The sequence below is a fragment of the Duganella sp. CF402 genome, from assembly GCF_900109645.1.
Classification (GTDB): Bacteria; Pseudomonadota; Gammaproteobacteria; order Burkholderiales; family Burkholderiaceae_D; genus Rugamonas.
Genome location: NZ_FOBG01000004.1, coordinates 113370 through 168916 on the forward strand (window position 1 = coordinate 113370; position 55547 = coordinate 168916).

Annotated in this window: 52 protein-coding genes (1 of these 52 only partly in view); 27 read left to right on the forward strand and 25 right to left on the reverse strand. The window is 63.0% G+C overall.

What is annotated here, in order from left to right; all coding sequences use genetic code 11:
- The 5 genes from BMZ70_RS24820 to prmC all read left to right on the forward strand — a co-directional run.
- Nucleotides 1-224, forward strand: the final stretch of a protein-coding gene (locus BMZ70_RS24820) for a response regulator transcription factor (RefSeq protein ID WP_092280575.1). The gene continues 466 nt to the left of window position 1, outside the view; the window shows 224 of its 690 coding nt (coding positions 467-690); its start codon lies beyond the left edge, outside the window; it ends in the stop codon at nucleotides 222-224.
- An 88-nt stretch (nucleotides 225-312) separates the two neighbouring features.
- Complete coding sequence (gene hemA / locus BMZ70_RS24825) at nucleotides 313-1587, forward strand: glutamyl-tRNA reductase (protein ID WP_092280577.1); 1275 nt, start codon at nucleotides 313-315, stop codon at nucleotides 1585-1587.
- Between the two features lie 73 nt (nucleotides 1588-1660).
- Nucleotides 1661-2737, forward strand: a complete 1077-nt coding sequence (gene prfA / locus BMZ70_RS24830; protein ID WP_092280579.1) for a peptide chain release factor 1 — start codon at nucleotides 1661-1663, stop codon at nucleotides 2735-2737.
- A gap of 74 nt (nucleotides 2738-2811) precedes the next feature.
- A complete protein-coding gene (locus BMZ70_RS24835; RefSeq protein WP_092280581.1) occupies nucleotides 2812-3282 on the forward strand; it encodes a disulfide bond formation protein B in 471 nt (156 codons plus the stop codon).
- A complete protein-coding gene (prmC, locus tag BMZ70_RS24840; RefSeq protein WP_092280583.1) occupies nucleotides 3279-4094 on the forward strand; it encodes a peptide chain release factor N(5)-glutamine methyltransferase in 816 nt (271 codons plus the stop codon). The genes BMZ70_RS24835 and prmC overlap by 4 nt, the downstream gene beginning before the upstream one ends.
- A 1-nt stretch (nucleotide 4095) precedes the next feature.
- On the opposite strand, the gene BMZ70_RS24845 is transcribed toward prmC, so the two are convergent.
- Entirely contained in the window at nucleotides 4096-5010 is a 915-nt protein-coding gene (locus BMZ70_RS24845; RefSeq protein ID WP_092280585.1) for a histidine kinase, read from the reverse strand.
- A 226-nt stretch (nucleotides 5011-5236) separates the two neighbouring features.
- Between BMZ70_RS24845 and gshA the strand changes: the two genes are divergently transcribed.
- Nucleotides 5237-6838 carry a glutamate--cysteine ligase gene (gene gshA / locus BMZ70_RS24850; protein ID WP_092280587.1) on the forward strand — a complete coding sequence of 534 codons (1602 nt, stop codon included), beginning with the start codon at nucleotides 5237-5239 and terminating at the stop codon, nucleotides 6836-6838.
- Nucleotides 6839-6843: 5 nt separating this feature from the next.
- Nucleotides 6844-7887, forward strand: coding sequence for a histone deacetylase family protein (locus BMZ70_RS24855; RefSeq protein ID WP_092280589.1), 1044 nt, complete (start codon nucleotides 6844-6846; stop codon nucleotides 7885-7887).
- Here the strand turns inward: BMZ70_RS24855 and BMZ70_RS24860 are convergent.
- The 4 genes from BMZ70_RS24860 to BMZ70_RS24875 form a co-directional block, all read right to left on the reverse strand.
- Nucleotides 7853-8905, reverse strand: a complete 1053-nt coding sequence (locus tag BMZ70_RS24860) for a serine hydrolase domain-containing protein (RefSeq protein WP_207231564.1) — start codon at nucleotides 8903-8905, stop codon at nucleotides 7853-7855. The genes BMZ70_RS24855 and BMZ70_RS24860 overlap by 35 nt on opposite strands.
- 25 nt (nucleotides 8906-8930) lie before the next feature.
- Complete coding sequence (locus BMZ70_RS24865) at nucleotides 8931-11306, reverse strand: PepSY domain-containing protein (RefSeq protein WP_092280593.1); 2376 nt, start codon at nucleotides 11304-11306, stop codon at nucleotides 8931-8933.
- Complete coding sequence (locus tag BMZ70_RS24870) at nucleotides 11303-13366, reverse strand: TonB-dependent siderophore receptor (RefSeq protein WP_092280595.1); 2064 nt, start codon at nucleotides 13364-13366, stop codon at nucleotides 11303-11305. Before BMZ70_RS24870 ends, BMZ70_RS24865 begins: the two co-directional genes overlap by 4 nt.
- A gap of 70 nt (nucleotides 13367-13436) precedes the next feature.
- Nucleotides 13437-14333: a LysR family transcriptional regulator gene (locus tag BMZ70_RS24875; protein ID WP_229205584.1), complete on the reverse strand. Its 897-nt coding sequence runs from the start codon at nucleotides 14331-14333 to the stop codon at nucleotides 13437-13439.
- 140 nt (nucleotides 14334-14473) lie between these two features.
- Between BMZ70_RS24875 and BMZ70_RS24880 the strand changes: the two genes are divergently transcribed.
- Nucleotides 14474-17335 (forward strand): TonB-dependent receptor domain-containing protein, encoded by a 2862-nt coding sequence (locus BMZ70_RS24880; RefSeq protein ID WP_092280599.1) that lies wholly within the window; start codon nucleotides 14474-14476, stop codon nucleotides 17333-17335.
- A gap of 75 nt (nucleotides 17336-17410) precedes the next feature.
- On the opposite strand, the gene BMZ70_RS24885 is transcribed toward BMZ70_RS24880, so the two are convergent.
- The 3 genes from BMZ70_RS24885 to BMZ70_RS24895 are packed head-to-tail and all read right to left on the reverse strand — an operon-like array spanning nucleotide 17411 to nucleotide 19891.
- Nucleotides 17411-18799, reverse strand: a complete 1389-nt coding sequence (locus BMZ70_RS24885) for a hypothetical protein (RefSeq protein WP_130301014.1) — start codon at nucleotides 18797-18799, stop codon at nucleotides 17411-17413.
- Nucleotides 18796-19224: an ExbD/TolR family protein gene (locus tag BMZ70_RS24890; protein WP_165403576.1), complete on the reverse strand. Its 429-nt coding sequence runs from the start codon at nucleotides 19222-19224 to the stop codon at nucleotides 18796-18798. Before BMZ70_RS24890 ends, BMZ70_RS24885 begins: the two co-directional genes overlap by 4 nt.
- On the reverse strand, nucleotides 19214-19891 hold the full coding sequence (locus BMZ70_RS24895) for a MotA/TolQ/ExbB proton channel family protein (RefSeq protein WP_092280605.1): 678 nt from the start codon (nucleotides 19889-19891) through the stop codon (nucleotides 19214-19216). Before BMZ70_RS24895 ends, BMZ70_RS24890 begins: the two co-directional genes overlap by 11 nt.
- A 324-nt stretch (nucleotides 19892-20215) precedes the next feature.
- On the opposite strand from BMZ70_RS24895, the gene BMZ70_RS24905 reads away from it, so the two are divergent.
- Both BMZ70_RS24905 and BMZ70_RS24910 read left to right on the forward strand, forming a co-directional pair.
- Complete coding sequence (locus tag BMZ70_RS24905) at nucleotides 20216-20641, forward strand: organic hydroperoxide resistance protein (RefSeq protein ID WP_092280609.1); 426 nt, start codon at nucleotides 20216-20218, stop codon at nucleotides 20639-20641.
- Between the two features lie 42 nt (nucleotides 20642-20683).
- Nucleotides 20684-21151, forward strand: coding sequence for a GNAT family N-acetyltransferase (locus tag BMZ70_RS24910; RefSeq protein ID WP_092280611.1), 468 nt, complete (start codon nucleotides 20684-20686; stop codon nucleotides 21149-21151).
- Here BMZ70_RS24910 and BMZ70_RS24915 read toward each other — a convergent pair.
- Together BMZ70_RS24915 and BMZ70_RS24920 are read right to left on the reverse strand one after the other, a co-directional pair.
- Nucleotides 21135-22349 (reverse strand): sensor histidine kinase, encoded by a 1215-nt coding sequence (locus BMZ70_RS24915; RefSeq protein WP_092280613.1) that lies wholly within the window; start codon nucleotides 22347-22349, stop codon nucleotides 21135-21137. The genes BMZ70_RS24910 and BMZ70_RS24915 overlap by 17 nt on opposite strands.
- Nucleotides 22339-23721, reverse strand: coding sequence for a sigma-54-dependent transcriptional regulator (locus BMZ70_RS24920; RefSeq protein WP_092280615.1), 1383 nt, complete (start codon nucleotides 23719-23721; stop codon nucleotides 22339-22341). Before BMZ70_RS24920 ends, BMZ70_RS24915 begins: the two co-directional genes overlap by 11 nt.
- A gap of 148 nt (nucleotides 23722-23869) precedes the next feature.
- Between BMZ70_RS24920 and BMZ70_RS24925 the strand changes: the two genes are divergently transcribed.
- From BMZ70_RS24925 to BMZ70_RS24935, 3 genes are read left to right on the forward strand one after another with little or no spacing between them, the layout of a single operon-like run.
- Entirely contained in the window at nucleotides 23870-25165 is a 1296-nt protein-coding gene (locus BMZ70_RS24925) for an efflux RND transporter periplasmic adaptor subunit (protein ID WP_229205585.1), read from the forward strand.
- A gap of 32 nt (nucleotides 25166-25197) precedes the next feature.
- Nucleotides 25198-25878, forward strand: coding sequence for an ABC transporter ATP-binding protein (locus tag BMZ70_RS24930; RefSeq protein WP_092280617.1), 681 nt, complete (start codon nucleotides 25198-25200; stop codon nucleotides 25876-25878).
- A complete protein-coding gene (locus BMZ70_RS24935; RefSeq protein ID WP_092280619.1) occupies nucleotides 25875-28271 on the forward strand; it encodes an ABC transporter permease in 2397 nt (798 codons plus the stop codon). The genes BMZ70_RS24930 and BMZ70_RS24935 overlap by 4 nt, the downstream gene beginning before the upstream one ends.
- A gap of 51 nt (nucleotides 28272-28322) precedes the next feature.
- On the opposite strand, the gene BMZ70_RS24940 is transcribed toward BMZ70_RS24935, so the two are convergent.
- Nucleotides 28323-29201 (reverse strand): FKBP-type peptidyl-prolyl cis-trans isomerase, encoded by an 879-nt coding sequence (locus BMZ70_RS24940; RefSeq protein WP_092280621.1) that lies wholly within the window; start codon nucleotides 29199-29201, stop codon nucleotides 28323-28325.
- A gap of 106 nt (nucleotides 29202-29307) precedes the next feature.
- On the reverse strand, nucleotides 29308-31188 hold the full coding sequence (locus BMZ70_RS24945; protein ID WP_092280623.1) for a potassium transporter Kup: 1881 nt from the start codon (nucleotides 31186-31188) through the stop codon (nucleotides 29308-29310).
- Between the two features lie 192 nt (nucleotides 31189-31380).
- Between BMZ70_RS24945 and rarD the strand changes: the two genes are divergently transcribed.
- Nucleotides 31381-32256 carry an EamA family transporter RarD gene (rarD, locus tag BMZ70_RS24950; protein ID WP_092280625.1) on the forward strand — a complete coding sequence of 292 codons (876 nt, stop codon included), beginning with the start codon at nucleotides 31381-31383 and terminating at the stop codon, nucleotides 32254-32256.
- 68 nt (nucleotides 32257-32324) lie between these two features.
- The gene (ettA, locus tag BMZ70_RS24955) at nucleotides 32325-33992 is read left to right on the forward strand and encodes an energy-dependent translational throttle protein EttA (RefSeq protein ID WP_072782810.1); all 1668 of its coding nucleotides are present in this window, start codon (nucleotides 32325-32327) and stop codon (nucleotides 33990-33992) included.
- A gap of 51 nt (nucleotides 33993-34043) precedes the next feature.
- Here ettA and BMZ70_RS24960 read toward each other — a convergent pair whose 3' ends face one another.
- The 3 genes from BMZ70_RS24960 to BMZ70_RS24970 all read right to left on the reverse strand — a co-directional run bounded on the left by BMZ70_RS24960 (nucleotide 34044) and on the right by BMZ70_RS24970 (nucleotide 37267).
- The gene (locus BMZ70_RS24960) at nucleotides 34044-34649 is read right to left on the reverse strand and encodes an outer membrane beta-barrel protein (RefSeq protein ID WP_092280627.1); all 606 of its coding nucleotides are present in this window, start codon (nucleotides 34647-34649) and stop codon (nucleotides 34044-34046) included.
- A 186-nt stretch (nucleotides 34650-34835) separates the two neighbouring features.
- Complete coding sequence (locus BMZ70_RS29250; RefSeq protein WP_092280629.1) at nucleotides 34836-36548, reverse strand: methyl-accepting chemotaxis protein; 1713 nt, start codon at nucleotides 36546-36548, stop codon at nucleotides 34836-34838.
- Between the two features lie 122 nt (nucleotides 36549-36670).
- The gene (locus BMZ70_RS24970) at nucleotides 36671-37267 is read right to left on the reverse strand and encodes an alpha-ketoglutarate-dependent dioxygenase AlkB family protein (protein WP_092280631.1); all 597 of its coding nucleotides are present in this window, start codon (nucleotides 37265-37267) and stop codon (nucleotides 36671-36673) included.
- A 43-nt stretch (nucleotides 37268-37310) separates the two neighbouring features.
- Between BMZ70_RS24970 and BMZ70_RS24975 the strand changes: the two genes are divergently transcribed.
- Entirely contained in the window at nucleotides 37311-37898 is a 588-nt protein-coding gene (locus BMZ70_RS24975; protein WP_092280633.1) for a putative pterin-binding protein, read from the forward strand.
- On the opposite strand, the gene BMZ70_RS24980 is transcribed toward BMZ70_RS24975, so the two are convergent.
- The 6 genes from BMZ70_RS24980 to BMZ70_RS25005 form a co-directional block, all read right to left on the reverse strand.
- The gene (locus BMZ70_RS24980; protein ID WP_092280635.1) at nucleotides 37895-38257 is read right to left on the reverse strand and encodes a hypothetical protein; all 363 of its coding nucleotides are present in this window, start codon (nucleotides 38255-38257) and stop codon (nucleotides 37895-37897) included. The genes BMZ70_RS24975 and BMZ70_RS24980 overlap by 4 nt on opposite strands.
- A gap of 232 nt (nucleotides 38258-38489) precedes the next feature.
- Nucleotides 38490-39314, reverse strand: coding sequence for a Rossmann-like and DUF2520 domain-containing protein (locus tag BMZ70_RS24985; RefSeq protein WP_092280637.1), 825 nt, complete (start codon nucleotides 39312-39314; stop codon nucleotides 38490-38492).
- Entirely contained in the window at nucleotides 39314-39892 is a 579-nt protein-coding gene (locus BMZ70_RS24990; RefSeq protein ID WP_165403575.1) for a DUF924 family protein, read from the reverse strand. The genes BMZ70_RS24985 and BMZ70_RS24990 overlap by 1 nt, the downstream gene beginning before the upstream one ends.
- Nucleotides 39893-39894: 2 nt before the next feature.
- Complete coding sequence (locus BMZ70_RS24995; RefSeq protein WP_092280641.1) at nucleotides 39895-40641, reverse strand: MgtC/SapB family protein; 747 nt, start codon at nucleotides 40639-40641, stop codon at nucleotides 39895-39897.
- An 11-nt stretch (nucleotides 40642-40652) separates the two neighbouring features.
- Nucleotides 40653-40904 carry a hypothetical protein gene (locus BMZ70_RS25000; protein WP_092280643.1) on the reverse strand — a complete coding sequence of 84 codons (252 nt, stop codon included), beginning with the start codon at nucleotides 40902-40904 and terminating at the stop codon, nucleotides 40653-40655.
- Nucleotides 40901-42715 (reverse strand): aminopeptidase P family protein, encoded by a 1815-nt coding sequence (locus BMZ70_RS25005; RefSeq protein ID WP_092280645.1) that lies wholly within the window; start codon nucleotides 42713-42715, stop codon nucleotides 40901-40903. The genes BMZ70_RS25000 and BMZ70_RS25005 overlap by 4 nt, the downstream gene beginning before the upstream one ends.
- A gap of 265 nt (nucleotides 42716-42980) precedes the next feature.
- Here BMZ70_RS25005 and BMZ70_RS29255 point away from each other — a divergent pair, with 265 nt between their 5' ends.
- On the forward strand, nucleotides 42981-43124 hold the full coding sequence (locus BMZ70_RS29255) for a type II toxin-antitoxin system RelE/ParE family toxin (protein WP_307184375.1): 144 nt from the start codon (nucleotides 42981-42983) through the stop codon (nucleotides 43122-43124).
- Nucleotides 43125-43136: 12 nt separating this feature from the next.
- Complete coding sequence (locus tag BMZ70_RS29370) at nucleotides 43137-43385, forward strand: HigA family addiction module antitoxin (RefSeq protein WP_092280647.1); 249 nt, start codon at nucleotides 43137-43139, stop codon at nucleotides 43383-43385.
- Nucleotides 43386-43446: 61 nt separating this feature from the next.
- Here BMZ70_RS29370 and BMZ70_RS25020 read toward each other — a convergent pair whose 3' ends face one another.
- On the reverse strand, nucleotides 43447-44136 hold the full coding sequence (locus tag BMZ70_RS25020; RefSeq protein WP_092280649.1) for a Crp/Fnr family transcriptional regulator: 690 nt from the start codon (nucleotides 44134-44136) through the stop codon (nucleotides 43447-43449).
- A 109-nt stretch (nucleotides 44137-44245) separates the two neighbouring features.
- Between BMZ70_RS25020 and BMZ70_RS25025 the strand changes: the two genes are divergently transcribed.
- Genes BMZ70_RS25025 through BMZ70_RS25065 form a run of 9 tightly spaced genes read left to right on the forward strand, consistent with a single transcriptional unit; the run spans nucleotide 44246 to nucleotide 53358 of the window.
- Nucleotides 44246-46192 (forward strand): AMP-binding protein, encoded by a 1947-nt coding sequence (locus tag BMZ70_RS25025; protein ID WP_207231571.1) that lies wholly within the window; start codon nucleotides 44246-44248, stop codon nucleotides 46190-46192.
- A gap of 11 nt (nucleotides 46193-46203) precedes the next feature.
- The gene (locus BMZ70_RS25030; RefSeq protein WP_229205586.1) at nucleotides 46204-47028 is read left to right on the forward strand and encodes an ABC transporter ATP-binding protein; all 825 of its coding nucleotides are present in this window, start codon (nucleotides 46204-46206) and stop codon (nucleotides 47026-47028) included.
- The gene (locus tag BMZ70_RS25035) at nucleotides 47024-47920 is read left to right on the forward strand and encodes a branched-chain amino acid ABC transporter permease (protein ID WP_165403595.1); all 897 of its coding nucleotides are present in this window, start codon (nucleotides 47024-47026) and stop codon (nucleotides 47918-47920) included. The genes BMZ70_RS25030 and BMZ70_RS25035 overlap by 5 nt, the downstream gene beginning before the upstream one ends.
- A gap of 3 nt (nucleotides 47921-47923) precedes the next feature.
- Nucleotides 47924-48982, forward strand: a complete 1059-nt coding sequence (locus BMZ70_RS25040) for a branched-chain amino acid ABC transporter permease (protein WP_092280657.1) — start codon at nucleotides 47924-47926, stop codon at nucleotides 48980-48982.
- Between the two features lie 20 nt (nucleotides 48983-49002).
- A complete protein-coding gene (locus BMZ70_RS25045; RefSeq protein WP_092280659.1) occupies nucleotides 49003-50307 on the forward strand; it encodes an ABC transporter substrate-binding protein in 1305 nt (434 codons plus the stop codon).
- The gene (locus BMZ70_RS25050; RefSeq protein WP_175500820.1) at nucleotides 50295-51119 is read left to right on the forward strand and encodes an ABC transporter ATP-binding protein; all 825 of its coding nucleotides are present in this window, start codon (nucleotides 50295-50297) and stop codon (nucleotides 51117-51119) included. Before BMZ70_RS25045 ends, BMZ70_RS25050 begins: the two co-directional genes overlap by 13 nt.
- 8 nt (nucleotides 51120-51127) lie before the next feature.
- A complete protein-coding gene (locus BMZ70_RS25055; protein WP_092280663.1) occupies nucleotides 51128-51478 on the forward strand; it encodes an MmcQ/YjbR family DNA-binding protein in 351 nt (116 codons plus the stop codon).
- A gap of 2 nt (nucleotides 51479-51480) precedes the next feature.
- On the forward strand, nucleotides 51481-52740 hold the full coding sequence (locus tag BMZ70_RS25060) for a phenylacetate--CoA ligase family protein (RefSeq protein WP_092280665.1): 1260 nt from the start codon (nucleotides 51481-51483) through the stop codon (nucleotides 52738-52740).
- Nucleotides 52741-52785: 45 nt separating this feature from the next.
- Nucleotides 52786-53358, forward strand: coding sequence for a hypoxanthine-guanine phosphoribosyltransferase (locus BMZ70_RS25065; protein ID WP_092280667.1), 573 nt, complete (start codon nucleotides 52786-52788; stop codon nucleotides 53356-53358).
- Here BMZ70_RS25065 and BMZ70_RS25070 read toward each other — a convergent pair whose 3' ends face one another.
- The 3 genes from BMZ70_RS25070 to BMZ70_RS25080 all read right to left on the reverse strand — a co-directional run bounded on the left by BMZ70_RS25070 (nucleotide 53359) and on the right by BMZ70_RS25080 (nucleotide 55519).
- On the reverse strand, nucleotides 53359-54312 hold the full coding sequence (locus BMZ70_RS25070) for an NAD(P)H-dependent flavin oxidoreductase (protein ID WP_092280669.1): 954 nt from the start codon (nucleotides 54310-54312) through the stop codon (nucleotides 53359-53361). It abuts the gene before it with no gap.
- A gap of 89 nt (nucleotides 54313-54401) precedes the next feature.
- A complete protein-coding gene (locus BMZ70_RS25075; RefSeq protein ID WP_092280671.1) occupies nucleotides 54402-55310 on the reverse strand; it encodes an MBL fold metallo-hydrolase in 909 nt (302 codons plus the stop codon).
- Entirely contained in the window at nucleotides 55307-55519 is a 213-nt protein-coding gene (locus tag BMZ70_RS25080) for a DUF1289 domain-containing protein (protein WP_092280672.1), read from the reverse strand. The genes BMZ70_RS25075 and BMZ70_RS25080 overlap by 4 nt, the downstream gene beginning before the upstream one ends.
- Nucleotides 55520-55547: the final 28 nt, after the last annotated feature.

Genomic DNA, 55547 nt, shown 5'->3' on the forward strand with positions numbered 1-55547 from the left:
AGGAGTTCTACCTCGCACTGTTATTTTTCCGCAACATCGGCCGTCCCTTGTCGCGCGCCTACATCCACGAGGCGGTGTGGATCCGCGAAACCGCCGTACCCTCGCGCACGATGGACACCCACGTTTCCCGCGTCCGCAACAAATTGCAATTAAAGCCAGAAAACGGCTTCCGCCTGGTGCCGGTCTACAGCTACGGCTACCGCCTGGAAAAGCTCGGCGCCTGATCGGCATTGCCCTATCTTTAGGCAGTCCCACCGGCAACACCCGGGTAGGCACGGTATAATGGCCGCATAATTATTGTCCGGACCCGAAATGCAGCTGCTTGCCGTCGGCCTCAATCACACCACCGCACCGGTCTCGCTCCGCGAGCAGCTGGCGTTCGCCCCTGAGCAGCTGGGACAGGCGGTGATGGCGGCGCGCTCGTGGTTTGAACGCATCGACCATCGCGGTTCCGACGAAGCGGCCATCCTCTCGACCTGCAACCGCACCGAGTTGTACGCCGCCAGCACTGTGCCCGATCCGCTCGACGCCGGCGCCCATTTCCTCGCCGATTTCCATAAACTGAACTACGCCGAACTGCGCCCGCACCTGTACATGCTGCCGCAGCACGACGCTGTGCGCCACACCTTCCGCGTCGCCTCCGGGCTCGATTCGATGGTGCTGGGCGAAACGCAAATCCTCGGCCAGATCAAGGACGCCATCCGCACCGCCGACGAAGTGGGCGGCCTGGGCACCTATCTGCACCAGCTGTTCCAGCGCTCGTTCTCGGTCGCCAAGGAAGTGCGCAGCACCACCGAAATCGGCGCCCACAGCGTGTCGATGGCGGCGGCCGCCGTGCGCCTGTCGCAGCGCATCTTTGACAAGATCTCCGAGCAGAACGTGCTGTTCATCGGCGCCGGCGAGATGATTGAACTGTGCGCCACGCACTTCGCGGCGCAGAATCCGAAAACCATCACCATCGCCAACCGCACGCTGGAACGCGGCGAAGTGCTGGCCCACCGCTTCGGCGGCCGCGCCATCCGCCTCGCCGATTTGCAGGACAAGCTGCACCAGTACGACATCGTGATTTCCTGCACCGCCTCGTCGCTGCCGCTGATCGGCCTTGGCATGGTGGAGCGCGCGATCAAGGCGCGCCGCCACAAGCCGATGTTCATGGTCGACCTGGCCGTGCCGCGCGATATCGAGCCGGAAGTGGCGCGCCTCAACGACGCCTTCCTGTACACGGTCGACGACCTGGGCAAGGTGGTACAGACCGGTATCGAAAACCGCCAGGCCGCCGTGGCACAGGCCGAAGCCATCATCGAAACCCGCGTGCAATCGTTCATGCACTGGATCGACGACCGCGCCGTGGTGCCGGTGATCCAGCATCTGCAGGAAAACGGCGAAGCGCTGCGTCAAATGGAGTTGGACCGCGCCCGCAAGATGCTGGCCAAGGGCGAAGATGTCGACGCCGTGCTGGAAGCCCTGTCCAAGGGCCTGACCGCGAAATTCATGCACGGCCCGCAGCAAGCACTGCACCGCGCGCAGGGCGAGGAACGCGCCCAACTGGCAGAGCTGCTGCCGCAGATGTTCCGCGGCCGCCGTTAGCTGCAACCTCCCCGCTCTACCCTCTTCCGCCGCCGCTGTTGGCGCGGCACCCGTCACTTTTTAAGAACACGCTATGAAACCATCCATGCTGGCCAAGCTCGATCAACTGGCAAACCGCCTGGTCGAACTCGATGAATTGCTGATGTCCGAAGGCGCCACCGATAACATGGACGCCTACCGCAAGATGACCAAGGAGCATGCCGAGATCGGCCCCTTGGTCGCGGTCTACAAGTCCTACCAGGAAGCGCTGGGCGACATCGCCGCCGCTGAAGACATGCTGTCCGATCCGGACATGAAGGACTTCGCTCAGGAAGAAATCGAAGCCGCCAAGACCCGCACCGCCGAACTGGATCTGGAACTGCAGAAAATGCTGCTGCCGAAGGACGCCAACGACGAGCGTAACATCTTCCTCGAAATCCGCGCCGGCACCGGCGGCGACGAATCGGCCTTATTTGCGGGCGACCTGCTGCGCATGTACACCCGCTACGCCGAGCGCAATCGCTGGCAGGTGGAGATGGTGTCGGAATCGGCGTCGGACCTGGGCGGCTACCGCGAAGTGATCGTGCGCCTGGTCGGCAACGGCGTGTACTCGAAGCTGAAGTTTGAATCGGGCGGCCACCGCGTGCAGCGCGTGCCGGCCACCGAAACGCAGGGCCGCATCCACACCTCGGCCTGCACCGTGGCGGTGATGCCGGAAGCCGATGAAGTGGAGGACGTGAACATCAACCCGTCCGAGCTGCGCATCGACACCTACCGCGCATCCGGCGCCGGCGGCCAGCACATTAACAAGACCGATTCGGCAGTGCGCATCACCCACCTGCCGACCGGCATCGTGGTCGAGTGCCAGGACGACCGCTCGCAGCACAAGAACAAGGCGCAGGCGATGAAGGTGCTGGCCACCCGCATCAAGGACGTGCAGCTGCGCGAACAGCAGGCCAAGGAAGCGGCCACCCGCAAGAGCCTGATCGGCTCGGGCGACCGCAGTGAACGGATCCGGACTTACAACTATCCGCAGGGCCGCATGACCGACCACCGCATCAACCTGACCTTGTACAAGCTCGATTTCATCATGGACGGCGACCTGACGGAACTGACCAACGCGCTCACCACCGAGCACCAGGCGGAACTGCTGGCCGCCCTCGGCGATTAATAAGGCTCTAAGGCTGAAATAACAACTTTGTGCGAGAATCTTCCGATTCATCCAAGCACATTCAGGACACACACATGGTCAATACCCGCTCCCTGCTGCTCTCCATCGCTGTCGCCGCGTTTGGCCTGATCGGCGTCGCCCTGTACCTGCAGCACGGACTCGATATGCTGCCTTGCCCGCTGTGCGTGATCCAGCGCTACCTGTTCATCGCCATCGGCGTGTGCGCGCTGATCGGCGCCTACAGCAGCAAGCCGAAGGCGCTGGCGACCGTCGGCCTGCTGGCCGCGATCGGTGGCCTCGGCACCGCCGGCAAACACCTGTGGGTGCTGGCGCATCCGGGCCTCTCCTGCGGCATCGACCCGATGGAGACCTTCCTCAACAAGATCCCGACCGCGACCTACCTGCCCTTCCTGTTCAAGGCCGACGGCCTGTGCGAAGACGCGCTGGCGCCGTGGTTCGGCCTGTCGATTCCGCAGTGGTCCTTCCTGTGGTTTGGCCTGTTCACGCTGGCGCTGGGCTGGGCGCTGATCCGCCGCGCAAAATGAGCGACACCATCGCCGCCCTGCAACGGCAGTCGAAACTCGACGCGCTGGATAACCGCGTACTGCTGTGCCACGCGCTGGGCGTCAACCGCATCGCCCTGATCACACAATCGGAACGGGTGCTGACGGCAGAGGAGTCGCAACGCTTTGCCGCGCTGGTGCAGCGTCGCCTCGACGGCGAACCAATCGCCTACATCGTCGGCCAGCGCGAATTTTTCGGCCTGCCGTTTGAAGTTAATGAAGCGGTGCTGATTCCGCGTCCCGATACCGAACTGCTGGTCGAGCTGACGCTGGACCGCCTTCCGGCGCAAGGCCGCGTGCTGGACATGGGCACCGGCAGCGGCGCCATCGCCGTCTCGCTGGCGCATACGCGCAAGGACGCCGACGTCACCGCGCTCGATGTCAGTCCCGAGGCACTGGCGGTCGCCCGGCGCAATGCGGCCGCCAACGGCGCGCGCGTCACCTTCCTGCAAAGCGACTGGTACGCCGCGCTGCAGGGTGCAGCGCCGTTCGACGTGATCGCCTCCAATCCACCCTACATTGCCAGCGGCGACCGTCATTTGTCGGAAGGCGATTTGCGCTACGAACCGGTGGGCGCACTGACCGACCATGCGGACGGCCTGTCGGCGCTGCGCATCATCATCGCCGGCGCGCCGCAGCACCTCAAGCCGCAAGGCTGGCTGCTGATGGAGCACGGCTATGATCAATCGGCAGCGGTGCGCGCGCTGCTCACCGAAGCCGGCTACGCGGACGTGCAAAGCTGGCAGGACCTGGCCGGCATCGAGCGCGTCACCGGCGGCCGCGTCACAGCCTGATTCACAGCCTGATTTCCAGCCGCCGGCGCAAGGCCGACAGCAGCATGGCCGCCGGCGCCGGCTTGTACATCACCTCGATAAAATCGCCCGGCCGCTGCGGCGGCAGCAAAGCATGCAGCAGCACCGGCGGCGCTTCTTCGCGCGGCCAGATCTCCCATACGCTTTCGTCGGCGCACAGGATCAGCGAGGGATCGCGGTCGCCCGGCTCGTACTGCACGTCGAACTCCGCGCTTTCCAGTATCTCGCTCAGATAATCCTGCATCGGCTGGTGCGGTTCCAGCAGCAAAATCGCATGGCCGCTGCCGAACGGCTCGGGCCAATCGAAATGCGGCGTCGGCGGCATCGCGTCTTCTTCTTCCGCCAGCGATGCACGCATGATGAAGCGCAAGGCGTCTCCGCTCTGCTGCAACGCGCCGCCCATCGCGCGGATCAAATGCGCCGCCACCATCACCCCCGGCAGGATGCGCTGGTCGGCCAGCGAAGCCGTGACCGGGCGCCACGCGCCATCCGGCTGCCCGGCCTGGAACGCCAGCTCGACTTCGTTGCCCACGCGCCGCGCCTGTAGCGCCAACTGGCCGCCGGCATGGTCACGCATGCGCGCCAGCGCCTGCGCCAGGCGGCGCGCATCAAGCATGGCCAGCGCCGGCAACTCGCCGCCGTCGTGTGAGATGTGGCGCATCAGCGCGTGCAGATAGGCCGGCGCCAGAGCCAGTTCGGGCGCCTGCAACTCGAAGCGCGCGCATTCCTGCAAGTCGGACAGCCATTCCAGCTGGCGCCGCGCCTCGTTCTCCAGCGCGCCCAGGTCGACAAAACCGGTACCGGCGCCGGCGGCGATGCGCGCCAGCGGCGCGCGCAGGTCGTGGTTGAGCGCCGCCAGCAGGCGGGCACGGATCTGGATATCGGATTCGGTCGACATAGCACAACCATTATGAAGACATTTTTCGCCCATAAGCATGTTCTCGCCGCTGGCAAAACCGCTTTCTCGTCCAGCAAAATGGCAGCTTGCTAGCCAGCGCGCCCTCCAGCAAAGTCCGGTGCCGCTTTTGTTAGAATGCTCTTTTTACCGCCGCCCGGCGAGTTTGGCCAATTTCGGTTACTCTCAGCACCAATAAATTTTTTGCTGCACCAGAAAGGATTTCAAATTGCCAACTCTTTTGACACGACGCCTGGCCCTGTTGGCCGATGAAAAGCACCGCGCCGTGCTGGCTGGCGGCTTGCGCGGCATCGAGCGGGAGACCTTGCGCGTGGACCGCGCCGGCCATCTGGCGCACACCCCGCATCCGGTGGCGATGGGTTCGGCCCTGACGCATCCGCAAATCACCACCGATTACGCCGAGACCCTGCTGGAATTCATTACCCCGGCCGAAAAAGATATCGCCGACACCGTGGCCAAACTGGATGGCATCCACCGCTACGCTTACAGCAAGCTGGGCGACGAGCTGCTGTGGAGCCAGTCCATGCCGTGCCAGCTGCCGGCGGAAGAAGACATCGAAATCGCTTACTACGGCACCTCCAACCTCGGCACGCTGAAACATGTGTACCGGCGCGGCCTGGCGCTGCGCTATGGCAAGGCGATGCAATGCATCGCCGGCATCCACTACAACTACTCGCTGGACGAACGCCTGTGGCGCGTGCTGGCCGAGAATGAAGTGAGCGGCAAGCGCCTGTCGCCGCGCTCGTTCCAATCCGAAGCTTACCTGGCCGCGATCCGCAACTTCCGCCGCTACAGCTGGCTGCTGATGTATTTGTTCGGCGCCTCGCCGGTGCTGTCGAGCGGCTTCCTGCGCGGCCGGCCGCACAAACTGGAAACCCTGTCCGACGACACCCTGTACCTGCCGTACGCGACCAGCCTGCGCATGAGCGACCTCGGTTACCAGAACGATGCGCAGTCGGGCCTGAGCCCGCACGAGAACTGCCTGGACAGCTACGTGGCGGCCATGACCAAGGCCGTCAACCAGCCGTACGAGCCGTACGCCAAGCTGGGCACCAAGCGCGATGGCGAATGGATCCAGCTCAGCACCAACGTGCTGCAGATCGAAAACGAGTACTACTCCACCATCCGTCCGAAGCGCGTGATCCAGACCGGCGAACGGCCGATCCAGGCGCTGTGCGCGCGCGGCGTGCAGTACATCGAAGTGCGCTGCATGGATGTGGATCCGTTCGAACCGGTCGGCATCAGCGTGGCCACCGGCCGCTTCCTCGATGCCTTCCTGCTGTTCTGCGCACTGGAAGAAAGCCCGACCATCACGCCGGAGCAAGGCGCGATCTACACCGAGAACTTTGCACGCACCGTCAAGGAAGGCCGCCGTCCGGGCCTGACGCTGCACAACGGCGAGGCCGAAGTGGCGCTGCCGGTGTGGGGCGCCGAACTGCTGGAGCGCATCCGCCCGGTGGCGGCGCTGCTCGACTCGCTGCGCGGCGACACCGTGCACGCCGACGCGCTGGCGGCGCAAGCGGCCAAACTTACCGATCCTGAACTGACGCCATCGGCCAAGGTGCTGGCGGCGCTGCGCGCCAACGGCAAATCGTTCAGCGCTTTCGCGCTGGCGCAAAGCGAAAAGCATGCGGCTTATTTCCGCAGCCATCCGCCGACCGCAGAGGAAGCGGCTTATTTCGACAATCTGGCAGCGCTGTCGCTGGCCGAGCAAGCCGAGATGGAAGCCGCGCCGCAAATCAATTTCGATGACTACGTGGCGGCCTACCGCGCGTCCAACCTGTGCCACTCGCGCCAGGACTGTGACTGATCCCGATGCTCACCTTCTACAACGAACAGCACGCGCAGCATCGCGGCCGCCACGAGTTCTTTCGTGGCGAGCAGGTGCCCTGCTTTGAAAAGCCGGAGCGTGCCGATTCGGTGTTGGCGGAGCTGGGACGGCGAGGCTTAGGCAAGATCGTCACGCCGCACGGCGTGCCGCTGATGTCGCTGGAACGCATCCACACGCCGCGCTATCTGCACTTCCTGCGCGGTGCGTGGAACGAATGGGTGGCGCTGGATCCGGCCAATGCGCAGAAGGATGCGTTTCCGTCGGTGTGGCCGGTGCGCACGCTGCGCAGCGATATCGAGCCGGAGAACTTTGCCGCCCGCATGGGCCTTTATTCGATGGACAGCGGCACGCCGCTGACCGCCGGCACCTGGACCGCCGCCAAGACCGGCGCCGATTGCGCGGTGAACGCGGCGCACGCCTTGCGTCTTGGTGAGCGCGGCGCGTTTGTGTTGAGCCGTCCGCCGGGCCACCATGCTGGCGCGGATTTTTTCGGCGGCTACTGCTTCCTGAATAATGCCGCGCTGGCGGCGCAGCACATGCTCGATGACGGCGCACGCAAAGTCGCCATCATCGATATCGACTACCACCACGGGAACGGCACGCAGAGCATTTTCTACAATCGCGATGATGTGCTGTTCGTTTCGATTCATGCGGATCCGCGCAACGAGTATCCGTTTTATCTTGGGCATGCGGATGAACGTGGCGAAGGCGCGGGGCATGGCTACAACCTGAATCTGCCGCTGGCGGCGGGCAGCAGCGTGCAGGCGTGGTTCGCGGCGCTGGAGACGGCCTGCGTCCGCATCGGCAGCTTTGCTCCGGATGCGTTGGTGGTGTCGCTGGGCGTGGATACGTTTGCGGGTGATCCGCTGTCGCGCTTCGCGCTGCAAAGCGCGGACTATCTGAAAATCGGCGAACGCCTGGCGTGGCTGGGCAAGCCGACCGCCTTCATCTTCGAAGGCGGCTATGCGGTGAAAGAACTCGGAGTGAACGTGGTCAACGTGCTGGAAGGTTACGAGACAGCGCTTTGAACACGTAGTCCGTCAGCAGCTTTTCACTGATGGCGTGCGGCTGGCGCACCTGGAAGTTGGTGGTGGTGATGACCACCACCGCACGCTGCTCCGGCAACACCACTACCTTGTTGCCGCCGCTGCCGGACATCATGGCGGTGCGCCAGACTTGCCCGTCCTGCTTGAAGCGCTTGAGCCACCAGAGATAGCCATAGTCGGTATCCTCATCCACCTGCGCGTGTGGCGACAGCGATTGCCTGACCCATTCGGCCGATACCACGCGCTTGCCTTCCCACACGCCGTTGTTCAGATAGAGTTCTCCCAGCTTGAGCAAGTCGCGGCTGCGCAGCCCCAGGCCGCCGCCGGTCATGGCCGGGCCGGTCGGCGTGTACTGCCACTTCAGCTTCGTGATGCCCAGTGGACCGAACAGCAAGCGCGCCGCAAACTGGTCGACTTTTTCGCCGGTGGCTTTTTCCAGCACGGGGCCGAGCATGGTGGGGCCGGCGGTGCAGTAGGAGAAGCTGCGGCCGTGCGGCGAATCTTTCGGCTTGGCGACCCAGTCGGGAAAGCCACGTATCGGCAGGTCCATTGCGAACTGGGTCCAGTCCTCCAGCAAATACATGGCTTCCTCGTTCCCGCGCGAGAACTGGTTCTGGTCATCGCACTCCAGCAGGGAACTCATGGTGAGGAAATCTTCGACCGTGATTTTTTCCTTGCGTGGATCGGGATAGCGCACCGGATGCTTGTCAGGGAAGTAGCCGAACACCTGCGAGCTGAGTTTCAACTTGCCCTGGTCGACCGCAATCCCCACCAACATATCGGTGACGCTCTTGCCGACCGAGCGCGTGTTGCGCAGGCCTTCGGCGCCGTCGTTGTCGAAATAGGATTCGTGTACCAGCTTGCCGTCCTGCGAGATGAGGACACTGGTGATTTGCTTGAAGTCGCCCTTACGGATGGCGGCGTCCATGTCGGACAAAGGATCGGCCGCCGCAGCGGCCGTGATTACAACTAGAACCAGAGGGAGAAACTTACGCATCATTGCAGCTCCTGTCGTTTAGTTCAAATCAGTATACATCGCGCCGGTAACGGCCCTCTTCCGCCAGTTGATCCCGTTGGGTGCGGCCGATGATGTCGGCCAGCGCGTCGTCGACGCCGCCGGCCATGCCGTGCTGGCTGCCGCAGACGTAGATCACCGCACCGTCATTGATCCATGCACGCAGCGTGTCGGCGCGTTCGCGCATGCGGTCCTGCACGTAGCCGCCGCCGCTGACGTCGCGCGAATACACCAGGTCCAGCTCCGGCAGGAAGCCGCGTGCGCGCCAATCCTGGATCTCTTCCGCGCAAACCGCATCGTACTGTTGCTGGCGCTCGCCGAAAATCAGCCAGTTGCGCTGCGCGCCGTCACGTACCCGCTCGCGCAGGTGCGAACGCAAGCCCGCGATGCCCGAGCCATTGCCGATGTAGATCGCCGGCGCCGGCACCGGATACGCATCGAACGACGGATTCGCCACCAGCCGCAAACGCACCTCGTCGCCGATGGCCGCTTGCGCCGTCAGCCAGCCCGACGCCAGCCCGCCATTCACCTTGCGCACCACCAGCTGCATGCAGCCGTCCTGCGTTATCGATGCCAGCGAATAGCGGCGCGGCGTTGCGTCCCTGCCGTAATGCCCCGGCCAGATATCCACCAGCGCACCCGGACGCCAGCCCGCGCCAATCTCGCCATGCAGCGTGATCTCGTACAAAGGCTCGCCAATGCTGCCGGGATTGAGCAGGATGCGGCCCATCAGGCGCCAGCTGGTGTACTCGCCATCCGCAGCGGCGGCGTTCAGCGCAACCTCACTATCATCGCCGCCCATCAACGCGCGCAACGCGCTGCCCCAACGCGCCAACGCGCCGGCATCGCCGTTGTCCACTTCCACAATCGGATGCAGCGGCTGCGCGCCGAGGAAACTCAATCGCTGATCCAGCGTGTGGCCGAAGCCGCAGAACTGCGTGTAATTGCGGTCACCCAGCGCCAGCACCGCGTACTGCAGATGCTGCAATTCCTGCTTAGCCGCTTGCAGCAAACGGCTAAAGCGGCGCGCGCTGTCCGGCGGTTCACCGTCGCCGAAACTGCTGGCGACAAACAATGCGCGACGATACTCGCGCAGCTGCGGCGGCGTCAGTTTTTCCAGCGAATGCACATGCACCGCCACGCCAGCCTTGCGCAAGGCCGCCGCGCTTTGCAGCGCCAGGCGCTCGGCCTGGCCGGTCTGGCTGGCGTAGGCCATCAGCACCGGATCATCATGATCGCCCGCCGGCGCCGAGGCGCTGAACTGCGCGCGCTCGGCACGCGCAATGCGTTTCTGTTTGCGGCGGTTCAGATACAGCATCCAGCCGGTGATGCCAAAGCCCGGCAGCGCCAGCGCAGCAATGAAGACGATGAGTTGTCCTGCCACGCCGAAGTAAGTCCCCAAGTGCAGCGGATAAATGGTGGTCTGGAAGCGCGCGCCGAGCGGCTTGTCGGCATACAGCTCATGCTTGAGTAGCACGCCGGTCTGCTGGTCGAGCGACATGCTGCTGCGTGCGCGCAAATGCGGCGCATCCTTGGCAACCCACAGGATTTGCAGCGGCTGCGCGGCGCGCTCGGGCACGCGCAGGAGGGCCATCTGCCAATTCGACGCATTGCTCTTGAACGTCTCCCAGCCCGGCGACAGATCGGGCGTTTCCGCTTTCGGCGACTTGGGCGCTTTCGGCTTGGCCGCAGCCGCTTCGCGCGGCGGACGCAGCGTGCCCATCCAGCCATCCGCCATGTCGCGGATCGGATCGAAGGCCCAGTATACGCCCGACGCGGTGAACATCAGGAACACCACCATCACCCAGGTGCCCACCGCCGAATGCAGCCCCCACAGGAAGGAGCGGCCCTTCATGCGCACATCGAAAGTCAGCCAGGTGCGCCAGTCCCACACGCGGCGCGGCCAGCGCAGATACAAGCCGGTCAGTGCAAGCCCCATCAGGCAGAACGCCAGCGTACCGCTGACCATCTTGCCCGGATCGCGCGGCAGCAGCAGGAAGCGGTGCAGCTGTTCGACCCATTCAAAGAAATCCTCGCCCGCCAGTTCCGGCAGCAGGGCGCCGGTGTAGGGATTGAGATAAATCGTTTCGCCCTTGCGCTGGCCCGGCGCCGGCGCAATGCCAACGCGCGCACTGGAACCCGGCGTATCGTAGAAGGTAATGCTGGTGATGCGTTCGTGCGGCTTGGCCGCGCGCGCCGCCAGCATGATTTGCTGCGGCCCCAGCACCTGCGCATTTTGCACAGAGACGTTGCGCACGCCGGGATTGAGCGCGTCCAGAATCTGCTCGCGGAACGCAAGCGTGGCGCCGGTCAGGCCGATCACCATCAGGACCGTGCCGGCGGTAATGCCGACAAACCAATGCAGCTGGAACCAGAGCTTCTTCACAGATCGACCTTCACACTGAGTTTAATCAAACGCGGCGCACCGGACGCGAGGCGCGTGCCAGCACCAGCCCAGTAGCGCTTGTCCGCCGCGTTATCGACGTTGAGCTGCCAGACCATGTTGTTGACGGCGTAGCGCCCGCCGACGCTGAACAGCGTCACGCCGCCAAGGAAGGCCTGGTTCAAATCGTTGACCGGGCGGCGGCCAGTGTAATACGCGCCGCCGTTGAGCGAGACGCCCGACGCCAGTTCGTACGACAGGAAGGCGCTGCCGGTTTGTCTGGAGGCGTTCTCCGGCAGCTTGCCGTTGTAGTCCGCATTGATGTGGCGGAATTCAGGATCGAGCCACTGCGCCGACGCTTGCCACGACAGCGCGCGCGTCAGCTTGCCCTGCGCCGACAGCTCCACACCGCGATAACGCTGCTCGCCATCCGCAGTGAACACATTGGCGCTGTTGGTGTAGTAGCCCGGACGGCTGATGTCGAACAGCGCGGCCTGCACCAGCGTGCCGCCGTCCACGCGCCAGCGCGCGCCGAGTTCCTTCTGGCGGCTGACGCCCGGCGCCATGCGCACGCCCACGTTGGCGCTGCCGGTCGGCGCAGTCTCGCCTTCTTCCAGCCCTTGCGAGGACGAAGCGTAGAACGACATATCCTGATCCAGCTTGTAGATCAGCGCCGCCATCGGCGTGGTCTTGCTGACGTCATAGTGGTTCGTTCCCTGGTCGCTGCGATACTGCACGCTGCGCACGCCGGCCACCGCTTGCCAGTGCGGCGAGAAGGTCAGGCGGTCGATCGCATAGACGCCGCTATCGCGCGACGACAGTTCCGCCGTGGTTGGCGCGCTGGGATAAGCGCCAACGGTGTAGCTGGTGATGGCCACCGGGTTGTACAGGTTTTGCGCGGCGATCGTGTAGTTGGCTTGATAGATCGGGTCCTGTCCCTTGTCGGTGCGGGTTGCGCCGAAGGTGAGGTCGTGCTGCACCGGGCCGGTCGCCACGGTGCCCGCCAGTTCGGCGCGCAGCATGTCCGAGTCCACCACACTGTGCTGCAGGTTGCCGGTGATGCGCCCCGCGCCGGTGGCCAGCGCTGCGGCATTCGTCAGGCGGAAGATGGCCAGTGCGCGGTCGCGCGCGGTTTCGGAGTGGCCGCCCTCCACGGTCACGGCCCAGTCATCCGTGAGCGCGTAATCGGCGCGCAGCAGGAGGTTTTGGGTGGTCGCATCGAACTTGGCCCAGTCCGGACCGATCAGGCGTTTTGGATCGACCGCCACCGGCAGCGTGATCGCACCGTTGACGGCGGTCGGCAGCGCAATGCCTGCCTGCTCGGTGACGCGGCGCTGGTCGTATTCCAGATCGGCTTTCAGCAGCAGGCGCGCGTTGACGCGCCAGTCCAGCGCCGCCGACGCGAACTTGCGGTTGCCGTTGCCGACGTTGTCCAGATAAGAACCAAGCGTGCCGCCGGCCGCGTTGACGCGCACGCCGACCTGCTGCTGCTCGCCAAAGCGGCGCGCCACATCGGCAGTGGCGACCGCGCTGCCGTTCTGGTCCACCGTCATGCCAAGCGTGGTGACCGGCTTCGCACCTGCGCGTTTGGTGACGAAGTTGACCACGCCGGCCGGCGAGGTGAAGCCGTAGTACAGCGCGGTGGCGCCCTTCAGCACTTCCACCCGCTCCTTGTCTTCCATCGGCACCTGCGAGAAGTTCATGATCGGCAGCGAGCCGTTCAGGCGGTAGTTGGTGCGGTTCTCCACCGCGATGCCACGGATCACCAGTTGGTCCCAGGTCTCGCCGCCGTTCTGCTGGCGCGTGACGCCGGCGGTGTTGCGCAGCGCATCGTACAGGCCGCCGGCCGCCTGCAGTTCCAGCACCTCGCGCGTGACCACGTTGACGGTGGACGGCACGTCCATGATGTCGGCGCCACGGAAGCTGCCGGCCTCCACCGTCTTCGGCGCAAAGCCGTCGGCGCGCGCGGCCGTCACCTTGACGGCTTGCAGGACTTGCTCATCTTGCGCAAACGCAGGAAAGGCGGCGGACAGGGCGAGACACAGCGGCAGTGGACGGAACATGAAAAGGCGGGAATGAGGGAAAGATGCGCATTATCTTACCATTAATGCGAATCATTCTCAATTGAGAAGTTCAACTATCCCAATACGGCGGGCTGCCGATGGCGTCTTTCAGCCAGGCCGCCAGCGCGCGCAATTTGGCCGACGGCTTGCGGCCGTGCGGGTGGCCGATGTAGATGAATTCCGGCTCGGCCTGCATGCCGACATCGATCTTGCGCAGCGTGCCCTCCTTCAGCGCCTGGCCGCAGATGAAGGCCGGCAGCAGCGAGATGCCCAGCCCGGCAATAGCGGCGTCGCACATCATGTCGCCATTGTTGAGCACCAGGCCCCTGTCGCCCTGCACCACGTAGGCTTGCTCGCCGTCGACGAAGCGCCAGTCGGCGGTGCCGCGATTGGTGTAGAAAATGCCGCGGTGCTCGGCCAACTCCTGCAGGTTGATTGGCGTGCCGTGGCGTTCCAGATAAGCCGGCGACGCCACCAGGTAGCGCGGGCTGGGCGCCAGCTGCCACGCCACCAGGAAGGAATCGGCAATCGGGCCGTTGCGGATGATGGCGTCGAAGCCGTCCGACGTGGCGTCCACGCGGCGGTCGTTCAAATCCAGCGTCAGCTGGATGTCCGGGTACTGGTCGAGAAATTTATACAACGCCGGCCCCAGATGCATGCGCCCGAAGGTCACCGGGGCCGAAATGCGCAGCGGCCCGGTCAGCTCGCCGCGCCGTTCGGCCAGGTCGGTCTGCGCTTGCCGCACCTCGCACACGATGCGGCGCGCACGCCCGAGGAAGGCCGATCCATCCTCGGTCAAGGACAGTTTACGGGTACTCCGCTGCAAAAGTGTTGCGCCAAGTGCACGCTCAAGCTCCGCCAAACGCTCGCTGACGACCGAGCGCGAGATGCGCATGCGCCGCGCTGCTTCGCTCAGCGAGCCACTGTCTGCTACCTCTACAAAGGTAGCGATACCTTCAAGTTTCATGATTGTTCTGCTTTTCCGAATTCCTGTTGCGGTGATTGGCGACTACTCCCGAAAAACATACTAAACCATACTTTGGCCGATCCCAAGGTCGTCAAAAGTGGCCAGATGGGAGATTGAAATCATAAAAAGGAAATCCGTAGATGATGAAAGAAACCATACTGTCCCATTCGCTGCGCAGCATTTTTTCGGGCAGCCTGGCCATTGGCCTGGGCATTTTTGCGCCGATTGCGATGGCTCAGGATAGCGCTACCATTCAACGTGTGGAAGTCACCGGCTCGTCGATCAAGCGTATCGCACAAGAAGGCTCGCTGCCGGTGCAAAGCCTGAGCCGCGCCGATATCGACCAGACCGGCGCCACCAACGTGGCCGACCTCGTGGCGCTGCTGCCGGCCATGCAGGGCTTTATCACCTCCTCCGCCTCGGTCAACGGCGGCGGCGGCGGCGTGCAGACGGCGTCGGTGCACGCCATCGGCACCGCCTACACCCTGGTGCTGCTGAACGGCCGCCGCATGGCGCCTTACGGCACCGGCAGCGCGGTCAACCTGGCCAGCATTCCGCTGTCTGCCGTGGAGCGCGTGGAAATCCTGACCGACGGCGCCTCGACCCTGTACGGCTCGGACGCGATTGCCGGCGTGGTCAACTTCATCCTGAAGAAAAACCGCCAGGACCTGACCATTGAGGGCACCTTTACGACCCCGGAAAAATCGGGCGGCCGCAGCTCCAACTTCAACATTTCCAAGGGCTTTGGCGACCTGGAACAGGACGGCTACAACGTCATGCTGGCCTACAGCCACGACGAGCAGAAGGAACTGAACGCCAACCAGCGCGAGTTCTCCAAGTCCGGCATCCGCAAGTTCACCAAGGATGGCAAGCAGTACGCGATCAACCAGACCAGTATCAACTCCAACCCGGCCAACCTGCTGGTGGAATCGCCGGCCAAGAGCGCGCAGTTCTCGGCCGACTACCTGACCAACGGCAAGTGCACCGCTGCCAATACCTTCGTGCGCGGCAACGCCTGCCGCTACGACTACGCCGCCACCGTGCAACTGCTGCCGGAACTGAAGCGCGACAGCGTGTTCGCCAACGGCACCCTGCGCCTCAACCAGGACACCAACCTGTTCAGCGAACTGGTGCTGTCCAAGTTCAGCAATACGGCGCGCTACGCCCCGGCGGCCCAGCCGCTGACGGTGTTCACCACCGATCCGGAAACCCACACCAAGACCATCAACCCGGCCTACATCGGCGCCTACAACAAGTCGGTGGTGCCGCTGCTGTCCAAGCTGGGCATCAATGCGGCTGACGTGACCGACGTCACCTTCAACTATCGCGGCGCCGACGCCGGCGGCCGTACCGATGAATACCGCACCGATGCCGCCCACTTCGTGGTTGGCGTCGACAGCCACTATGCCGGCTGGGACATCAATGCGGCCTACACCCACTCGCAAAACAAGCAGACCGACACCGCGCTGGCCGGCTACATGAGCGGCAACGCCTTCGAAGAACTGGTGCGCACCGGCGCCTACAACCCGTTCATCGTCAGCGACAACGCGAAATCGCTGCTGGCGCCGGCCGTGCTGCGCCAGGTGCTCGACACCACCCGTTCCAAGATCGACGTGGCCGGCGTGCACGGCTCGCGTGAAGTGTTCGCGCTGCCGGGCGGTCCTGCCGCGCTGGGCGTGGGTGCGGACTTCACCCGCCAATCGTATCAGGATGAGCCATCGCTGATCGCCCAAGGCCCCGGCCCCGGCAATCCGGGTTGGACCGATACGGAAATCGGCGGCGGCACCGGCTCGCAAGCGCTGGATGCCACCCGCAAGAGCTGGGGCGGCTTTGCTGAGCTGCTGATGCCGGTCATGAAAAACCTCGAAGTGACTGGCGCGCTGCGCTACGACAGCTACGAGGCGGTGGAGAAGCACAACACCAGCTACGACATCAACGGCGTGCCGAGCAAGGCGGGCAAAGTAGGCGAAGATCTGGCCAAGGCCACCTACAAGTTGTCGGCCCGCTACACGCCGACCCAGGCGCTGCTGGTGCGCGGTTCCTATGGCAGCGGCTTCAAGGCGCCGACCATGAACGACGTGGCCGATCCGCTCAAGAACGGCGGTTCGTCGAACAACTACGCCTGCCCGATCACCAAGCCGAGCGATCCGCGCTACATCTACTGCAAACCGGGCGAATCGGAGTATGGCCTGCTGACCGCCGGCAACCCACTCAAGGGCAACGGCTCGCTGCAAGCGGAAGAGTCCAAGCAGGCCTCGCTGGGCGTGCGCTGGGAACCGTTCACCGCGTTGTCGGTGGGTGTGGACCTGTGGGATGTGAAACTGCGCAACCAGATCCGCACCCTGTCGCAAGACCAGATCTTCACCACCCCGGCGTTGGCCGACAAGTACATCTCGGTGTACTACGACCCGATCCAGAAGAGCAAGGTGCTGGTGGCGACCATGACCCCGGTCAACCTGGCCAGCTCGCACTACCGTGGTATCGACTTCGACAGCACCTTCAAGAGCGCCACGCCGCTGGGCAAGCTGGCCATCAACTGGTCCGGCACCTATATGCTGAAGGCTGAGCAGGATGTGCCGGGCAGCGGTGTCGAGCAATCGATCGGCCGCTTCGACTCGTACAACGATGTGGTGTTCCGACTGATCAGCCGCGTCAATTTCGCACTGAAGTCCTCGGACAAGCTGACCAACTCGCTGACCGTGAGCTACCGTTCCGGCTACCACGACGCCGAAGGTCCGGTGGTGGCAGTCAATGCCGACGGCAGCCTGGGCGCCGCAGTCGACATGCAGCGCGACGTCAAGTCGTACACCACGGTCGACTACCAGGCCAAGCTGAACTACATCAAAAACCTGACCCTGACCGCCGGTATCCGCAATCTGCTGGCACAGGACCCACCGCTGTCGACCCGCAACAGCGGCGGCGGCAACCAGGTTGGCTACGATGGCCGCTACACCGACCCGCTGGGCCGTACTTTCTACCTGACCGCCGCCTACAAGTTCTAACCGGTAACACCACGGGGGGCCGGGTACCCATAACTGGCCTTTTTGCCGGGGACTGCTTGCAGTTCCCGGTTTTTTTTATTTCGTCAGCACCAATGAGAAAAACGTGCGTGAGGGGCCGTTCGCCAACTTGAAAAATAGCTTGTTGCGGCCTTTCTTGAAATGTACGGTGCGTTTACCCTCGGTCATGTTGAAGTCGCGCGCATAGGTGTTCTGCGTATCGTACAGGTCGCGCCAGAACGAGGTCTTGTTGATGTTGCCGCCCACCCAGACCGGTTCGTCGTTGAGCCATACCCGGGCGTCGTCGTCTGCGCCCAACCACAGCGTCAGGTACTGGTCACGATCCAGCATGAGTTCGGTATAACCGTAGTACACGGCGTCTTCGGCGAAATCGGGTGGCACCAGCGGATAGCTGTCAGCGCTGATGTATTGCCACTTGAGCAGGCGATTGTCCTTGCCGCGATAAACCGCATCCAGCACCACACCATCCTCGGGCGGATAGCGATAGTTGGAAAACAGCGCGCTGCCATGTTTTCCTTCAAACGGCCCGATCAGATACCAGCTGTTGACGTAGATGCGGTTGGCGAACGTACCGTCACGGCCCAGCATACGGCCGGCGCCTTTGTGCATGGCGGCGGCGTTGACCGTCGGAATCTGGCCACGCCCAGGATTGAAGATACGCTCGCCGTCACGGTAATAGTGCTGGGAGGGATCAGGGGGCAGCGCAATGTCACTATTGATAAACCTGGCGATCCGGTCGGCCATCTCGCCTTCCTCGCGGCCTGGCGTCGTGCCAGCCACACCATCTTTGACCTCGTCCCCGCTGGGGCCACGCCGGACGGCGTCGGCGCGCCGGCCGCCACTGTCTGCGGGGTCCGCCGGGGGCTCCGGAGGGGTGATCGCCACCCCGTTCATCCGCCGTTGGAGCTCCTGCTGCCGTTGCGCCAGCGATGCGCGTGCACGCTGTTCAAGCTGCGCGATTTCAGCCGCCAGCTGTTCTGGCGTCGCCGCCTCCACTGGCGCTGGGGCCGGGGCCGGGGCATCAAGCTGCTTCAACGCTTGCTCCTTCGAGATCCCGTCGATGCGCGCCAACTCGCCCGCTTTGAGACCCCGCTCCACCTCGGCGATAGACATCGACAACTTTCTGGCTTGGCCCAGCAATTCGGCTGGCGCTTTCGGCAGCGAAGTGGCGCTGAAGTTGGTCTGCTCATCGGGAGGAGAGGAAGCTGCATGGCCGCTCTGCTCCAGCAAGTCGTTGATCTGCTGCATATCCAGCACTTGCTTTTGCATGCTCGACTGCTTTGATAACTCCGCACCATCGCGCACCAGCTCCTGCTGCCGCGCCATCTCGACCCGATACGAACCGACGTAGTAGCACAGCGCAATGAGCACAGCATGTGCCACCAGCGACACCTGCATGAAGATCAGCCGCTTGCTGAGCTCGGCGATCCGTGCGGGCAGCATCAATTTGCGCTCCGCGTGTGCATGGCGATATTGGTCAACCGCTCGAACTGGCACAGATCAAGCACGTGCACGATGTCCTGATACTTGGCGGACTGGTCGCCATCGATGCGCACCCGGCGTCCGGGATCGGCAGCCGCTTCCAGCTTGAGGCGCCCGTGCAGGACCTGGGTCGACACCGGCGCACCGTCGAGAAACAACTGACCGTCCCTGTCAACGCCGATGACCAGCGGCGCCGGCCCGGCTTCATTCGGTTCGAGACTCAGCTGGGAGAGCGGCAGGGAAACCGGCAACTCGGCCTGCTTTTTCAACGGCGCGGGCTGTTTGAACGAGGTCGCCACCATGAAGAACATCAGCAAGAAGAAAATGCAGTCGATCAGCGCGATCAGGCCGATTTCGGGCTGCTCCTCTTCGCCTGACTTAATTCGCATGGGACACCATGTGCAGATGCTGCGGAGGTGCATCGCTCCCAAGGAACCATTCGTTGATGAGATCGCTGACCTTGCTTTCCAGCGTCAAGCCAAACAGCGTCTGGCGATGTTTGAAGAAGTGATGCATGGCCAGTGCCGGCAGCGCGACGCACAGGCCGCAAGCGGTATTGATCAAGGCCTTCGAAATGCCGCCCGCCAGCAGGGCCGGATTGCCCATGCCATCCGCGAAGGCAATCACATGGAATGCTTCGATCATGCCCACCACCGTACCCAGCAAGCCGACTATCGGCGCCACCGTCGCCACGATCGACAGCGCATACGCTTTTTGCTGATGGCGGCGCAATTCCACCGACGCGATCTCACCGGCACCGCTGCTGACGACGGCGTATCCGTGATGCCGATGCTGGACCACGTAGGCAATCACGCGGGCCAGAGTGCTGTCCTGGCCGGCCAATAGCTGTTGCAGCTTGCCGAATTCCTGCGCTGCCCACAGCGGTTTGACACGCTCGATCAGGCCGTCTGGCACGACGTGGCAGGCGCGGAAATGCAGCAAGCGCTCGATCGTGACGGCAAGGAACAGTACCGATAATCCGAGCGTCAAAAGGATGGCCCCGCCGCCATCGGCGACCTGCCCGATCAGGTTGAGGTTGTGAACAGGTATGCTCATGCAGTTTATCTTTCAACAAGATGACAATGAACTGCACTATAAAAAGAACTGCATGGGTACGGTGGCCCCTGCGATGAACCGGCTATTAATGAGCGTGAATGAGGCAATGCTGCGACCGGCGATTTTTCACGTTCACAAATTCTTACAAATATCGCTTGCTATTAGATCGCACACTATGTATAGTACGTACATGGGCGCTGCAAACAGCGCAGACTGTAGTAAATTAGCAAGCTAGTTATACCGTACGGTAGATAGCGCGCGATTGAATAGTCAACTAAACTCATGCTGTACTTAGATGTACCTCACTCACTGAAAGGAAATATCATGTCGATCGAAAAAGTCCTGTACACCGCACACGCTAAAACCACCGGCGGCCGCGAAGGCCAATCCGCTTCGTCGGACGGCAAACTGAGCGTGAAACTGAGCACCCCGAAAGAACTGGGCGGCGGCGGCGGCGAAGGCACCAACCCTGAACAGCTGTTCGCTTCGGGCTACGCTGCCTGCTTCATCGGCGCGATGAAATTCGTTGGCGGCCGCGACAAGATCGCCGTGCCGGCGGACCTGTCGGTGGAAACCTCGGTCGGCATCGGCCCGATCCCAACCGGCTTCGGCATCGAAGTGGAACACAAGATCTCGCTGCCAGGCCTGGACCGCGCTACCGCCGAAAAACTGGTGGCCGCAGCCCACATCGTGTGCCCTTACTCGAACGCCACCCGTGGCAACATCGACGTCAAACTGACCATTCTGTAATTTCACTTACAATCATTGCTTTGATCCCTAGCGAGAGAAGCAATGATTGAGTGGCACTGGCTGGCTTTTGATGATGTCCCGCGCGCTGACTGGTACGAAGTACTACGTCAGCGCCAGGCCGTTTTCATCCTCGAACAAACCTGTTTGTATCCCGACATCGACGGCGCCGATCCGGTCTGCCATCACCTGATGGGATGGCGCGAGATCGACGGCCAGCGCACGCTGGTGGCTTACCTGCGCGTGGTGCCGCCGGGCGTGAAGTTTGATGAGATGTCGATCGGCCGCGTGCTGACCACGCAAGCTGGTCGCGGCTCCGGCGTTGGCCGCGAACTGCTGGCCAAGGCGATTCCTCTGGCGGAAAAACTGCATCCGGGTTGGGATATCCGCATCGGCGCGCAAGCGCATCTGGAAAAATTCTACGGCAGCTTTGGTTTCCAGACGGTGACCGATCCTTACGATGAAGACGGCATCATGCACGTCGACATGGTGCGGCTTAAAACGTCAGGATAAAACGCGCGCCGGCGCCGACCGCGCGTGCGTAGCGCACGGTGCCGCCGTTGGCGTGCACCAGATGGCGCACCATCGCCAGTCCAATTCCCCTGCCCTGTTTTTTGGTTGAGAAAAATGGCGTGAAGATGTGCGCGGCCAATGCTTCCGGCACCCCGGGACCATCGTCCGCCACTTCTATGCGTAGGCGGCCGCCCCGGCTCAGGCGCGCACTTACTTGCGCGTGGCTGCCTGCTTCGGCAGCATTCTTCAGAAGATTGATCAGGGCTTGTTCCAGCTGGCCGGGGTCGATCATCACTTCCAGCGACGCCGGTTCGACCGAGAAGGTGAGCCGGTCCTGCCATTGCGGTTCCAGCAGCGCCTTCAGGCGATCGAATAATTCTTCCAGCAGCACACGCTGCGGCTGCGCTTGCGGCACGGTGGACAGGCTGCGGTAGCTGCTGACGAAATCCACCAGGCTGGCGGCGCGTCTTGTGATGGCGTCCAGCGCGGTGTTGAGGTCTGCGTGGATATCTTGCGGTAGCTGTGCGCTGGCTTCATCCAGCAGGCTGCAGGCGGTGCGCGAGAGCGAAGCCACCGGCGTCAGGGAGTTCATGATTTCGTGGGTCAGCACTTGCACCAGTTCGCGCCAGGCGTTGAGGGCTTCGGCTTCCAGTTCACTTTCCACCGGCATCAGCGCGGCCAGGCGCTGGGCGGAGCCCTGCATGGTCAGCGCGGAGACGGCGACCAGCGCGCGCTCGGCGCCGCGTTCGGTGTCGAAGCTGACTAGCTGGCGTTGGCCGGTGGCTTGTGCAGATAGCAGTTGATGCAGTTCCTGCGGCGCGATGGCGCGGCCGGGCGCTGTCAGGCGCCGCGCGCTGGCGTTGAGCGGCGACACCGCGCCCGCGCCGCTCGCATGCTCGATGCGGAATAGTGCGATTGGCGCGTGTTCAAGGCGGGCTTCCAGCGCGAGTATGGCGTCGGCCAGTGCGCCCGGTGCGGCTGGTGCGCGGTCGTCAGCGCGCTCCATGTGCGGTGCGCGCGGAGCGAGGCGGCGCAGGCATTGCCAAAGCAGACTTGCGGGCACGATGGCGAGCAGGCCGCACAGGACCATGCGGCGCGGTTCGGGCGTTGGCGACAGCACGTCGGCAGCAATGGACAGCGCCATCAGGCCAGCCACACTAGCCGCCACACCCAGCTTGAGCGCGCGCTCAGATGCCATGCTTGCCCAGCTTGCGGTACAAGGCGGCGCGGCTGATGCCCAGCGTCTTGGCCGCGTGGCTGATATTGCCGTTGAACTGCGCCAGCGTCGCCGCAATCGCCGCCCGCTCGATGGCGTCCAGCGTCAGGTCGCCGCTGGTGCTGGCGGCAGGCGCGGTCACGGGCGGCGCGACAGTGATCGTGCCGACCGGTGCGACGGCGACGGCCGTGGCCGCATTGGCGGCGGCAAGGCCGAAATCATTGATCGCGTATTCCGCGCCCTGCCCGAGGATCACTGCCCGCTCGCACGCGTGGCGTAGCGCGCGCACATTGCCCGGCCAATCGTGCCGCAGCAGTGCATCCATCGCCACCGCGCTCAGGTTGCGCGCCGGCCGTTCATACTGCGCCTCATACAGCTTCAGATAATGCTGCACCAGCAGCGGCACATCCTCACGCCGCTCGCGCAACGGCGGCACGCGGATCACGATCGTATTCAAGCGAAACAGCAAATCCGCCCGGAACACCAACGGATCGAACAAGCGCGCCTCTTCCAGATTGGTCGCGCTGATGATGCGCACGTCGATGGACTCCGGCTTGTCCGCACCGATCGGCGTCACCTCGCGCCGCTCCAGTGCCGTCAACAATTTGGCCTGCGCCGCCAACGGCATATTCCCGATTTCATCCAAAAACAGCGAACCGCCGCGCGCGGCCTGGAAGCGCCCCGCCCGGTCAGCCTTCGCATCCGTGAATGAACCCTTGCGATGCCCGAACAACTCGCTCTCGAACGTCGACTCGGGCAACGCCCCCATATCCACCGCCAGCATCGTCCCTGCGGCCCGCCGCGATGCCGCATGAATCGCCCGTGCCACCAGCTCCTTGCCGACGCCGTTCTCGCCGAGCACCATCACATTGGCCTCGGTCGGCGCCACGCTGGCGATCAAGGCCTTCAACTCCTGCATGGCGCGCGAGCTGCCCATCAACTCCGGCGAACCCGTCGCACCGCCGCGCACCGATTCGCGCCGCGCCAGCGCCTGATCAACCGCCGCGATCAAGCGTGCGTTATCCCACGGCTTGGTGATGAAATCGCCGGCGCCGCGCTTGAGCGCTTCCACCGCCAGCGGGACATCGGCATACGCCGTCATCGCAATCACGGCGGGAGGGCGCGACTGCGCGCGCAGCACATCGAGCAGCGCCAAGCCTTCCGCGCCGTTGATACTGCCTGGCGTGAAATTCAAGTCCAGCAGCACCACATCCGGCACACCGCGCGCCAGCAGCGCAGGCAAGCCCACCGGATCGCACAAGGTGGCCACCTGCCCATAGCGCCGCCGCAGCAGCAATTGCGCGGCGGTGGCCACATCGGCATCGTCATCAAGGATCAGGATATAGGCAGACATGCGGCCATTCTAGCAGCCGTCCAAGCGCTGTAAACGCCCACTTCCGGCGGCTGTCCGCAAGCGAACAGCACCCACTGTCCGGAAATGAACACTCACACCTGCAAAACCCCGCTTTTCGCTATGGCACAGCGTTTGCAGTATGGCCTGCATGCACATCAAAAAAAAATTTGAACAGGCCACGCCGCATGACGGCGCCACGATGGACGTGAAGATCCCGCGCCGTCGCGGCAAGCGCGTGGCTATCGTCGCGGCGACGCTGCTTGCGCTGGCGGCTGCAGCCTACGCGCTGTGGTCCTGGATGCCGCGCGGCCTGCAAGTCGACGGCGCCGACCTGCGCACCGGCGTCGCCACGCGCGGCGTGTTCGTCGACGAAGTGATCGTGCGCGCCAGCGCCGAACCGCTCAACTCCATCATTCTCGATGCGGTGGAATCCGGCCGCGTGGAAGAAGTGGTCGCCACCGACGGCGCGCTGGTGAAGAAAGGCCAGCTGCTGTTCCGCATCTCCAACCCGCAGCGCAATCTCGAACTGCTGGCGCGACAATCCGAGCATGCGGTAAGCATCTTCAACCTGTCCAACCTGCGCGTGTCGCAGGAGGCCAGCGCCAGCGAGCACCAGCGCCGTCTCGACGATCTGCAATTCGCCATCGACCAAGCTAGTAAGCAGCACGCGCGCAACGTCAGGCTGGCGGCGCAGGGCTACATCTCCACTGTGGCGCTGGAAGAATCAGCGGACCGCCTCGCCCAGCAGCAGCGAGCGCTGCGGCAGGAACAGCAGGCCGCCGCTGCCGAGTTACGCGTGCGCGACCACGCCGGGCAGCAGCTGGAAGCTGCCATCCACGGCCTGAACTCCGGCCTCAAACTGGTGGCCGCCACGGTCGATGCGCTGGCCGTGCGTGCGCCGGCCGACGGCCGCCTGACCAACTTCCACCTGCAAGTGGGCGAGTCCATCGCCACCGGCAAGAACATCGGCCGCATCGACGATCCGCTGCGCTTCAAGCTATCCGCCAGTGTGGACGAGTTCTACCTGAACCGCATGGCGGTCGGCCGTCACGCCAGCGTGCAGCAGGACGGCCGCAGCTACGCCGCCGATATCGGCACCATCTACCCGCAGATCAAGCAGGGCCGCTTCACTGTCGAACTGGTGTTCACACAAGGACAGCCGCCGGTGCTCAATCCCGGCCAGAGCCTGGACGCGCGTATCACGCTGGGCGAACCGGCCAGCGCCCTGCTGCTGCCCAACGGCGCCTTCATCAACGACAGCGGCGGCGCGTGGGTCTATGTGCTCGACGCGACGGGCCGCCAGGCCGAACGTCGCGCGGTGCGCATCGGCCGCCGCAACAACAGCCAGGTCGAAGTACTGGATGGCCTGACGGCGGGCGACAAAGTAATCCTGTCCAGCTACGGCGCCTACGGAAATTCACCACGGCTGCAAATTACGCAGTAACCTTTCATTACTCCACACAGAGGCACATACACATGCTCAAACTCGTCGGCGTCAGCAAAATTCACCAAGCGGGAGAAATCCAGACCACGGCGCTGGACCGCGTCGATTTGCATATCGAGGCAGGCGAATACGTCGCCATCACCGGCCCGTCCGGCTGCGGCAAGTCGACCATGCTCGGCATCCTCGGCCTGCTGGACGTGCCGACACGCGGCGAGTACTGGTTCGAAGGCCAGGACGTGGCCGGCTGGAGCGAGGCGCAACTGAACAAGCTGCGGCGCGGGCGCATTGGTTTCATTTTCCAGAGCTTCAACCTGATCGAAGAATTGACCGTGTTTGAAAACGTGGAACTGGCGCTGGAGTACAACGGCACGCCGGCGCGCGAACGGCGCGAGCGTGTGACGGCGATGCTGAACAAGCTCGGTGTCGGCCACCGCGCAGGGCACCGCCCGTCGCAACTGTCCGGCGGCCAGCAGCAGCGCGTGGCGATTGCGCGCGCGCTGGTGTCCGGCCCCGCCGTACTGCTGGCCGACGAACCGACCGGTAATCTCGACAGCGCCCACGGCGATGAAGTCATGCGCCTGCTGCGCCAGATCAACGCCGAAGGCACGACGGTGGTCATGGTCACCCACTCGCCCGACCACGCCGCGCAAGCCTCGCGCACCCTCAACCTGCTGGACGGCCGCGTGATGGTTGATGCGCTGCAAGCAGCATGATGCTGCGCGACTTCCGCATCGGCTGGCGTTTGCTGCTGCGCCATCCGCTCAACACTGCGGTTGAACTGCTCGGCCTCGCGGCCGGCTTCGCGGTGTGTTTTGTGCTGCTGGCGTTTGTGCAGTACTCGTTCAGCTACGACCAGGACGTGCCGCAGCGCGAGCAGGTGTACGTCATCAAGCACCGCTTGAACTTCATCCCGCAACCGCAATGGCTGGAGTACACGCCGTTCGCGCTGCGTGCGGTAGCGCTGAACAGCGGCGTGCCGCTGCAAGCCAGCGCGTGGTGGCCTACCCATGCGGCTATGACACAGGATGGCGCGGTACGCATGGTCGATATCACCGCAGTCGACCCTGTGTTTGAGCAGATCGCCGGGCTGCGTGCGGCCGAAGGCGATCTGCGGCAAGCACTCACGCAGCCGGACGGCGTGGCGCTGACGCGGCAAGCAGCGCTGCAATGGTTCGGCCGCGCCGATGCCTTGGGACGCACTGCTCTGATCGACGGTCAAACCTTGCAAGTGCGCGCCATCCTGCCGGATCGCCCGACCAACAGCACCATGCAGTTCGGCGCGCTGGTCGGCATCGGCAGCGCGCTGTGGACGGAACAGGAGCGGCAGCAGGTGCTTTCCAACTGGATGGGCATCAACGGCCGCATCTACGTGAAGACCAGCGCCGCGCCGCAAGTGCTGCAAGCCGCGCTGCAAAGTGTAATCGATACCGCGCCGTGGGCCAGCATGGCAACCCCGGAAATGAAGCTGGCCCTGGGCGGCCGCAAGATGGTCGACATCGGCCTCGGTCCGCTGGCCGACGCCTACTTCGACCGCAGCGTTGCCAACACAATGGGCAGCGGGCCGCGCGGCGACATGCGCATGGTGCTGGCGCTTGGAGCGGCGGGCTTGCTGATCCTGCTGCTGGCGGTGGTCAACTACATCAACCTGGCGACGGTGCGCGCGCAGCGCCGTCAGCGCGAGATCGCCGTGCGCCGCGTGATGGGCGCGAACACGCGCGAGTTGCTGACGCAATTCATGGCCGAAGCCATGCTGCTGACCATCGCCGCCGCCTCGCTGGGCGTGCTGCTGGCGTGGCTGCTGCTGCCGCTGGCCTCCGACCTGCTACAACGGCCGCTCGACGGCTTGCTGACGCCAGCAGCGGTGGCAGCCTGCCTGGCCTTCGGCGCCTTGGTCGGCGCGGCGGCGGGACTGTATCCGGGCTGGCTGGCGCGCGGCGTCGACATGCGCGCCACGCTGGCCCAGCGCAGCGGCGAAACCGCCGGCGGCGCGTGGCTGCGGCGCGCACTGACTGCCGTGCAGTTCAGCGCCGCCATCGGCATGGGCAGCGTGGCGCTGGCGGTGCTGTGGCAGACTGAGTTTGCCGCCGAATTATCGCCCGGCTTCGATCCGGCGCCGCTGCTGGTAGTGGACATGCCGATCGCGCTCGATCAGCCGCCGGCCGATGCATTGCGCGACGCGCTGGCGCAGCTGCCCGGCGTGGCCGCCGTCACCGACAGCCGCAACGTGCCGGGCCGCGACGACCACACCGGCACGCATGGCAGCCAGACCGTCGAGCGCACGGACGGCAGCAGCGTGGCGATGTCGGTGCAGAAGGTCGGTGCGGATTTCTTCAAGGTCTACGGTGTGACCGCGCTGGCAGGCCGCATTTTCGACGAACGCGAAAAACAGGCTGGCGAGCAAAGCGTGGTGCTCAACCCGGCGGCCGTGCCGGCGCTGGGTTTCAGGTCCGCCCAGCAGGCCGTCGGCCAGCGCATCAACGGCACCCAAATGCGCGTGGTGGGCGTAGTCCCGGACCTGCGCTGGGACACGCTGCGCGATCCGGTGCGGCCGACCATGTACCAGATATCGCATGACAGCGGCTTGTTCACGCTGCGTCTCAGCGGCGCGCGCGCGGACGTGGAACCGGCCATCGCCGCCGTCTGGCAGCGTTACTTCCCGGCCCAGCCAGCGGTAATCCGCAGCGCCGCCAGCTTCTACGCGCTGGCCTATGCCGACGATGTGCGGCTGGCGCATCTGCTGGCCTGCGCCACGCTGGTAGTGCTGCTGTTGGCCGCATTCGGCATCTACGTGCTGGCCGCGCACAGCGTGCAGCAGCGGGCGCGCGAAATCGTGCTGCGCAAGCTGCATGGTGCGGGCCGCGTGGCGATTGCCGCGCTGGTCGGCCGGGAATTCCTGCTGCTGATCGCGGCGGCGGCCCTGATCGCGCTGCCGCCCGCATGGCTGGCGATTGCGCGCTACCAGGCGCCGTTTGCCGAGCATGCGCCGCTGGGCGCGTGGGCGCCGCCGATCGCGCTGGCGCTGGCGCTGCTGGTGACGGCAGCCGCCACCGCGCGCCACACCTGGTCGGCCATGCGCATGGCGCCGGCGCAAATCCTGCGGACGTAAAAAAAAGGCAGCCGAGGCTGCCTTTTTTAGCTGGTATCGATCAGTGCACGCTTAGTTCACCGCGTTCAGCTGGATATCGAACACCAGGGTCGAGTTGGCGGGAATCGTCACCACGCCGCTCGAATTGGTTTGCGCGGTGGCGCCGTAACCTTGGTCCGGCGGGATGATCACGGTGCGTTTGCCGCCCACCTGCATGCCGGTCACGCCGGTGGTGAAGCCGGCAATCACGGTGCTGCCCAAGGTGAACGTCAGAGGCGTGGTGCTGGTGACGTTGGAATCGAACTGGTAACCCTTGCGGTTGGCGCGGGTGCCATCATACAGCCAGCCGGTGTAGGTCACGCTGACGGTCTTGCCGGCAACTGCGGTGGCGCCGGTGCCCACGGTAACTTCCGTGATCGTAGTCACGGTCGGCGGCGGGACATTCGGAATGGTCACGGCCTTGGCTACGCTGACCAGCGTAAAGTCATACACCATCGCCGAGTTGGCCAGGATGGCTGGATACTCGATGCCGTTGACCTTGACCGCCTCGCGCGTGCCGGCGCCGTAGGCCAGGTTGGCCGGCAGCACGGCGGTGCGCTTGCCGCCCGGTTGCATGCCCAGCAGCGCCTGGTCCCAGCCGGCTGCCGGCAGCGACGACGATGGCAGCGCGCCCACGCCGACGGTGCCGGTCAGCGGTGCGCCGGCGTCGATCGAGCTCTCCACCTTGGAGCCCTTGCCGTCGGTCTTGGTCGAGTCATACAGGTAACCCACGTAGTGGACGGTCACGGTATCGCCCGCCTCAGCGGTCAGGCCGGTGCCGACCACGGTGGTGGTCAGCTTGTAGTCCGGTTGCGGCACCACCACGGCGGTGGTGGTCTTGGCGCCGCCGCCGCAGGCGGTCAGCACCACTACGCAGGCTGCGGCAACGATCAATTGCAACTTCGATTTCATTAATTTACCTTTGATGAGTATTCGTATTCGGTAGTCCCGGCGCAGAAGTTTAGCAGACCGCGCCGCTTCCACTCCGGGCACTACATTCAGTTACATTATTTTGTCTTCAAATTTCCACTTGCGTGCCAAGTTCGATCACGCGGTTGGGCGGAATCTGGTAGTAGTCGGCGGCGCCGCGCGCATTGCGCGACATGGCCACGAACAGGTGTTCGCGCCAGGTCGCCATGCCGGAGCCGGGCGACGAGATCACAGTCTGGCGGGCGATGAAGAAGGAGGTCTCCATCATCTCGAACGGCAGGCCCAGGCACTCGCACAGCTGCAGCGCGCGCGGGATGTCCGGTTCGTCCTTGAAGCCGTAGTAGACGCTGACCTGGTAGCACTGGTGGCCCAGGTCGGTAACCTTGACCTGCTCCGCTTCCGCCACGTAAGGCTCCTCGATGATGTGCACGGTCAGGAACACCACGCGCTCGTGCAGCACCTTGTTGTGCGACAGGTTGTGCAGCAGCGCGTGCGGCACGCCGTCGCTTTCGCCGCGCATGAAGATGGCGGTGCCGTACACGCGCGTCGGCGGCGCCACGAACAGCGAGGACAGGAACTCTTCCAGCGGAATCGCGTGCTTTTGCAGGTTTTCAAACACCAGCTCGCGGCCGCGCTTCCAGGTCAGCATCACGGTGAACAGCACCACGCCCAGCAGCAGCGGGAACCAGCCGCCGTGGAACAGCTTCAGGGTGCTGGCCGAGAACAGCGAGATGTCCAGCGCCAGGAAGAAGCCGGTGGCGCCGAAGCACAGCGCCAGCGGCAGGTGCCAGCGGTAGCGGATCACGAAGAAGGTCAGCACGGTGGTGGCCAGCATGGTGGCGGTCACGGCGATGCCGTAGGCGCCGGCCAGCTTGTCGGACGAGCCAAAGCCGATCACCGCCAGCAGCACCACGCCCAGCTGCAGCCAGTTGACCGCCGGGATGTAGATCTGGCCGATCTCGCTCTCCGAGGTGTGCTGGATGCGCATGCGCGGCAGCAGGCCCAGCGCGATGGCTTGCTTGGTCATCGAGAAGGTGCCGGAGATGGTGGCCTGCGAGGCGATCACCGCCGCCGCCGTCGACAGCACCACCAGCGGATACACCGCCCACTCGCCCAGCTGGTGGAAGAAGGGATTGTCCACCGCGCCCGGATGCGTCAGCAGCAGCGCGCCCTGGCCGAGGTAGTTCAGCGCCAGCGCCGGGAACACGATCAGGAACCAGGCGGCGCGGATCGGCTTTTTGCCGAAGTGGCCCATGTCGGCGTACAGCGCCTCGGCGCCGGTCAGCGCCAGCACCACCGCGCCCAGCGCGACGAAGGCGATCATGCGGTTTTCATACATGAAGGTCAGCGCGCGGAATGGATTCAGCGCGAACAGGATCTGCGGCGCTTCCACGATGTTGACCACGCCCATCACCGCCAGCGCGGCAAACCACACCACCATGATCGGGCCGAAGAAGCGGCCGATGCCGGCGGTGCCGTGGCGCTGCATGGCGTACAGCGAGATCAGCACGATGATGGTGAGCGGCACGATGTACTGTTCCAGCCCCGGCGCGGCCACTTCCAGGCCCTCGATCGCGCCCAGCACCGAAATGGCCGGGGTAATCACGCTGTCGCCGTAGAACATGGTGGCGCCAAACACGCCGAGCAGCATCAGCGGGTAGTGCCACTTGGGCGCGGCCTTGGTGACGGAATTGAGCGCCAGGGCCATCAGCGCCATGATGCCGCCCTCGCCACGGTTGTCGGCGCGCAGCACCAGGCTCACGTATTTGAGCGAGACGATGATGGTCAGGCCCCAGAAAATCAGGGAGATGATGCCCAGCAGGTTGCCCTCGGTCAGGGCCAGTCCATGCTCGGGATCGAAGACGGTTTTGAGGGTGTAGAGAGGGCTGGTACCGATGTCGCCATAGACAATGCCGACAGCCGCCAGCGTGAGTGCCGCGAGACTGCTTTTCTTGTGTTGCTCGGTCAAGATTGCACCTGTTGTTGTTTTGGTGCATTGCACAATAGGTCAAGCCTATGTAAAAGGCAAGGAGATTTTGGCATACGAAGTGGTTCCCGGACGTTCCAAATGTTCAATACCGAGAGTGTACGCCGCTCCGGCCAGGATTTGCTAGATGAGCGATAATGGCAGACCGCCCCGCCCTTTTTGCCGTTAATCCACATGAACACAGGTATTTTGTACGCCACCTCGGCCTTCCTCTGCTGGGGCCTGTTCCCGCTGTATTTCCACGCCATCAGCGAAGTGCCGCCGCTGGAAATCCTGGCCCACCGCATGCTGTGGTCGCTGGCCTTCCTGGTGATCGTGCTGACCGCGCGCCAGCAGTGGAAATGGCTGCCCAAGGTGCTGCAACAGCCGCGCATCCTGCTCAGTTTTGTCGCCAGCGCGCTGCTGCTGACGGCCAACTGGGGCGTCTACATCTGGTCGGTGAACAATGGCCACGTGATCGACGCCAGCCTCGGCTACTTCATCAACCCGCTGGTCAACGTGCTGCTGGGACTGATCGTGCTGAAGGAAAAGCTGCGCCGGGCGCAGTGGCTGGCGATCGGCGTGGCGGCCGGCGGCGTGGCCTGGCTGACCTGGCAAGCGGGCCAGCTGCCGTGGATTGCCTTGATTTTAGGCATCACCTTCGGCGCCTACGGCCTGCTGCGCAAGATGGCAGCACTGGCGGCACTCGAAGGCCTGTCGCTGGAAACCCTGATTTTGTTCCCGCTGGCGCTGGTGTATGTGCTGTGGCTGGGCTTCCACGGCCAGAACACCTTCATCAACACGCCGCACGACAGCACCCGCTGGCTGCTGGCCGCCGCCGGTCCGATCACCGCGATTCCGCTGCTGCTGTTCGCGGCCGGGGCGCGCAAGATCCCGATGGCGGTGCTGGGCTTGTTGCAGTACCTGTCGCCGACCATGCAGGCGCTGCTGGGCGTGTGGGTGTTCCACGAAGCGTTCACGGCCGACCGCCTGGCCGGCTTCCTGGTCATCTGGGCGGCGCTGATCCTGTACGTGGCCGAGGGCTGGTGGGCCTCGAAACGCGCTAAATAGTGGGAAGATGGCGGGATTTATCGTATCCTGTCGTCCTTCCCTGCATTTCACCTTCACAGAGATTCTCAATGGCAAATTACGTCTATACCATGAACCGCGTGGGCAAAATCGTCCCGCCCAAGCGCCAGATTCTGAAAGATATTTCGCTGTCCTTCTTCCCGGGCGCGAAAATCGGCGTGCTGGGCCTGAACGGCTCCGGTAAGTCGACCTTGCTTAAAATTATGGCAGGCATCGATACCGACATCCAGGGCGAAGCACGCCCGATGCCGGGCCTGAACATCGGCTACCTGCCGCAGGAACCGCAGCTGGATCCGGAAAAAACCGTGCGCCAGGAAGTCGAGTCGGGCCTGGGCGAAGCGTTTGAAGCGCAAGCCAAGCTGGACGCCGTGTACGCCGCCTACGCCGAAGAAGACGCCGACTTCGACGCGCTGGCCGCCGAGCAGGCGCGCCTGGAAGCGATCATCTCGTCGTCCGATGGCGGCAACCTGAACCTGCAACTGGAAATGGCCGCCGACGCGCTGCGCCTGCCGCCGTGGGACGCCAAGATCGGCGTGCTGTCCGGTGGTGAGAAGCGCCGCGTGGCGCTGTGCAAACTGCTGCTGTCCAAGCCGGACATGCTGCTGCTCGACGAACCGACCAACCACCTGGACGCCGAGTCCGTCGAATGGCTCGAACAGTTCCTGCTGCGCTTCCCTGGCACCGTGGTCGGCATCACCCACGACCGCTACTTCCTCGACAACGCCGCCGAGTGGATCCTGGAACTGGACCGTGGCCACGGCATCCCGTGGAAAGGCAACTACTCGTCGTGGCTGGATCAGAAACAGGACCGCCTGAAGCAGGAAGAAGCCACCGAATCGGCCCGCCAGCGCGCGCTGCAAAAAGAACTGGAATGGTCGCGCCAGAATCCGAAGGCGCGCCAGGCCAAGTCGAAAGCCCGTCTGGCCCGCTTCAACGAACTGAGCGAGTACGAATACCAGAAGCGTAACGAGACCCAGGAGATCTTCATCCCTGTGGCCGAGCGTCTGGGCAATGAAGTGATCGAGTTCAAGAACGTCTCGAAAGGCTTTGGCGACCGCCTGCTGCTGGACAACGTCTCGTTCACGATTCCGCCAGGCGCCATCGTCGGCATCATCGGCCCGAACGGCGCCGGTAAATCGACCCTGTTCAAGATGATCGCCGGTATCGACCAGCCGGACAGCGGTGAAGTGGTGATCGGCAAGACCGCGAAAATCTCGCTGGTCGACCAGAGCCGCGACAAGCTGTCGGATGCCAAGACCGTGTTTGAAGACGTGTCCGGCGGCGCCGACGTGCTGAGCGTGGGCCGCTTCGAAATGCCATCGCGCGCCTACCTGGGCCGTTTCAACTTCAAGGGCGGCGACCAGCAAAAGATCGTCGGCAACCTGTCCGGTGGTGAGCGCGGCCGTCTGCACCTGGCCAAGACCCTGCTCAAGGGCGGCAACGTCCTGCTGCTGGATGAACCGTCCAACGATCTGGACGTGGAAACCCTGCGCGCGCTGGAAGATGCGCTGCTGGAATTCGCCGGTTCCGTGATGGTGATCTCGCACGATCGCTGGTTCCTGGACCGCATCGCCACCCACATCCTGGCATTCGAAGGCAACTCCCAGGTCACCTTCTTCGACGGTAACTACCAAGAGTACGAAGCCGACAAGAAGAAACGCCTGGGCGAAGAAGGCGCCAAACCAAAACGCATCCGCTACAAGCCGCTGACCAACTGATCGGCCATAAAAAAAGCCTGCTTACGCAGGCTTTTTTTTCATGCACGGCAATTAGAAGTTGTAGCGCAGGCCGGCGGTGATGGCGCCGGCTTTGCGGCCGGTGTCGATGTCGTTCTTGCCGTAGTTTTCGTACTCCAGCGAGACTTTCACGTTTTTGTTGATGGCGTACTCACCGCCCACCGAAGCGTACAGCGCGGTTTTGTTGTCGCTGCCGCTGACCGAGGCGATGCCGCTGGTGGTCACTTCATTGTGGTTGCGCGCCACGCCCAGTTTGCCGAACACGGCAAAGTCGCGGGCCACCGGCCAGGTGCCTTTACCGGCAACGTAGTACGAGTGCGCGTCGGTGTTCAGGCCGCCAGCGGCGCCGCCTTGGGTGTAGTTGTAGCTGCGCTTGCCGAAGTCGGTGTAGCCGGCTTCCACTGCCCAGGTCTGGTCGATGTTGTAGCCACCGTAGATCTTGCCGGCAGCCTTGGTGCCGCTGTGGTTGTCGCCGCTGACAGCGCCAGCGCCAGCGGTGTCGAAATCGTAACGGCTGCCGACCACGCCAGCACCGATGTAAGCGGTGCCGGCGGCGTCTTGCGTGTTCGATTGAGCGTAAGCAGAAGTACCACCCAGGGCGGCGGCGGAAGCGACTAAGGCGAACAGAATTTTTTTCATGATGTTGATCTTTCAGCAAAATGGTTGAAACGGAACTTGCTTGGGATCGCAGTTGCTATGAATTGCGATGTGTCCAAGATAGCACTCCAACCAACACCTGTGGCCACCGAATTAGTAAGAAGTGTGACGAGATGTAAGCCAAACGATCATTGGCGAATTTCAAGATGCACCAAACTTAAAACGAGCTTAAAATTCCTCCCAATCCGTTGTCGATTCTTTAACGGCTGCCCTGGAAGGGCTTGGCCGGGCGAGGCGCGGCGTTGGCTTGGCGGCCGCTTTCGGTGCCGGCCTGGCCGTCACGCGCGGGGCCGTGCGCGGCGCCGCCAGCGCGGCCGTCCCCTGCTGCACGCGGAACACGCTGACCAGTTCCGCCAGCTTGCGCGCCTGCTCCTGCATCGCTTCCGACGCCGCCGCCGACTCTTCCACCAGCGCTGCGTTCTGCTGCGTCACCTGGTCCATCTGCACGATGGCCTGGTTGATCTGCTCGATGCCGGTGGTTTGCTCGCTGCTGGCGGCCTGGATGTCGGCCATGATGGCGGTCACGCGCTGGATGCTGGCGACGATTTCGCGCATGGTCACGCCGGCCTCGTCCACCTGGCGCGCGCCGGCGCCCACCTTGCTGACCGACTCGTCAATGAGCTGCTTGATTTCCTTGGCCGCCGTGGCCGAGCGCTGCGCCAGCGTGCGCACCTCCGACGCCACCACCGCGAAGCCGCGGCCCTGCTCGCCGGCGCGCGCCGCTTCCACTGCTGCATTCAGGGCCAGGATGTTGGTCTGGAAGGCGATGCCGTCAATCACGCCGATGATGTCTGCGATCTTGCCGGACGATTCGTTGATGGCGCCCATCGTGCCGATCACCTCGTCCACCACCGCGCCGCCCCGGAGCGCCACGGTCGACGCCGATCGGGCCAGCTCGTTGGCCTGGCGCGCGTTGTCGGCATTGGCTTTGACGGTCGAGGTCAATTCTTCCATCGACGACGCGGTCTCTTCCAGCGCGCCGGCTTGTTCCTCGGTGCGCGCCGACAAATCCTGGGTGCCGCTGGCGATTTCCGCCGAGGCGGTGGCGATGGTGTCAGTGCCGACCCGCACCTGTCCGACGATGCCGCCCAGGCTGTCGCGCATGGACTTCATGGCGTACAGCACGCTGCGGCTGTCGTCCTGCCGCAATGCCACCTCGACAGTCAGGTCGCCGTCCGCGATCTGGCTGGCGACCTGCGCCACCTCGGCCGGCTCGCCGCCGAGCTGGCGGGTCAGGGCGCGCGTGATGATGAAGCCCAGCGCCAGCCCGGCGCCCAGGCTGGCCACCACCAGGCCCAGCATCAGCGTCAGGCTAAAACTGTAGAGTTCGCTGGTGTTCCTGGCCTTGGCGGCCGCGCGCGATTCTTTCAGGTCGGTCAGTGCATCCAGCATTTTGTCCAGGCGGTCGGCCTGCGCGCGCGCGGCCGACTGGGCACGATCGGCTTCCTCGGTACGCTGGGCCAGTGCTTCGCCCTGGGCGCTGTCGAAGGCTGCCGTAATCAGGCGCTCATATTCCTTCGCTGGCTCGACATAATCAGCCAGCAGCTTCTGTCCTTCCGGCGCGACAAACAAGGGGCGCGCCTTGGCCAGCAGGTCATTCATGTTGGCCAGGTATTTCTGTGCGTCGGCACGGACTTTGGCGCGTTCCTCTGCCGTGCGCGCGGCCAGGAAGGTGGTGCGTGCCCGGCCCACGTAAATCAGGTTGATGTTGGCTTCCTTGATGTAGGAGAGCCCCACCAGATCCTCGCGGTACATGCTGTCGGCGGCGCTGTTGAACTTGCTCATGCTGTAGACGCCGATGCAGGCGACGATGGCGCCAATCACCGAAATACTCGTGAATCCAAGGATCAGCTTGGTCCCAACTTTCATTTTGCTAAACATGTATGTCTCCTCCTTGTTTTATGGAATAACCATACAGCGCTCAGGCTGCGCGCAGTTCATCGTGCTGCAAATTTCGGCCTCGCTTTGGACAGACTGTGACGCACTTCCAACAACCTGACGTGCTAGTCAATCAGCCGGAAAGTCAGGTTGACGCGCGGCCCGCGCGGCGTGCGTTCCTTGTTGATGCCATGCAGCCAGTGCTGCTGCAAAGTACCCGCCATCAGCAGCAGGCAGCCGTCGCCCAGCGCCAGCTTGACGGTTTTTGGCAGCGTGCGGTGCTTGAGGATGAAGGTGCGTGGCGCGCCGAAGCTGACCGAGGCGATGGCCGGTTCCGGCCCCAGCTCGCGCTCGTCATCGGCATGGAAACCCATGCTGTCGCGCTCGTCGCGGTAGTAATTGAGCAGCACGCTGTTGAAGCGCCGCCCGGTGGCGCGCTCGACCGCCTGTTTGATATGCAGTTGCAGCGCGGTGAACGGCTGCGGATGGAAGGTCTTGCCGGAATAGCGGTAGCTGGCCTCGCCATGCCAGGCCGACAAACGCGGTTGCATGTGCAATTTGCCCCAGACCTGGATCTGCTCGGCGCGCCAATCGGTCTCAGCCAAGAGGCGGCGCATCACCTCGTCCGGCGCCAGGTCCAGCGCCAGCCGCTGCTGGAACCACAGTTCGCCATCCTCGATCGGGATCGGCGTGAGGCTGGCGTCGTCGGCAAATAAGTCCATGCGCGGTATGATACCGGCACTACGCAATCAAGGAGTGACCTGCATGAAGAAACGCCAGTTCCTGGGCACGGCCGCCACGGCAACGCTAGCCGGCTGGGCTACCACTCTCGCCGCACCGGCCCACGCGGCCGCCGCCAGCGGCCCTACCCTGCTGACCGTCACCGGCGCCATCGGCGCAGGCAATCGCGGCAAGCTGGATCCGGTGCGCGACCAGCTGATGTACAAGCAAAAGCTCAGCTTCGACAAGGCTTTCGGCTTCGATTTTGCCGCATTGGCGGCGCTGCCGGCCATCACCATCAAGCCGACGCTGGAATACGACGGCAAGCCGCATACGCTGCGCGGTCCGCTGCTGGTGGATGTGATGAAGGCGGCCGGCGCCAAACTCAACGACAACACCAAACTGGTGCTGCGCGCAATCGATGGCTTTGCAGCGACGGTGACGGTGGCGCAAGCGAAGGCGCAACGCTACATCGTTGCCACCCATCTGGATGGCGCACCGATGGCGCTGGGCGGTTTGGGTCCGCTGTGGGCCGTGTATGAAGCGGATAAGGTCCCGGAAATGGCAGCCAAGCCGGTCTCCGACCGGTTCGGCCTATGCCCGTGGGGGCTTTACCACGTCAGCGTTGATTAAGCGTAGGCTTCGGCCAGGCTCATCACGCGCGGCGTGATGGTGATGCCGACGCCGTTGAACAGGGCGTTGATGGCCGCCATGTTCGATTCCAGCTCTTCCGCTTTCCAGCCTTCGAACAGGTCGGTGCCGGCTTTCTGGAAGTGCAGGTCCAGCACCTTGCCGCGGTCCTTGTGGGTGTAGCCGCCGCTGTAGGTCTGCTTGAAACCCATTGCGGTCAACGCTGCCAGCACTTCAGTCGGTGGATTGTCCGGATCGGTGGCGATGAACACGCCGAAGGTTTTGCCGGGCGGCTTGGCAGCGACGTCAACGTCGTAGATCCCAGGCGCTTTCGTTACGGTCGTACTTTTCAGAAATAACATGTTCTTACCCCTACTATCCAGATTTTGCGCCGGTTAAGCTTGCAACTTGATTCTTGTAGAAAACATTCTAAGAATCAAGCTTATTGCTAATTCCGAGGTTTGTCGACTGATCCCGTACTTATTTTTGTGAATTCGTAGCAATACAACTGCAAACCTGTGTCCCAGGCTAGCGCACATCTACTTAAAATATAGTTGTTAAGTAGTAATTTGCAAGGAGTTAAGCTCCAATCGCTTATTTCTGCTGTTTTCTTTGTGCCAAGTCCGTGGTCGGCGCAACAAGCGCCCGATACAACGCTCCGGTCGGCTCATCCCACGCACTGACCGCCTGCTGCTGGCGCGCCACCGTCGCCATATCGCCGCGCGCAATGGGACCGCTGAGCGCGGCGGCGGCGCCAAGCCGGAACACATTTGCCATCGATTCGCTGGCCAGCGGCTGCGCCAGTTGGCGCGCCACCGGCTCGGGGATGCCGGCCGCCTGATAGGCGCGCAGGGCGGCGTCCAGCACCGTTACCAGATAATTACTCGCAAACACCGCCGCCGCGTGGTACACCGTCTTGGCGGCGGCATCGATCGGCACCGGCTGCGCGCCGATAGCCCGCAACGCTGGTGTCAGCACTGCCAGCGCGCCTTCGTCGCCTTCGATGCCGCAAAAGGTGCCCAAAAATTGGGCAGCCACCGCCGCCGGATCGGCAAAGCTGCGGATCGGATGCACGCTGGCGACCAGCGCGCCGGCCTCGCGCGCGGCCTGCAGCTTGTCCGAGGCCAGCGCGCCACTGCAATGAAATACGATGCTGCCCTTGAGCGGCACGGCGCGCGCCAATGCTTCGCAAGCCGGCACGATCTGGTCATCGCCCACCGCCAGCACATGCAGGGTGGCCGGTTGCAACTGCTGGTAGCCGCTGGCCACGCTGCCCGCGCCCATGAACTCCACCGCCTGCTGCGCCGAGGCTGCCGAACGCGTGAGCACTTGCTGAATGCGGAAGCCTTGTGCCGCCAGCAGTTTGCCCAGCACGCGGCCGACATGACCGGCGCCGATCAGATTGACCGTCTGCGCCATCAGAACCCCGATCCCGGCTGCTTGAGAAACGCCAGTTCGTCCGGCGTCGATAGCCGGCCAAGGATGGCGTTGCGATGCGGGAAGCGGCCGAAACGGCGTATCACTGCTCGATGGCGCTCAGCGAAATCGAGCATGCCGGCCAGGCCCAGGTTGCCGGCCCCGCTCTCGGCCAGGCGTGTGAACAAGGCGACCGCCCGGTCTTGCATCGCCATGTCTTCCGCATGCTCCAGTGGCAGATAGACAAAGGCGCGCTGCAAAGGCGACAGCAGTTGGTCGCCACCGGCCTCGATCATGTCCAGTGCCGCCTGCAGCGCCAGGTGGTCGCCGGCAAACGCCAGCGGCGTGCCGCGATGCACGTTGCGGCAAAACTGATCGAGGAGCAGGATGCGCGCCAGCACGGCTTGCGGGCCTTCGGCATCCCACTGGCGTAGCCCGCCCTCCAGCGCCTGCGCGATCTCGTCGCCGAAGCGCTGCTCGATCTCGCGGTCGAAGGCATCGTCTTTTTGGAACCATTCACGGCGCTGGGCTTCCGTGCCGGCGAACCAGAAATCGAAGACGGCCTGTGCTTGTGCATTCATATTCAATTGCGTGCGTGGGTCAGCTGGAAGCTGTGGATACCCTCAAATTCGGCTAACTCCGCCGATAACACCGCCATCGGCGCGCCAGTATGCTTGTTCAGGGCGATGGCGACGAAGCGCCATTCCTGCATGCCGCCCTCGCTGCCTATCATCATTGAGCCGCCGGCGATTTCATAACCGCGTTGCAGCGCCATCGCCCGTAGCGCCGGCTCCTGCGGCTTGTAGCCGGCCTTGAAGCGCATGGTGATGGCGATCGCGTGACGCGACGGCAGCCAGGCTTCCACCTTGGTCAGGTAAATCATCGAACAGGCGCACAGCGCGGCCAGCCCCATCGCGCCCATATAAAAGCCCACCCCCACCATCACACCGATCACCGACGAGGCCCAGATCGAGGCCGCCGTGGTCAGGCCGCTGATGTTGAAGCCTTCGCGCATGATGACGCCGGCGCCGAGAAAGCCGATGCCGGTGACGATGCCCTGGATGACGCGGGTCGGGTCCGAATTCACCAGGTACTGCGACACATGGCCGCCAAACCAGTGTCCTGGATAGCCGCCGATCACGGTCAGCGCGGCCGAGGCCATGCACACCAGGCCGTAGGTGCGCATGCCGGCTGCGCGGCCGTGGTAGGACCGCTCATACCCGACCAGCAAGCCCAGCAACAGCGCCCCCAGTAAGTTCAGCAGGATCACCGCGTTGGTGGCGATCTCGGAATGCGACCAGTAGGCTTGCAGGAATTCGATGGCGGGCATGACGGGCCTCTTTATTTTTTAGTTAATTGCTTCTCAAATGCGACGTCCAGCTTGCTGATCCGCTTGGGCGCTGCCGGGGCGATGCCGTTGACGAAGGCGACGAAATCATCCAGCTCCATCGGCGCGCACAGCGGCGGGTTGCCGGCGCCTTCGCTGATGAAGAAGTGGCCGCTGCCGGTGACCGACATCGAGTATTTCTGGTTGCCGGTGCGGCGTTTCAGCCGATCGACGGCCGAGGTGGCCCGGGTAGCGCGCGCGCTCATACAGCCTCCGTACGTTGTTGCAGCCACGCCAGCGCAGCGCCCGATACGAGCGGCGACAGGCGCTGGCGCACCGTGGCGTGGTAATCGTTAAGCCAGCGTTTTTCATCCTCGCGCAGCAGGGTGGCGTCGATGCAGCGGGTGTCGATCGGGCATAGCGTCAGCGTTTCAAAGCTGAGGAATTCCCCAAACTCGGTGTGGCCGGCGGCGCGGTTCAGCACCAGGTTTTCGATGCGGATACCCCAGCGGCCGGGCCGGTACAAGCCCGGCTCGATCGAGGTGATCATGCCCGGCTCCATCGCCGTCTGCGGTTCCGGCATGGTCGATGGCGAGATCGATTGCGGACCTTCGTGCACGTTCAGGAAGTAGCCGACGCCGTGGCCGGTGCCGTGACCGAAGTCCATCCCCTCGGCCCACAGCGGCGCGCGGGCGATGGCGTCCAGCATCGGCGACCTGGCGCCGCGCGGGAAGCGGGCAGCCGACAAGGCAATCATCCCTTTCAGCACCAGCGTGAAGTCGCGGCGGTGCTCGGCGGTAATCTGGCCGACTGCCACCACGCGGGTGATGTCGGTGGTGCCGCCCAGATATTGGCCACCTGAATCGATCAGCAGCAGGTTATTACCGTCGATGATGGCATGGCGCGCTTCGGTGGCGCGGTAGTGCATGATCGCGCCATTGGCGCCAAAGCCGGCGATGGTGGCGAAGCTCGGGCTGATGAAGCCGGGGCGGCGCGCGCGGGCAGCAGTGATTTGCCGGTCGATTTCCAGCTCGGTCAGTGGAGCGCGGTCGGGGTTGGACAGGGTGTGTTCCAGCCAAGTGAAGAATTCGCACAGGGCGGCGCCGTCTTGTTCCATCGTGGCGCGCACGTGGACCGCGTCCGCCTCGCTTTTGCGCGACTTGGCCAGCGTGCTCGGGTTGATCGCTTCGATGACTTTAACCTTGGCCGGAATCCACTGGCGGGTGCCATAGGTGATGCGGCGAGGGTCGAGCAGCACGGCGGCATCGGCCGGCAACGCGGCCAGCGCGGCCGCGGCCGAGGCGTACGGCGCGACATCAATGCCCTCGTCCGCCAGCGCGGCGCGCAATTCAGGCGAAATTTTGCCGTCGGCCACATATAAAGTGGCACGGGTGACGGTTACCAGGGCATGCGACAGGAAAATCGGGTTGAAGTTGACGTCGGCGCCGCGCAAGTTGAACAGGTAGGCGATGTCGTCCAGCGTCGAGATCAGGTGGCGATTGGCGCCGGCCTGCTGCATGGCGCCGCGCAGCTCGGCCAGCTTGCCGCTGCGGCTTTTCGAGGCGTACGGCGGCAGATGTTCATAAATTGGCGCGGCCGGCAGAGCTGGACGGTCTGGCCAGACGTGGTCCAGCAGGTCAAGGTCGGTGCGCAGTTTGACGTCTTTGGCCTCCAGCGCGGTTTGCAGCAGGCGGGCGATGGCCAGGCCGAGCACGGCGCCGTCCACGGCCAGCGTCTGGCCAGACTTCAGATGGCTTGCCAGCCAGTCAACATATTGCACGCTGGCGCCGGAAGTCAGCTTCATTAACTGAATGCCGGTATCGGCCAATTGCTGTTCGGCCTGGGTCCAATAACGGGCGTCGGTCCAGACGCCGGCGAATTCCGGGGTCACGATCAGGGTGCCGACCGAGCCGGTGAAACCGGACGCCCATTCGCGGCCTTGCCAGCGTTCGGGCAAATATTCGGACAGGTGCGGATCGGCGGACGGGACCATCAGCGCATCAATATGCTGCTGGCGCATCGCCGCTCGCAACAGCGCCAGGCGCTCGACGACTTGGGAAGGGTCTGGAGTATTCATGGGAAAGCTCAAAATATCTTGCCCCTATGATACCGCGATTAGTTGATCTACCGCTAAATGGCTGCGTAGACGAAATGATGAAATGATGAAATGGCTCAGCTTGTTGTGTTAACAACGCGGAGCTATATTGATCACGATCGCCATTTCGCCACAAAGGATTACGTCATTTTTATGAAATTGGTAGCCTGAGAGGAATCCAGCCTCATCATGCCACGAAGCTAAAAAATTTACTCGTAGCATTGAATACGCCGAGGCTCCGGATGATATGGATCAGCCGGGTTTAGCTTTTCACTTACTGAAAGGAATGAAAAATCCACGCTGGTCTATTAAAGTAAATGGCAACTGGCGACTAACATTCGAATTCAAAAATGGAAATGCATATGTTATTGACTATGAGGATTATCACTAATGGAAATGTACAATCCCCCCTAATCCCGGTGAATTTATTGTTGAATGGTATTTGAAACCTCAAAATATCGGCGCCCGTGAATTTGCTGAACAATTGGGCGTCTCACGCTCAACTGTTAATCGTCTTTTAAATGGACAAACACGCATTACGCCAGCGATGGCTGAACGGCTTTCCAAGGTTATTGGGCGTTCCGTGGGTAGCTGGATAAGGCTGCAGGAGATGCAAGACCGCTGGCAGGAGAGACTGCGGAACGCGGCTTAGCGCGCCGGATTTTGGCAGGTTCGCGCCAATAATTGGCATAACTTGGGCGAAAAAAAAGGCGCTATGCCTCGTAGCGCCGTAATCCCTCCAAATCGAGGATGCGAATGCCGCCGTAATCGAGACTCAGCAATCCCTGCTTCTCCAAAAGCTGCAACGCCTGGTTCGCACGCTGGCGCGAGGCACCGGATAATAATCCCAACTCCTCCTGCGAAATATGCACGATTTTGTCCAGGCCCGGATATAAATGCGAATGAAATAATGAAGCGAGGCAGCGCGCCACCCGCGTATCGGGATTTAATAAACGGTCATTCTCGACCATGCCGATAAACTGCCCCAGACGCTCATTCAATTGCATCAGCAAGAAACGCGTAAAAGGCAAGCTATTATCGAGCAGCCACATAAATGTCGCGGCCGGCATGCGGGCAATCCGGCTATCGCGTAAAGCCATCGCGTCGTATTTCAGCACTTCGTTTTTTAAAACCGTACCCTCGCCAAACCAGCCGCCCGGCGGTACCCCGGTAAAAGTCACACTTTTGCCATCGGAAGAGAAATTATTCATCTTCACCATGCCGTCGATAATACCGAGCCAATTCTCTACCATCTCGCCTTTGCGGCAAACATAACCACCTTTCGGCACAAAGGTTTCGAAGGTATCGGCCTCGACGCGCGCCATTTGTTCGGGCGTCAAATCCTTGGCCCAGATCGCTGATCGCAGGGCTTCCTTCAAAGTAATTGGATATCGATCTGACATTTTTGCGACGCACCATAGAAAAGTGACTCAATTGTCGTCGAAAAGACAACTCGCCTTCTCGCAGCACGTTAATATCATCACACAAAAAAGAAACAGCAACAGGAGACAACTGGTGCAAACAGGACAAGAGACTTTTCCTCGCCGCTTGCTCGCGCACGGCCAGGTCAGGCCGGCGAAACCCGCATTTCGTGAAAAGTATCTGGGCATCTGGCAAAGCTGGACCTGGTCCCAGGTCAATGACGAAGTGCGCGCCCTCGCCTGCGGCTTGGCTGCGCTCGGCTTCGAGCGGGGCATGAATCTCGCCATCATCGGCGATAACCGGCCACGCCTGTACTGGTCCATGCTGGCCGCCCAATGCCTGGGCGGCGTGCCGGTGCCGCTGTACCAGGACGCCCCCGCAGCCGACATGGCGTACGTGCTGGAAAACGCTGAAATCCATTACGCCATTGTGGAAGACCAGGAACAGGTCGACAAGTTGCTCGAATTGCAAACGTTGTATCCGCACATACGCCACATCGCCTACGACGACGAACGCGGCATGCGCCACTATCGCCAACAAGGTTTGCTGTCCTTCGCCCAGCTACAGGAAATGGGCCGCGCCTGGGACCAGGCGCATCCCGGCTTCTTTGAAGCGCAGGTGGCCGAGGGCCGGGCCGGCGACAACGCCATCATCCTGTACACCTCCGGTACCACCGGCAAGCCCAAGGGCGTGTGCCAGACCCACGCCGCGCTGCTGGCGGCGGGAGATGGCGGCGTCGGCTTCGAAAAACTCACCGACGCGGAAGATATCCTGTCCTACCTGCCAATGGCCTGGGTGGGCGACTGCCTGTTCTCATTCGCGCAGGCGATGACGGCAGGCTTCACCGTCAACTGCCCGGAATCCGGCGAGACCGTGATGACCGACATGCGCGAAATCGGCCCCACTTATTACTTCGCCCCGCCGCGCGTGTTTGAAAACATGCTGACCACGGTGATGATCCGGATGGAAGACGCTGGCGCCATCAAGCGCCGCATGTTCCATTACTTTATGGGCGTGGCGCGCCGCTGCGGTGCTCAAATTTTGGACAACAAGCCGGTGCCGCTGGCCGACCGCCTGCGCTACGCCGTGGGCAAGCTGCTGGTCTACGGCCCGTTGAAAAACGTGCTCGGCATGTCGCGCATCCGCGTCGCCTACACGGCCGGTGCCGCGATCGGCCCCGATCTGTTCCGCTTTTATCGCTCAATTGGCGTCAACTTGAAGCAATTTTACGGGTCGACCGAAACTTGCGCCTACATTTGCCTGCAGCCCGATGGCCAGATCAAGTTCGACAGCGTTGGCCTGCCGGCACCCGGCGTGGAAGTCAAACTGGCCGAAAACGGTGAAGTTCTCGTTAAATCGCCGACGTTAATGGACTGTTACTACAAACGTCCGGACGCGACGGCCGAAGCCATCGACCAGCACGGCTATTTCCACACCGGCGACGCTGGCCTGTTCGACCACGAGGGCCACCTGAAAATCATCGACCGCGCCGCCGACGTCGGCCGCATGAACAGCGGCGCCATCTTCGCGCCCAACTACGTCGAGAACAAGCTCAAGTTCTTCCCCTTCATCAAGGAAGCGGTGGTGTTCGGCCACCAGCGCGACGAGGTGTGCGCTTTCATCAACATTGACATGGAGGCGGTCGGTAACTGGGCCGAACGGCGCAGCATCGCTTACTCGGGCTACACCGACCTGGCCGCACATCCTGCCGTGTACGGGCTGGTGCGCGATTGCGTCGAGCAGGTCAACGCCGACCTGGCGGCTGAAGCAGGCATGGGCGACACGCAAATCCACCGCTACCTGGTTTTGCATAAGGAGCTCGACCCCGACGACGATGAGCTGACCCGCACCCGCAAAGTGCGCCGCAAGTTCATTGCCGAGAAATACGCGGTGCTGATCGATGCGCTCTACAGCGGCAAGACCTCGCAATACATCGAAACGCAGGTCAAATTTGAGGATGGCCGCAGCGGCGTGGTTGCAGCGGACCTGAAGATCGAACCGTGCAAGACCTACCCTGCCGTGCAGGCAGCGGCATGACGGAGGCGAACATGCAGATGAACGAGCCAGAAGCCCACTTCGGCGCCGGTCAGCGCAAGACCGGGCCGGTCATCCTCGACCTGAAAAATATCTCGCTCTCCTTCGGCGGCGTGAAGGCGCTGACCGATATTTCCTTCGACGTGCGCCAACATGAGATCCGCGCCATCATCGGCCCGAACGGCGCGGGCAAAAGCTCCATGCTCAACGTGATCAACGGCGTGTACCGCCCGCAGCAAGGACAGATCGTCTACCACGGCGAGGTGCGCAAGAACATGGATTGCTACGCCGCCGCCAAATCCGGCATCGCCCGCACCTTCCAGAACATCGCGCTGTTCAAGGGCATGACGGTGCTGGACAACATCATGACCGGCCGTAACCTCAAGATGAAGTCCAACTTCCTGATGCAGGCGCTGTACTGGGGTCCGGCGCGGCGCGAGGAAATCGCGCACCGCATCAAGGCCGAGGAGATCATCGACTTCCTCGAGATTCAGGCGATCCGCAAAACGCCGGTCGGCCGCCTGCCCTACGGCCTGCAAAAGCGCGTGGAGCTGGGCCGCGCGCTGGCCGCCGAGCCAGAAATCCTGCTGCTCGACGAACCGATGGCCGGTATGAATGTCGAAGAAAAGCAGGACATGTGCCGCTTTATCCTCGACGTGAACGACCAATTCGGCACCACCATCGTGCTGATCGAGCATGACATGGGTGTGGTGATGGATATCTCGGACCGCGTGGTGGTGCTCGACTACGGCAAAAAAATCGGCGACGGCACGCCGGATGAAGTGCGCGACAATCAGGATGTGATCAATGCTTACCTTGGAGTGGGCTGTGAACATTAACTTCTTCTTTGAGGTGCTGATCGGCGGCCTGCTGTCCGGCGTAATGTACGCGCTGGTGGCGATCGGTTTTGTGCTGATCTACAAAGCCTCCGGCGTGTTCAACTTTGCACAGGGCGCGATGGTGTACTTCGCCGCGCTGACCTGCGTCGGCGTGATGGACAAGATGGGCGTATCGCTGTGGATAGCGCTGCCGATCACGGTGGCGGTGATGATTTTGCTAGGCCTGTCGATTGAGCGCGTGGTGCTGCGGCCTTTGGTCAACCAGCCGGAGATCACGCTGTTCATGGCGACCATCGGGCTAGCGTTTTTCATTGAGGGACTGGCGCAGCTGCTGTTCGGCGCGCAGGTGCGCAAGCTGGAACTGCCGATTGAAGACGTTCCTTCGCAGTACCTGATGGACAACTACAACATCCTCGTCTCGCAATTCGACATCATGGCGGCGCTGGTATGCGGCCTGCTGGTCACGACGCTGGCCCTGCTGTTCTCGAAAACCAAAGTAGGCCGCGCCTTGCGCGCCGTAGCCGACGATCACCAGGCAGCGCTGGCGGTCGGCATTCCGCTGCAGCGCATCTGGGCCGTGCTGTGGGCGGTGGCCGGGCTGGTGGCACTGGTGGCGGGCATGCTGTGGGGCGCGCGCAATGGCGTGCAGTTCGCGCTGACCTTCGTCGCGTTGAAGGCACTGCCGGTGCTGATCCTCGGCGGCTTCACTTCCATGCCCGGCGCGATTGTCGGCGGCCTGATTATCGGCGCATCCGAAAAAATGGCCGAAGTGTACATCGGCCCGATGGTGGGCGGCGGCATCGAGGGCTGGTTCCCTTACGTGCTGGCCTTGCTGTTCCTGCTGGTGCGGCCGGAAGGCCTGTTCGGCGAAAAAATCATCCGGAGGATTTGACGCATGTTCTACCGCGAAGCAGGACAATTCAAAACCAGCTATCAGGCCGACGGCCAGATCTTCCCGATTTTGCAGGACCGCGTTGCGCTGCTGGCGCTGCTGGCGGTCGCGGTGCTCGCCGTGCCGGCCCTCGCATCGCCGTATGTGCTGTCCGCCATCCTGATCCCGTTCCTGATTTTTGCGCTGGCCGCGCTGGGCCTCAACATCCTGACCGGCTACGCAGGCCAGCTGTCGCTCGGCACGGCGGCCTTCATGGCGGTGGGCGCCTTCGCCTCATACAACTTCATCCTGCGCATTCCGGGCTTGCCGGTGCTGGTGGCGTTTGTGCTGGGCGGCTTGAGCGCGGCGCTGGTCGGCATCGCGTTTGGCCTGCCGTCGCTACGCATACGCGGCTTCTACCTCGCCGCCGCCACGCTGGCGACGCAATTCTTCGTAGTCTGGTGCCTGACCAAGATTCCCTACCTGACCAACTACAGTTCTTCCGGCGTGATCACCGCGCAGCCCATCGTCATCCTCGGCTACGCCTTCGATACGCCGGACCGCAAATACCTGCTGGTGCTGGCTGTGGTGACCGTGATGGCGCTGCTGGCCAAGAATATGATCCGCTCCAACGTCGGCCGCTCGTGGATGGCCGTGCGCGACATGGACGTGGCGGCCGAAGTGATCGGCTTCCGCCTGATGCGCACCAAGCTGCTGGCGTTTGCGGTCAGCTCCTTCTACTGCGGCGTGGCCGGCGCGCTGTATGCGTATGCCTACCTCGGTACAGTGGAACCGGAGGCGTACAACCTCGATATGTCGTTCCGCATTCTGTTCATGATTATCATTGGCGGCGTCGGTTCGGTACTGGGTTCTTTCCTCGGCGCGGCTTTCATTGTGCTGCTGCCGGTGCTGTTGAATGTCGTTGCGCATAGCCTTGCGCTGCCGACCAGCGTCGCCTCCAATCTGGAGCTGATGGTGTTCGGCGCGTTGATTATATTTTTCCTGATCGTCGAGCCTCACGGCCTTGCGCGCCTGTGGCAAATTGGTAAAGAGAAGTTGCGTCTGTGGCCGTTCCCCCATTAAAAAATCAGAGGAGACACACTATGAAACGCTTTGCATCCATCATCGCCGGACTCACACTGGCCGCCAGCGGCGCGGCGCTCGCGCAGCCTGCGGAACAGTACATCGCCCTGCCCTCCTACCGCGTAGGCCCTTATGCGGCGGGCGGTTCCGGCTTTTACGGCGGTATCATCGACTACTTCAACCTGGTGAATCTGTCGGGCGGCGTGAACGGCGTGAAGATTGCGTGGGAAGAGTGCGAGACGGAATACAACCCATCACGCGGCGTGGAATGCTACGAGCGCTTGAAAACCAAGAACGGCGGCGCCACGTTGGTCGAGCCTTTATCCACAGGTGTCGCGTACGGGATTCTCGATCGCCTCGCCGTCGATAAAATTCCGATGACGATGATCGGCTACGGCCGCTCGGACGCCGCCAACGGCAAAGTATTTCCCTACGTTTTCCCACTGATTACCAGCTACTGGAATCAGGCGGCTGCCATGATCAAGTACCTCGGCGACAAGGAAGGCGGCATCGATAAACTGAAAGGCAAGAAGATCGTCCACCTCTACCACGACTCGGCATTCGGCAAGGAACCCTTGCCAGTGCTGGAGGCGTTGAGCAAGCAGCACGGCTTTGAGCTGATCAAGATTCCGGTGACACCGCCGGGCAGCGAGCAGCAGTCGCAGTGGCTGCAAATCCGCCAGGCGCGTCCCGACCATGTGATCCTGTGGGGTTGGGGCTCGATGAATGCGGTAGCCATCAAGACCGCGCAACGCAACGGCTTCCCGCGCGAGAAAATCCTCGGCGTATGGTGGGCCGGTTCGGAAGAAGATACCGTACCTACGGGCGATGCGGCCAAGGGCTACAGCGCGATGACCTTCAACACGCCGGGCAACTATCCAGTGATGGATGAGATCCGCAAAAAACTCTACACCGATGGCAAGGGCAATCTGGCGGATGCATCGCGCATCGGCAGCGTCTACCACATGCGCGGTGTGAGCGCGGGCATCCTGTGGGTGGAAGCGATCCGCACCGCGCAGGAGAAGTTCGGCAAGGGCAAGCGCGTCACCGGCGAACAGCTGCGCTGGGGCCTGGAGAACCTCAACGTCGACGAAGCACGACTGAAAGCCGTCGGTGCGTTCGGTATGCTGCCGACAGTGAAGACCAGCTGCGACGATCATGAAGGCTCGGGCGCGGTAAAAGTCCAGCAATGGGACGGCAAGAAGTGGAGCGCCATCACGCCAAACTGGATCGTCGGCGACAAGGCGTTGACCCGCAAGCTGCTGGAAGAAAGCTCCGCAGCCTACGCGGCCGAGAAAAAAATCACACCGGCATGCCTGAAATGACCGCCACTGCCACTCCGTACCTGTCTGTGAATAACGTGGAAGTTATCTACGACCACGTTATCCTCGTGCTGAAAGGCGTCTCGCTGCAAGTCCCGCAGGGGAAGATCGTCGCCCTGCTGGGCGCCAATGGCGCGGGCAAATCGACCACACTGAAAACCATCTCTACCCTGCTGCGCGGTGAACGCGGCGACGTCACCAAGGGCGAAGTCCAGTTCAAGGGCGAACGCATCGACCATCTCACGCCGAATGAGCTGGTCAAGCGCGGCCTGTCGCAGGTGATGGAAGGCCGTCACTGCTTCGGCCATCTGACCATCGAAGAAAACCTGTTGACCGGCGCTTACACGCGCACCGATTCCCGCGCGGAGCTGAAGGCGTCGCTGGAAAAGGTCTACCACTACTTCCCGCGCCTGAAGGAGCGTCGGCAAAGCCAGGCCGGCTACACCTCCGGCGGCGAGCAGCAGATGTGCGCCATCGGCCGCGCGCTGATGGCCAAGCCTTCCATGATTTTGCTGGACGAGCCGTCGATGGGCATCGCGCCGCAAATCGTCGACGAGATTTTCGGCATCGTCAAAGACTTGAACAGCAAGGAGAACGTCTCTTTCCTGCTGGCTGAGCAAAACACCAGCATCGCGCTGCGCTACGCGGACTTCGGCTACATCCTCGAAAACGGCCGCGTAGTGATGGAAGGCGCGGCGGCCGACCTGTCCTGCAACGAAGACGTGAAAGAATTCTATCTCGGCGTCTCCGGCGCGGGTCGCAAGAGCTTCCGCGACATGAAATTTTACCGGCGCCGCAAACGCTGGCTGGCATAAGGAACAGAATGAATCTCACCAAGGCCAAGGCTTACTGCCGCAAGCTGCCCGGCGCCACCGAAGACATCAAATGGGAGACCAACCTGGTGTTCTCGGTCGGCGAGAAAATGTTCGCCGTTACCGGCGCCGATGGCAGCGAGCGAGGTATCAGCTTCAAGGTCGATGACGACCGTTTTTTGGAATTGACCGACCGTCCCGGCATCATTCCAGCGCCCTACCTTGCGCGCGCCAAGTGGGTCTACATCGAAGACCCGAAAGCGATCAGCGACGCGGAAGTGGCCGAACTGCTGCAACGGTCTTACGAATTGGTGTTCGCCAAACTGACCAAAAAGCTGCAACGCGAAATACAAGGATCCTGAACATGGCCGATACTTTCGACAGCCTCGAAGCGCGCGCGCCGGAACAGCGCGAACGCGAACTGATGGCGCGCCTGCCGCAGCTGGTGGCGCGCGCCAAGGCAGCGGCGGGATGGTCGCGCATCCTCAAGGACGTCAACGCCACCGATATCAACAGCCGCGCCGCATTGGCCACGCTGCCGGTAACACGCAAGTCCGACCTGCACGCGCTGCAGGAGCAGCATGCGCCGTTCGGCGGCTTGAATACCACGCCGGTGGGCCAGCTGGCGCGCGTCTACATGTCGCCCGGCCCGATCTTCGATCCCGAGGGACGCGGCGCCGACTGGTGGCGTTTCGCACGGCCGCTCTACGCGGCGGGCGCGCGCGCCGGCGGGCTGCTGCAAAACTGCTTCTCCTACCACTTCACGCCGGCCGCCTTCATGGTGGAAGGCGGCGCGGCGCGCCTCGGCTGCGCGGTGATCCCGGCCGGCAGCGGCCAGACCGAAATGCAGGTGCAAGCGATCCACGCGCTGCGGCCGGATACCTACGTCGGCACGCCGTCCTTCCTGAAGATCATCATCGAGAAGGCGCAGGAGATGGGTGTGGAGATCAGCAGCATCAAGCGCGCGCTGGTGAGCGCCGAAGCGCTGCCCGAATCGCTGCGCACATGGTTCGCCGAGCACGGCATACCGCAGGTGCTGCAAGCCTACGCCTCGGCCGATGTCGGCAGCATCGCCTACGAAACCCGCAGCGGCGATGTGCGCGACCCCGGCATGGTGCTGGATGAAGACGTGATCCTCGAAATAGTCCGTCCCGGCAGCGGCGATCCCGTACCTGCGGGCGAAGTGGGCGAAGTGGTGCTCACCGTGTTCAACCCGGACTATCCGCTGATCCGCTTTGCCACCGGCGACCTGTCGGCGATCCTGACCGATGCACCACCGTCGGCCTGTGGCCGCACCAATACCCGCATCAAAGGCTGGCTGGGTCGCGCGGACCAGACCACCAAGGTGCGCGGCATGTTTGTCCATCCGTCGCAGGTACACGACATCGCGCGCCGCCATCCGGAAATTGTGAAAGCGCGTCTTGTGGTGTCGGGCCAGATCGCGCAGGAGGCTATGACGCTGCATTGCGAGGTAGTCGATGCAGCCAGCGCCAGCGCCAGCGCCGCCGGCATCGTCGAGTCCATCCGCAAGCTCACCAAGCTACGCGGCGAGGTGCAGTTTGTCGCCGTCGGCAGCCTGCCCAACGACGGCAAGGTCATCGCCGATGTGCGCGACTATCAGTAATTGGTGGATAATATCGGACTTCACATTCGTTTTTAATAAAAAATCATGCAAGACTTCCACCACAACCGCGCCCGCGCCCTGCTGGAGAGCGCTGAAGAACTGTTCACCAAACAGGACGTCGATAACGCTGTCGCCGCGATGGCCGACACGCTGAACGCCCGCTATAACCAGCCGGAGGCGGAAGAATTCCCGCTGGTGCTGGGCGTGATGGGCGGCGCCGTGGTCTTCACCGGCAACCTGCTGCCGCAGCTGACCTTCCCGCTGGAATTCGACTACATCCACGTCAGCCGCTACGGCGACGAGGACAAGGGCGGTGAAGTGGTGTGGAAAGTGGTGCCGCGTTCGAACGTCGCCGGCCGCACCGTGATCGTGCTGGACGACATCCTGGACGAAGGTGAAACCCTGGCCCACGTCAAACAGCGCCTGCTGGACATGGGCGCCAAGGAAGTGATCCTGGCCGTGTTCGCGGACAAGGCCATCGGCAAGGTCAAGCCGGTGAAAGCCGATATCGTCGGCATCACCATCCCGAACCGCTTCGTGGTCGGTTTCGGCATGGATGCTTACGGCTACTGGCGTAATCTGCCGGGGTTGTGGGCAATCAACAACCCCGACGCTTAATTACAACGCCAGGCGGGCGCGCGCGGCGTCGTATTCGCGCTTCAGACGCTCGACCATTTCGCCGGCCGATGGAATATCGTCCATCAGGCCCACGCCCTGGCCGGCGCCCCAGATGTCGCGCCAGGCCTTGGCGCTGCTGGAACCGAAGTTCATCGCGGTCTTGTCGGCGGTCGGCAGCGCGTCCGGATCAAGGCCGGCGGCCACGATGGATTTTTTCAGGTAGTTGCCGTGCACGCCGGTGAACAGGTTCGAGTACACAATATCGGCGGCGGTCGACTCGACGATGGCTTCACGATAGCCGTCGCTCACATTCGATTCCTTGGTCGCCAGCCAGCGCGAGCCGATGTACGCGAAGTCCGCCCCCATCGCCTGAGCCGCCAGGATGGCGTCGCCGGTCGCAATCGAACCGGACAGGGCGATCGGGCCCTTGAAGAACTTGCGCACTTCACCCACCAGCGCGAATGGCGACAAGGTGCCGGCATGGCCGCCGGCGCCGCTGGCCACCAGAATCAAACCATCCACACCCGCTTCCAGTGCTTTTTCCGCGTGACGGATCGACACTACGTCGTGCAGCACGATGCCGCCGTAGCTGTGGATCGCGTCCAGCATCTCTTTCGGCGGCGCGCGCAGCGAGGAAATGATGATCGGGATCTGGTGCTTCACGCACACTTCCACGTCATGCGCCAGGCGGTCGTTCGACTGGTGCACGATCTGGTTGACGGCGATCGGGCCGACGCGCTTGTCAGGATTGGCGGCCTGGAAGTCGGCCAGTTCTTTTTGCAGGTCGGTCAGCCACACATCCAGCAGTTCGGCCGGACGCGCGTTCAGCGCCGGGAACGAACCGACGATGCCGGCCTTGCATTGCGCCGCCACCAGCGCCGGACCGCTGGCAATGAACATCGGCGAAGCGATGACGGGAAGGGTGAGGTTTTGCAACACTGCAGGCAGGGTCATAGCGGGCTCGCTGGGGTGAGTTAATCGGTCCAAACGATTATAGATCGAAAATAGTACGACCGTGCCTAAAATAGGGAACTTACTCTACTTTATTCATTAAGTAAGTACTCACCCTCAACCCGTGCCGCAGCGCCGCGCACCAGCTGGCTTACCGCCCACTTGCCCAACTCCTCGGGCGATTGCTTGAGGAAGTTGGTATTGGCCGCCGCAAACACCGGCATCGAGGTCAGCAGCACCGGCACATCGGCCAGCGGAATGCGCTGGCGTTCCAGCAGCAGGAACTTGAGCAGCACTTTCAGCGCGTTCTGCGCGTTGCGCAGCGGATCGGCGGCCAGGTAGTCCAGCCGCGAACGGGCGCGCGCCAGGGCGCCGGCCACGTCGGTGAACGGCGCGCCGTGGCCAGGGATCACCACTTTCACGTCCAGCCCGGCGATCAGGTCCAGCGTGGCGCGTTCCTCGGCAAAGCCGGATTTTCCATCCAGTTCCGGGAAGATCACGCCAAAACCGTTTTCCCACAGCGCGTCGGCCGAGGCCAGCACTTTTTCTTGCGGACAGTAGAAAATCAGCGAATGCGGATCGTGGCCAGGCGCGGCCAGCGCCTGCCATTCCATATCGGCCAGAGTCAGCACGTCGCCGGGGGCGATGGTGGCGTCGAAGGTAAAGCGGTCGCAGCGCTGGCCGGTGGCCTTGAAGCTCAGCGCTTCCACGTCCCAGTGCCGGACTTTTTCCGCTTCCGCCACCGGAATCGAGGTCTTGCAGCCGAAATGGGCCTGCAGGATGGCATTGCCGCCGCAGTGGTCGGAGTGCAAGTGGGTGTTGATGATCTGGTCGAGGTGGCGGCCGTGCAGCGCGTGGCGCACCAGTTCCAGCGTCTGCGGCGCGTGGCTCAGGTAGCCGGTATCGATAATGGCCGTGTCGTGGCGGCCCAGCAGCATGATGTTGTTGGACGAGAGCCAACCGCGCTCAAACACCTGTATCGAATCCGGCAGCACGTTCATTCTTCCTCGTCGAAATGCACGGTTAAGCGACGCTGCGGCAGCTCCGCCCATACGGCGCGCTTGAAATCGTCATCGGCTTTGCCCCAGGCCACGATTTCGGGAATGGTGCGCAAGCAACCCATGCAATAGCGGCGCTCACTGTCCATTTTGCACAGGCTCACGCACGGCGAGGGGACGGGGGATGGAATTGTGTTGGTTACTTCACTCATGACGCCATTATGCCGTGAAGCTGCTTGA

What these genes read in the sequence shown, in the direction of transcription:
- hemA (WP_092280577.1), top strand. Translation starts at nt 313, where the DNA reads ATGCAGCTGCTTGCCGTCGGCCTCAATCACACCACCGCACCGGTCTCG.
- prfA (WP_092280579.1), top strand. Translation starts at nt 1,661, where the DNA reads ATGAAACCATCCATGCTGGCCAAGCTCGATCAACTGGCAAACCGCCTG.
- BMZ70_RS24835 (WP_092280581.1), top strand. Translation starts at nt 2,812, where the DNA reads ATGGTCAATACCCGCTCCCTGCTGCTCTCCATCGCTGTCGCCGCGTTT.
- prmC (WP_092280583.1), top strand. Translation starts at nt 3,279, where the DNA reads ATGAGCGACACCATCGCCGCCCTGCAACGGCAGTCGAAACTCGACGCG.
- BMZ70_RS24845 (WP_092280585.1), bottom strand. Translation starts at nt 5,010, where the DNA reads ATGTCGACCGAATCCGATATCCAGATCCGTGCCCGCCTGCTGGCGGCG.
- BMZ70_RS24855 (WP_092280589.1), top strand. Translation starts at nt 6,844, where the DNA reads ATGCTCACCTTCTACAACGAACAGCACGCGCAGCATCGCGGCCGCCAC.
- BMZ70_RS24860 (WP_207231564.1), bottom strand. Translation starts at nt 8,905, where the DNA reads ATGATGCGTAAGTTTCTCCCTCTGGTTCTAGTTGTAATCACGGCCGCT.
- BMZ70_RS24870 (WP_092280595.1), bottom strand. Translation starts at nt 13,366, where the DNA reads ATGTTCCGTCCACTGCCGCTGTGTCTCGCCCTGTCCGCCGCCTTTCCT.
- BMZ70_RS24875 (WP_229205584.1), bottom strand. Translation starts at nt 14,333, where the DNA reads ATGAAACTTGAAGGTATCGCTACCTTTGTAGAGGTAGCAGACAGTGGC.
- BMZ70_RS24880 (WP_092280599.1), top strand. Translation starts at nt 14,474, where the DNA reads ATGATGAAAGAAACCATACTGTCCCATTCGCTGCGCAGCATTTTTTCG.
- BMZ70_RS24890 (WP_165403576.1), bottom strand. Translation starts at nt 19,224, where the DNA reads ATGCGAATTAAGTCAGGCGAAGAGGAGCAGCCCGAAATCGGCCTGATC.
- BMZ70_RS24895 (WP_092280605.1), bottom strand. Translation starts at nt 19,891, where the DNA reads ATGAGCATACCTGTTCACAACCTCAACCTGATCGGGCAGGTCGCCGAT.
- BMZ70_RS24905 (WP_092280609.1), top strand. Translation starts at nt 20,216, where the DNA reads ATGTCGATCGAAAAAGTCCTGTACACCGCACACGCTAAAACCACCGGC.
- BMZ70_RS24910 (WP_092280611.1), top strand. Translation starts at nt 20,684, where the DNA reads ATGATTGAGTGGCACTGGCTGGCTTTTGATGATGTCCCGCGCGCTGAC.
- BMZ70_RS24915 (WP_092280613.1), bottom strand. Translation starts at nt 22,349, where the DNA reads ATGGCATCTGAGCGCGCGCTCAAGCTGGGTGTGGCGGCTAGTGTGGCT.
- BMZ70_RS24920 (WP_092280615.1), bottom strand. Translation starts at nt 23,721, where the DNA reads ATGTCTGCCTATATCCTGATCCTTGATGACGATGCCGATGTGGCCACC.
- BMZ70_RS24925 (WP_229205585.1), top strand. Translation starts at nt 23,870, where the DNA reads ATGCACATCAAAAAAAAATTTGAACAGGCCACGCCGCATGACGGCGCC.
- BMZ70_RS24930 (WP_092280617.1), top strand. Translation starts at nt 25,198, where the DNA reads ATGCTCAAACTCGTCGGCGTCAGCAAAATTCACCAAGCGGGAGAAATC.
- BMZ70_RS24935 (WP_092280619.1), top strand. Translation starts at nt 25,875, where the DNA reads ATGATGCTGCGCGACTTCCGCATCGGCTGGCGTTTGCTGCTGCGCCAT.
- BMZ70_RS24940 (WP_092280621.1), bottom strand. Translation starts at nt 29,201, where the DNA reads ATGAAATCGAAGTTGCAATTGATCGTTGCCGCAGCCTGCGTAGTGGTG.
- rarD (WP_092280625.1), top strand. Translation starts at nt 31,381, where the DNA reads ATGAACACAGGTATTTTGTACGCCACCTCGGCCTTCCTCTGCTGGGGC.
- ettA (WP_072782810.1), top strand. Translation starts at nt 32,325, where the DNA reads ATGGCAAATTACGTCTATACCATGAACCGCGTGGGCAAAATCGTCCCG.
- BMZ70_RS24960 (WP_092280627.1), bottom strand. Translation starts at nt 34,649, where the DNA reads ATGAAAAAAATTCTGTTCGCCTTAGTCGCTTCCGCCGCCGCCCTGGGT.
- BMZ70_RS29250 (WP_092280629.1), bottom strand. Translation starts at nt 36,548, where the DNA reads ATGTTTAGCAAAATGAAAGTTGGGACCAAGCTGATCCTTGGATTCACG.
- BMZ70_RS24970 (WP_092280631.1), bottom strand. Translation starts at nt 37,267, where the DNA reads ATGGACTTATTTGCCGACGACGCCAGCCTCACGCCGATCCCGATCGAG.
- BMZ70_RS24975 (WP_092280633.1), top strand. Translation starts at nt 37,311, where the DNA reads ATGAAGAAACGCCAGTTCCTGGGCACGGCCGCCACGGCAACGCTAGCC.
- BMZ70_RS24980 (WP_092280635.1), bottom strand. Translation starts at nt 38,257, where the DNA reads ATGTTATTTCTGAAAAGTACGACCGTAACGAAAGCGCCTGGGATCTAC.
- BMZ70_RS24985 (WP_092280637.1), bottom strand. Translation starts at nt 39,314, where the DNA reads ATGGCGCAGACGGTCAATCTGATCGGCGCCGGTCATGTCGGCCGCGTG.
- BMZ70_RS24990 (WP_165403575.1), bottom strand. Translation starts at nt 39,892, where the DNA reads ATGAATGCACAAGCACAGGCCGTCTTCGATTTCTGGTTCGCCGGCACG.
- BMZ70_RS24995 (WP_092280641.1), bottom strand. Translation starts at nt 40,641, where the DNA reads ATGCCCGCCATCGAATTCCTGCAAGCCTACTGGTCGCATTCCGAGATC.
- BMZ70_RS25000 (WP_092280643.1), bottom strand. Translation starts at nt 40,904, where the DNA reads ATGAGCGCGCGCGCTACCCGGGCCACCTCGGCCGTCGATCGGCTGAAA.
- BMZ70_RS25005 (WP_092280645.1), bottom strand. Translation starts at nt 42,715, where the DNA reads ATGAATACTCCAGACCCTTCCCAAGTCGTCGAGCGCCTGGCGCTGTTG.
- BMZ70_RS29255 (WP_307184375.1), top strand. Translation starts at nt 42,981, where the DNA reads ATGGATCAGCCGGGTTTAGCTTTTCACTTACTGAAAGGAATGAAAAAT.
- BMZ70_RS25020 (WP_092280649.1), bottom strand. Translation starts at nt 44,136, where the DNA reads ATGTCAGATCGATATCCAATTACTTTGAAGGAAGCCCTGCGATCAGCG.
- BMZ70_RS25030 (WP_229205586.1), top strand. Translation starts at nt 46,204, where the DNA reads ATGCAGATGAACGAGCCAGAAGCCCACTTCGGCGCCGGTCAGCGCAAG.
- BMZ70_RS25040 (WP_092280657.1), top strand. Translation starts at nt 47,924, where the DNA reads ATGTTCTACCGCGAAGCAGGACAATTCAAAACCAGCTATCAGGCCGAC.
- BMZ70_RS25045 (WP_092280659.1), top strand. Translation starts at nt 49,003, where the DNA reads ATGAAACGCTTTGCATCCATCATCGCCGGACTCACACTGGCCGCCAGC.
- BMZ70_RS25050 (WP_175500820.1), top strand. Translation starts at nt 50,295, where the DNA reads ATGCCTGAAATGACCGCCACTGCCACTCCGTACCTGTCTGTGAATAAC.
- BMZ70_RS25055 (WP_092280663.1), top strand. Translation starts at nt 51,128, where the DNA reads ATGAATCTCACCAAGGCCAAGGCTTACTGCCGCAAGCTGCCCGGCGCC.
- BMZ70_RS25060 (WP_092280665.1), top strand. Translation starts at nt 51,481, where the DNA reads ATGGCCGATACTTTCGACAGCCTCGAAGCGCGCGCGCCGGAACAGCGC.
- BMZ70_RS25065 (WP_092280667.1), top strand. Translation starts at nt 52,786, where the DNA reads ATGCAAGACTTCCACCACAACCGCGCCCGCGCCCTGCTGGAGAGCGCT.
- BMZ70_RS25070 (WP_092280669.1), bottom strand. Translation starts at nt 54,312, where the DNA reads ATGACCCTGCCTGCAGTGTTGCAAAACCTCACCCTTCCCGTCATCGCT.
- BMZ70_RS25075 (WP_092280671.1), bottom strand. Translation starts at nt 55,310, where the DNA reads ATGAACGTGCTGCCGGATTCGATACAGGTGTTTGAGCGCGGTTGGCTC.
- BMZ70_RS25080 (WP_092280672.1), bottom strand. Translation starts at nt 55,519, where the DNA reads ATGAGTGAAGTAACCAACACAATTCCATCCCCCGTCCCCTCGCCGTGC.